Genomic DNA, 55,568 nt, shown 5'->3' with positions numbered 1-55,568 from the left:
TCTTACAAAAAAGCAGACGCTACTTTTTACCCCGAAAGAGGACTTGGAGGTGTTATAGGTTTCGTATTGAAGTGGTTGTACAACCTAAGTATTGATTCTAAATTCTATTTTATTCCCAAAATAATTAAATCACTAGGACGGTTTTTAAATAAGGTAGGCATTGATTTGATGAAGATTGACGATTGATTATCCTCTTAAAAACAACAGGCTAAAAACTCTCTGCATCCCTCGGTGAACCCTGCCATTGAGAGGAAACAAGGTAAAAAAGGATTGAAGGAAAGAATGGTAAATACGGGCTTTGAAGCCATTGGGATAGTTTTTCAGATGCTTTTGGACGATGCGGCTATTGAGTGGAAGTTGTTTCAAGAAAAAATCGCTGGACAACGAGGCTTCTTCTTCAGTGACAGCTACGGTGATGTCCGAAAGATTTGCCAATTGAGTCTGCTGACCAATCCTCAGCCACAATTCCCAATCTTCGGAGTAGGGCAAATTCTCATTATATCCTCCAAGTTTCTTCACAATGTCTGATCGCATCACCATCGTAACATGACAAAATGGACAACGAAACAACATTTGCTGTCGAATAGCCGTGTCGGTGAGTGGGTTCAGCATGGTTTTTTCGCCTATTTGATAGCCCGTTCCAACTATACCGACTTCGGGATGGATTTCCAAGAATGCTACTTGTTTGGTGAGTTTGTCTTTGGTGAGCCATGTATCGTGGTCGTCTATTCGGGCGATGTATTTTCCTGTTGCTTGTTGCAGCCCTTTGTTCAGTGATTTTTGTAGCCCCAAGTTTTGATGATTCTGAACCAATACAAAAGAATATGCCTTTTGCAGTTCTTCCAAAAGGTGTTGAGTATCATCTTTTGAGCCATCATTGACCACTATAAGTTCGAGTGGACGGTAATCCTGCTCCAAAATATTTTTGATTGTTTGGCAGACCATGACTCCTCGATTGTAAGTAGCCATGACTACACTGACAGTGGGGTTACTGGTGTAATTCATTGAAGGTTATTTTCCTAAGTGTGATAGTTCTTGTACAAAAGAATTGGCATATTTTTTCCAAGAGAATTTCTCGGCCTGAGCCAGTAGCTTATCTTGATTTGCTTGAGGATTGGTATAAACGACTATCATTTGCTGCAATAAATCTTCTGCGCTTTCTGGATTAAAATAATAGGCGACATCTCCACCAACTTCTGGAAGACTGGAGCGGTTGGAACATATTACATTTGTTTGGCAAGACAATGCTTCCAAAACTGGCAAACCAAAACCTTCATAAAGTGAAGGATAAATGAGTGCGAGCGAATGGGAATACAGTTCTATCAAGCTTTTCTTTTCCACAAAGCCTGTTAGTATAATGTCTTGGCGAAAGGCATGTTTTTCAAGTTTTTGGTGAAAATCGGTCGTTTTCCAGCCTTCTTTGCCTGTGATAATAAGCAGAACTCTCTCTTCAATTCTTTTACGAAACTGATGGTAGGCTTCGAGCAATAAAGTTAAATTCTTGCGGGGTTCAATGGTGCCTGTGAATAAAAAATAGGTTTGAGAAACTTCGTTTTTGTCAAGATATGTACGGGAGGCTACTGGTCGAAATTCAGAGTCTCCTCCCAATAAAATGGTGCTAATTTTTGATTTTGTAAACGGGAAAAATTGGGTAATATCTTGGGTAGTGTGTTGAGAGTTGGATAGGATGAGATTCGTTTTTTTTAAAATTATCTTCAAAAAAATTCTTTGGAGTAACTGACTGTGAAAACGATGAAATTGTGGAAATAGAAGTGGTGTAAGGTCATGGATAACAGTAATGCGCTTGATTCGCTTCGGTAGATTGAAAGGACCAAAATGTGCAGGTTCCAATACCACATCCACACGCAACCAACTCAAAATCAATGGTATAATAAAAAATAAACGCATGGATGCGAAGCCAATTGGCAATCGAATATTCGGAATGGCAATTTGTCGAAAGGAGATGCTTGGATCTTTTTTTTCTCTGATTAGAATGTATTCGTTTTCCTTGTCGTGTTCGACCAAAGCATTTATGAATTGTTTGACATAGGTATGAATACCTGCTGATTGATTGTCTAATGGGTCGGCTATGATGGCAATTTTCATGGTAGGATTTTAAATTTTAAGTAAATTCGCCAATCTTTTTTTAAATAGACAGAGTCTGTTTTTTTTGATATAAAATAGACTTAATTCATGAGAACTATGTCCACCTATAAAAGAATAACTGTACACTTGGACATTAAATACACTGTCAAAAATAAAAATTTCAGATATGTTTAATCGATTTACTCAATTTTTTCACCCTCCAAAATACCCTTTTTTTCTTAAAAATCGAACCGATGTCATTTTTATCCATGTTACCAAAACGGGAGGCACAAGCATTCGTCAATCGCTGCCCTTTAATCAAGTGAAAGGCACCTCTTATCTAAAACACAATTGCTCCAAAGACATCATTCAATTCATTGATAAAAAAAATGGAACAAAGCCTTTAAATTTTCCTTTGTAAAAAACCCTTGGAATCGTTTGTTTTCTTATTACCGTTTTGAGCGAAGGAAAGCAATTGAGAGTGGAAAAGAAGTAAAACGGTTTAGTCAAGATGAATTTAGGAAATAGAGTTTTGATTTATTGACACATCACTATGAGAAGTTACCTCCTAAGAATAAACTATGTTTTGGTACTCAAAAAGACTTTTTAACCAATGAAAACGATGAATTGGACTTGGATTTTCTTGGTCGCTTTGAAGCACTTGAAGATGACTACCAAAAAATTTGTGGTATCATAGGAGTGAATAATAAATTGAAACATAAAAATCAGAGTTTACCAGTGTATAACTATGTTGACTATTACGAAAAAGATTTGATAGATTTGGTGGCTGATTTTTATAAAAAAGACATTGAAGCATTTAATTACTCTTTTAGATGAAACACTAAATATATGTTTAATAAAATTATTGATTTTTTTTACGATTCAAAATATCCTTTTTACCTCAAAAATCGGGAAGATGTAATTTTCATTCACATCACAAAAACAGCAGGAACAAGTATTCGTCATTCATTAGATTTCAATAAAGTGAGAGGTAGCTCTTACAGCAAACATTATCACTCCAAAGAAGTACAGCAATTAGTAGGTGCAGAAAAATGGGATAATGCGTTTAAATTTTCCTTTGTTAGAAATCCGTGGGATCGTTTATTTTCCTATTATCGCTTTAAGAGAAGAAAAAAGATAGAGCAAGGAATACAAGTTCCTGAATTTAGTCATGATGAATTTAGAAAATGGAGCTTTGAGTTGATAAACCATCGCTATCAAAACTTTGAAGATAGAGCTAAGGCAAATTTTGCACCTCAAAAAGATTGGCTAATCAATGAAAATAATGAAGTGGATTTGGATTTCATTGGCCGATTTGAAACCCTTGAAGAAGATTTTCAGAAAATTTGCCAAATAATAGGGGTAAATGAAAAACTGAAACATCACAATCAAAGTATTCCTGTCTATAATTATTTTGACTATTACGAAAAAGACCTAATGGATTTGGTGGCGGATTTTTACAAAAAGGATATCGAAGAATTTGGCTATTCATTTAAATAAAATGAGGCTCGAAATCAACAAAATCAAATCATTACATCGCTTCGCTTTTTCTATCCAAACGCATAGACAAGGCTTTGGCATACAATTCTTCATCCTTCAAATTGAGTTGTCTGATAATTTCTCTGTCTTCCTGACTCACATTCTTACGAGAATTCCCAGTGATATTGTGGTGAAATTCCTGAAAATTTTTCCATCCCAATAATTCGGATAAATCTTTTAAATCTTCACTATAATGTTCCGTTATTCCAACAAATAAAAACTGGTCTAAAGACATGCCTTCTAAAAATTTACTTATTCGATTGCGATTTTTATCTGCGTGTGCAAATTCGAGGAGTGTGCGCTGCATTTTACTCAAGATATTGAGACCTTTTGCTTCTTCCATTAGTTCTTCCTCCAATCGTTTTTCCAAGTAGTAGTAGTTAGAGATTACTCTATCTACAGGATCGCGTAACCAAGTAATGTAAGGTATATCAGGGGTAATAGTAAGTGTAGATTTTAACGATAAAGGTGAAAAATGTCCATGTACGACCAAATGTTTTTTGCGCAACTCTACAGAGTCGGCTCGTTGGGCATTAATTTTTATGTTATTATTTTTATGATGAATATCTAATTGGATTATTGCTTCTTCTCCGTAAATATCCTTTAGTGTATTGCGAAAAGAAGTTCCCGCTGTTTTGGGTATATGCAAGGAAATCAATTGTATGTTGTTTCCCATTAATTCCTACTTTTTTTGATTGAAAAACCTCAATATTGACATTTGATTTAATATTTAGTTTACAGAAAATAATTTGTTGTTTTGGGTTTTATGGAGAACAATGCTATTAATGCATTGATTTTTAAATTTTTAAAACATCTTCGGAAATTTTTTGGAGAAAGTAAACCTACTATATCACCATAGTGATTTGTTAAAATAGTATTTTTGTGAAAAATAGAGTTTTGGTAACTTTTACCAAAGTTAATAATAAATTATGTATGATTTGGCTCGCATCTTTTCCCCGTTCAGGCAATACTTTTTTTCGCAATGTATTATTTGAGGTATATGGTATTGAGTCCAGCGTATTTCATCAAGGAACAGTTAATTCTGGTACTAAAGATTATATTCAATATCAAGTCGTCAAAACCCATTTATTACCTAATCAAGTCGAGCCAATGAATGATTCTGTAAAGTCGGTCTATTTGGTGAGGGACGGGCGTGACGCATTGGTTTCGTTAGCGCATCACCGCAAGGATATTGTTGAACCTAATTCCAACTTTCAAACTAATTTACTGGAAGCAATCATTGCCGCCGAGGGCAGTTTTTTTGGTGGTTGGTCAGAAAATATACGACAATGGAAAGAAAAGGCCGATATTATTATCCATTTTAAAGATTTAGTTAGTAATCCAATTAGAGAAGTGGAAAAACTGCGAACTATTATTGACTTGCCTTACCCTCAAAGAGATAAACTGCCTTCTTTTGAGGATTTAAAATTTGGACAACCAAAATATGGTAGTGGAAAAAAAATTACGAATACAAAGAAGCAACGAGTACTCACTCAAAAGCTCTTCCGTAAAGGAAAAGTGGGTAGTTGGAAAGAAGACATGACTCCTATGATGGAGCAGTTTTTTTGGGATTTACATGGCGAGATGATGAGTGAAATGGGATATGGACAAAAAAAAACAAAAAATTATAGATGGCTTCCAAAATATTTTTTTGATAGACTACCAATCGAATATAAAAAAAAATTTATACTTAGTAATGGTGAAGTCAAAGGCTATTTAACTGAATTACTCTATAAACTATCAAAACGAATAAACCCAACAAAAAAAGAACTATAAACGTATGATTTGGCTCGCATCTTTCCCCCGTTCAGGCAACACTTTTTTTCGCAATGTATTATTTGAAGTATATGGTATTGAGTCCAGTGAATTTCATCAACAAACTGCTTATTCTGTTGCGGAGGATTATGATCAGTATCAGGTCGTCAAAACCCATTTATTGCCCCATCAAGTCGAGTCAATAGGCGATTCTATAAAATCGGTTTATTTGGTAAGAGATGGACGGGATTCCTTGGTTTCGCTAGCGCATCACCGCAAGGATATTATGGAACCCAATTCCGACTTTCAAATTAATTTGTTGGAAGCAGTCATCGCTTCCAAAGGCAGTTTTTTTGGTGGTTGGTCAGAAAATGTGCGACAATGGAAAGAGAAAGCAGATGTTATTATCCATTTTGAAGACCTGATAAGTGATCCCATTGGAGAAGTCGAAAAACTACGCAGTATAATAGACTTGCCTCAACCTAAGAGGGACAAACTTCCCTCTTTTGAAGATTTAAAATTTGGGCAACCAAAATATAGTTTGAATAGAAAATCTACTAATCCAAAAAAGCAAAAAGAGCGTATTCAAAAATTTTTCCGCAAAGGTAAAGTCGGTAGTTGGAAGGAAGAGATGTCTCCCGAAATGGAACAATTGTTTTGGAGTCTTCATGGAGAAGTGATGACCGAAATGGGCTATGAAGATAAAAAACCGAAGTCCTATGAAGGCTTCTTAAAGCCTTCTGTCCCTTATAGGGTGTTAATTGAAGCCAATAAACTTTTTATACCTGAGAGGGATGGTATCAAGCGTTATCTTTTCGAATTACTGGATAATTTAGCTGTACTTCAGGACAAATTGCAACCAAAGTGGGAAATTGATTTATACTGTGAAGGAAAAATTATACAACTAGAAGGAGAACAGAAAGGGCTAAAAGAAGTAGTTGAGTTAATCGAAGTTCATAACGAACTTCAAAATCAACAACAACCTTATGAAACCCGTCTTTTAGCAATGAAAACCAAAGTGCAAAAGGCATTACCTACTGCCATATATCAATCCTTGAGTTGGTTCTATAAGAATTTACCTATTCGTTACTTGCTACGAAAATACAGAGAAAATATAATTCAAAGAAAAAACTTTAAGAATCAACCTAAATTTGATAACTACGATTTGGTTCATATTCCATTGCCTCAGAATTTCTTTCATCTCAAGGATGTGAAGCAAAATTTTTTGGTTACCGTTCATGACCTTACCCACAAGTATTTCCCAGAGTTTCACACCAAAGAAAATATTCTGAATGCTGAAGCAGGTATGCAAGAAACCATCAAGAAAGAAGCGCACATTTTAGCCGTTACCAAAGCTTCAAAAAAAGATGTTCTAAAAACATATCCAACTATAAAGAGCGAACAAGTTTCGGTTGTGCATGAAGCATGTAATCGAAATCACTTCAAACCATTGGCAAATATAGACCAATTAGCTGCAATATTAAAAAAATACCAACTTCCAAACACGCCTTATTTTTTGACATTATCTACGCTTGAACCGAGAAAAAACTTATTAAATACCATAAAAGCATTCCAAAAGCTAGTAGCCGAAAGCGAGAAGTATAATTTATCTTTGTTTATATGTGGTAAGAATGGTTGGAAAAATAATGAACTATTAGAAAAAGACCATCTTTTAGACAAGAATATTTTTTTTACGGGTTTTATAGACGAAGAAGATTTACCTATATTGTATTCTCATGCACTGGCATTGTGCTATGTTTCTTTTTATGAAGGCTTCGGCTTGCCTCCTCTCGAAGCGATGAGCTGTGGTACTACGGTGATTTATGGAAACAATAGTTCGATGCCAGAAGTAATTGGTGAGGCAGGACTTGCTGCTGATCCATCTGATATGGATGATATTAAAAATCAAATGAAAAAATTATTGCTGAATGATGAATACCGCAAAGACTTAGAAAAGAAAGCAATACAACGGTCTTATCAGTTTTCGTGGCTGAAAATGGCATGGGAAACTTTGTGTGTTTACGAGAAGGTTATTCAAAAGAACAAAGCAAATAATTCATAGAAATACTATATCTCAAAGATAGATTTTTGAACTTAGCATAATTTTTTACTCAAATGAAATTGTTCGTAACTGATGATTATTAGTCATAAACATAAATTTATTTTTGTTAAAACAAAAAAAACAGCAGGAACTTCTATCGAAATTGCTTTGAGTAAAATATGTGGAAATGAAGATATTATTACCTCAATATCTCAAAAAGACGAGATAATAAGGAAAGAATACTCCCAAAGGACTGCACAGAATGATAAAATTCCTATAAATAAGTATAGTAAATTTGATTTTATCAAAAGCCTTTCTCAGCGGAATATGTTGCGATTTTACAATCATATGCCTTGTAGTGAAATAAAACGTTTTGTGTCTAAACAGGTTTGGGATGATTACTACAAGTTTACAATAGATAGAAATCCCTTTGATAAAGTTGTTTCACTTTATTATTGGAGTGGTGGAGACAAAAAATTTAATGGAATTTATGAGTTTCTTATAAGTAGAGAAAAAGAAACATTTGTCAACTTTAATAGTTTTGATATCTACACAATAAATGATATTGTAGCAGTTGATACTATTTATAAATATGAGAACATAAATAGCATCTGCAGTGATATTGCAGAAAATTTACAATTAAAAGAAACATTGGCTTTACCTACATATAAAGCCAAATCTCATACCAGAAAAGTTAACAATTACAGAGATGTTTTAGACGAAAAATCTATTGAGTTAATCAAGAACATCTTTGCAAGAGAAATTAAATTACTGGGTTATGAATATTAATACATTATATTTTTTTAACAACACAATCTATTAATATTAGGTTAATTATCAGCCGTTTAACTTGATTTTTGATAAAAAATAGATTTCTAAATGCTCGAACGCTTCACCAAAATTACTGCTTTATTTTTTTCCTTGCTTTGGGTAATGGTCATTTTTGTGGAATACTATCACAACAATCCTTACTACGCCCAGTCCTTCAAATATTTCCAATATGCCGATTTATTGATTGTATTCCTTCTCATTGGCTTAGCACTCAGTTGGGGTTTGAAAAAAGCAAAAGAGAGGAAACTGCCCCTACATTTCATCAATGGATTGAGCGTTTTTGGAGGACTGTTGGTGTTAGACAGCCTAACCCTTGCTACTTTTTACAGTAAAATAGAAGGCATCAGTTTGAGTGCAAAAGGCTTATTTTTGCATTTGGGCCATTTTGTAGGAGTAGCTTTGTGTGTGTATTTAGTTGGTTTGGTTTGTAGAAAGGTGGGAAATATACTCACATTTTTATTTCCGCCGAAAATAGCCGAACAAGATTTGCCCATCATTGAAGTAGCCCTCGGCATTGTATTCACGACTTTTTTGTTGTTCTTTTTGGGCATATTTCACCTATTGAATGTATTTGTTATTGCTCCCATTTTTGCCCTTATTTTATTATTCGATTGGCGAAAAACCCGACAAATCATCTACCAAACCCTCTTTCGTCCCATTCCGATTTCAAACAGATTCAATGCTTTGGGTGTTTTCAGCTTTCTGTTTTTAGCCCTGTTTTTGGTATTTGATTTTGCACAGATATTGCGTCCTTTTCCTTTGGGAGTCGATTCCATCAATCTCTATGTCAATTTACCTTCTTTGATTGCTCAATATGGAGGTTTGGTGGACGGAAATCAACCCTACAATTGGTCCTTGTTTATGTCATTGGGTTTGGTATTATTCGGCAGAGTAGATGTAGTGTTGGCATTGTCTTTTTTGGGTAGTTTTTTGAGTTTAGTGGCCTTGTACCGTTTGAGTCGCAGATGGTTGGATGTCAATCATGCTACCTTATGTTTGTTGTTATATTTTTCGGTGCCGATGGTCAATTTTCTGTCACAGATGGACATGAAAATAGACATGGGATTGCTCTATATCACCCTTTGTATTTTGATACTATTGGTCAATTGGTTATCACCTACTGAGAAACTCATTTCCGCTTCAAAAAAAACAGTTTCCACTACTTCAAAAAGAAAAAAAGGTACACCAACAACCCCTTCAAACCTTCAACAAATACCTACTTCCCTCTTTCTACACAAAGCGAAAAGTTTTTTTTCCAAACGCATACCACCTATTCTTATAGAAAATCGGCTCATTGTATGGATGGGCATTTTTGCAGGATTTGCCTTTGGAATAAAATTAACTGCTTTGTTTGTTCTCTTTGCCTTAATGACGGTGATATGGTATGCCAAAGGAGGTTTGGGAGCTTTTTTGACAGCCGTTTTTCTAACAATGGGAACGACTTTTTTACTGCAATTGGATGCACAAGCACAGCTTCGACAATTCCACCAACATGTAGCCTTATTGCAGTGGACTTTTTTATTGTTGGGTTTAGGGCTAATCGTTTACATGGCTTTGAAGCGAAAACGACTCTTAATCAAACTTGTTCAGATGTCTATTATTCTATCCATGTTTTTTTTACTTCCCGTATTGCCTTGGTTTGGAAAAAATTGGTCGGAAACTAAGAATTTTTCTACCGAAGCATTGTTGAACGGTAAAAAAACAGATCCAACTATCAACCTCAATGTGATGGAAAAAAAATGGAAAAAAGTTTATAAATAAATCATTCATTGACTCTATGTTGAAATTTACTATCAATTTTAAATTCAAAAAATGGATATTGCTTGTTGTCTTGTGCAGTCTGCAATGCTTATCCGTAGCACAAGAGCCAAATGAAGTAATTATTCCAGGCATGTATAAAATGCCTTTAAAACAAGGTCAGAAGACGGAGAATGTTGCTTCAACAGCAGCAGTAAGAGAAGACCTTCATAAATTCATGGGTTATGAACTTCTCCTCGCTCGTTATCTTTCGATACCCTACGATGTATCTATCAATTCCAATGTAAGTATATTTTTTACAGATGTCGGTTTTCTGCTATTGCTCCTTCTGCCGATGCTGTTCCTGTTCCCTCAAACAAATAACCGCCAACGAAAAACACGCTATCAAACGGGCTTGAACCTCGCCATGATAGGTTTATATTCACTGCTACTGATTGTTTCTATATCGAGTGCTTACCTCAACAAACATCAACTTTATAACCCAAAACAAGGTTTGATACACCTAACAACACTTCCCGAAACGGATTTTTTGGCAAGCAGCAGTAAGACAATCAATCAATCTGCCATGTATCTATATACACCGATTCACAAAGTATTTACTTCCATCTCTGGACAACAGGACGGAATTACCTATCCCCTATTGATGCTTCTTTTTGCAGCACTTTTGGTAATGGTCATGATACGCCTTCAAAAACATCCAAAAAGAACCAAAACATTTGCCTTGTTTTTGATGGTGTATTTGTTTTTGTGGTGGATATTGGGTTCAGGCGCAGCTTGGTATGGACTTCTTTTGTTTTGTGTGCCCTATATTTTCTTGGTAAAAGCATTGCAGTCAAGTACTGGACAGCAGCCATTTTCTTTGAATCTAAACAACCTTTCTCCTTCGGTTTTCAAAAGTAGTATGTTGTTGTTTTGTTTTGCAGTTTGGTTATTGATGGCATTCACTTTCAGAGCCTCTAATTACAATCCTGTCAATAAAGAAAGGGCAAAATACATTTACATTCCGCCTATTATGGAATACCAAACAGGTAAAATAAATCAAAAAAAACTGATGGGTTATCATTTCCCTTTGCACTATGAAATACAAGAAATCATCAACCGAGAGGATCAATCTTTGGTCTATCGAGTAGGCACAAACATGAATTATTTTATCAAAAAGAATGACAAGCGTGTATTAAATGATACTTTTTTGGAAAACTTCCAGAAGCTGGTGAATCGCTTCAAAACAAAACAAAAAATCATAGAAGTCCTCAAGGCATCAGGTTATCAGTATATTGTGATTGACCTAAACATGGCAGTCAATGATTTAACACCCGAAAAAACATTGACCACAAAATTTACCCAATTGCTCAATACCTTATACGACAACCCCGCAGTTGAACTATTGGCTACCAACAGAACAATTAAAAGAAACAGCGATGGAAAAGTGGTCAATGCTGTTTTTGCAGACCAAGGATTGATTGTAAATACGGGAGAAATAGCTTTGTTTAGGATTAAATGAAATTCTCAAAAATAACCAAACTACAATTAAAAAACCCAAAACTTTCGCCAATAGTTCAAGTTTTGGGTTCTTTGCTTCAAAAGTATTAAATTCGACAATCCCAAAATACAATGTGCTTATTTCCAATACATTGTTCAGAATCTCATCAATTATTAATCACCTTAATTTGAAGCACTTTTTATTTTTATTCTCATTCATCATTCAATCAATGATGATGTCCACCAGGGCCATGAATATGACCATGAGCGAGTTCTTCAGCCGTTGCAGCCCTAACCCCCAATACTTCGCCTGTAAAATACAAATCAATTCCTGCCAATGGATGATTGAAGTCCATAATCACCTTACCTTCCACCTCATTCACTTCTACAATCTTTCCATGAATCAATTGATTTTCATCGTTTCGCATCGGAATCATTTTACCAATTACTAGCATATCCCTAGCCAATTCGCCATCAAAAACAAACGTTTCGATGGGTAAATCCACCACTGCACTTGGGTCTATTTCGCCATATGCACGATCATTTTTAATCTCAAAAGCAAAAGTATTACCTTCTTCCAATCCCAATAAATTGGCTTCAAAATCTGGAATCATTCCACCCGCTCCAAACAAGAAAGCAAGTGGATCTTCAGGAGTTGTTTGTTCAATTAACTCACCCGCAGCATTGCCATTTCTCAATACATAGGAAACGGTAACAGCCTTATCCTTCATAATGACCATATTATTACTATTTTTTAATCATCTAAAAATAAATAAAGCCGCAAAGATAGCATTATTTCTTTTTCAAAAAATCGGGCAGCATCCGCAAAGCTGCCAGTTCACGATGCGCCTTTTTGCCCTCTCTCGCAGGAACTCCAAAATACCATTTGCCGCCTTCCAAAGATTTCGATACACCTGATTTTGCAGAAATAACCGCCTTTTTGCCAATCGTCAAATCCTTCGAAATACCTACTTGTCCCCAAATCGTCACCTCATCTTCAATCGTTGTTTTTCCTGCAATGCCCACCTGAGCTGCAATCAAACACCTCTTACCGATGATCACTCCATGTGCAATGTGCGTGAGATTGTCTATTTTGGTGTGTTCGCCAATCACCGTATCACCTGACACTCCTTTGTCAATCGTACAATTTGCGCCAACTTCTACAAAATCTTCAATAACGACCCTTCCACAAGAGGTCATTCGGTCAAAATGAGTACCTCGGTTTTTGTAGTAAAATGCATCGGCCCCAATGGTTGTATTAGCATGAATCACCACATTGTCACCAATAATTGCATGGTCATAAATCACTACATTTGGGTGAATTACGCAGTTTTTCCCAATCGTCACATCGTTTCCAATCGTCACATTGGGCTGCAAAATAGTTCCATCGCCAATCGTTGCAGTAGAACTTATATTTGAAGTCATGGGTATAAATGGGCAGAAATGTTGTACCAATTTCACATAATCCGCAAAAGGATCTTTCGACAACAACAAGGTACGGTTTAGCGGATTGGGCACATCTGCTCGGTCAATAATCACCACAGTTGCAGCCGATTGAAGGGCTTTCTGATAATATTTTGGATGATCCACAAAAGTTACATCTCCTTCCGAAACCTTATGTATTTCATTGATGCCGTCTATACTATCTGCTTCACCTTCAATAATACTCACATCTATGATTTGTTTCAAGGTATTTAAAGATACAATATGACCTAACTTCATTGCGTTTAATATTTTGCAGTCTGAAAAAAAAATGTTAAATTAGGCAAGCTTATATGACTATCTTAGTCTGAAATACATTCATTTCACTCTTGAAGCCCTTACTCACTACTCTCGGCAAAAGTAAGCCAATTCCTTCAAAAATTAATCCACACGCTATGGTCAAATCTACTGAATCTTTTTCTCATATTGTCCTTGCTTTGAATGATGGGATTAAACGAAACCAAATATTGCACGAAGCTGGTTTCACGATTGTCAATTCTCACAAAGAACTACGTCAATTGGATTGGAGTGACAAAAAACGGTTGTTGATTCAATCAGAATTGAATTGGTTTTTGAGTGAACAACGGCCAAATACACTTTACGATGGTTATTTTGTGCTGTTAGAACTTTGTGAAAACCCCATTATCTTCAATGGTACAATTGGTATGATTAGTTGCACTTCTGAAAATGCTATTTATAATGCTTCTAATAATCAGATATATCCGTTAATTGACCGCCTTCCTTTTGAATTTGTTCATATCTGCGATGATAGGAGCGAATGGGACAAAAAACTTCTCATGCAGCACTTTCATGAACCTTATCAGGATTTAAAAACTGAATGTCACAAAGGATTTATTCAACTCAATACGGGTGCGGCTGCAAAATTATTTGAAGTAACCCATCAGAAAGGAACTTCAACGGTGATTGCTCGCAGAAACAAATTGGGTGAATACATTATTCGCAAATCAGGTATTGCAGGTTGGTTTGGTCAGATTGGAAAATCTAGTACAGAACACGGTGTTGTTGAAGAATTGCTGAAGTATTTTTTCCCTGTTCATCATTTGAGCAGTCACATTTTAGTACAAAAATCCTAATTAAAAGCAAATTTTAGCTATTTTTGCAGCCCTGAAAATCTCAATATTTGATTTTCAGGGCTTTTGTTTTTTTTAAGCATATCAATCATTTTGTTTTAGAAATATGGCAAATACAACTATTTGGACAGGTTCTGACCTTTATTTATGTGATACTGAATTAGCACAGGCATTTCACATAGCTCGTGTTTTGGGAATGCCCTTACTTATTGAAGGAGAGCCTGGTACAGGTAAGACAGAGCTACCTTTGCAGTTCGCCAAAAGTTTGGGCTTGGATTTGTTTGTCTATCCTGTTGGTTCCAAAAGCACTGTTGATCAATTTGTTGCTAAATTTGACCATGTAAAATACCTTCGAGATTCACAGATTGAAGTATTGAATGCCCAGAGGGAAGAAAAGGGTCTCGACAAAAAACTAAGCACTGGCGGCAGAAGTACCGAAAAAATGGATGACTATGTATTACTTGGCCCTGCTGCAATGGCATATACGCATCACAACTCAGTGTTATTGATTGATGAAATAGACAAAGCTCCTCGTGAATTTCCCAACGACTTACTTTATGCTTTGAGTCATCGAAAATTTGTATTGCCAGAATCGGGTCGAGTCATTGAAGTGAATGAAGAGGATATGCCTGCCATCGTAATCACAAGCAACAGAGAACAAGAATTACCTACCGCTTTCAAAGGTCGCTGTATTTACCATTACATTTCGTTTCCTACACCTGATTTGATGCGTGAAATCGTATTGAAACACTTTCCGACAATAAACAATACCTTGATAGAAAGGGCATTGCAGCTATTCTACCAGTTTCGACATTTGGGTTTAGAGCGTTCACCTTCTACTAGAGAATTGCTCAATTGGCTCAAATATTTGAATACCTTCGACCACAATGAGGCAATCGCCAAATTGGAGGCAAAAGATGGAATTGGCGTATTGGTAAAAACCAAGGCAGATATGGAGAAGGTAAAACAGCGGTATAACTAATTGGTAACTTGAGCCTTTACCCAAGATTATGCGTTAAATAAATTTTCTGTGATTCATCCGATGAATAAGCTAAGTCAAAAGCGTTCTCAATCAGATTTAGCATAAAATAGCTTACTGACTTCTTGTATTACTTTATCACAACCATTGGGAGCAACCATATCGTGAAAACGCCTAGCCATTTGTTGGCGATGTGGAAAATCCTCTACAATTGAGTTTAACTGTTGAGCGATTTCCTCTTCCTTTATCATATCAGCCTGTCCTATATAATACACCAAATCTTTTTTGTGCATTAATAAGGCAGATTCCATCTCTCTGTAGGAAGTAGGAATAACAAAATTAGGAGTTCCCAAACATGCCAATTCCCAAGCAGTTAGACCTCCAGATGTAATCGCTAAATCAGCCATCAATTGAAATTGTGGCATTCTATCTGTATTTATATGAAGGCTTGTATTGTTCTGATCATACTCTCTAATCAGTACTCTAAGTTCCTCAACAGGAAGGTATAAAATCCCCACTACTATCACAATTCTCTCAAAATAAATACCCGATTCATATACTCCTTTCAGTGCTTTATATGTCTGATTGCTTCTGTCGGCTCCTCCAAAATTAATTAACAATATTTTGAGATTGTGGTAGTCCTTATTTTGAGCAGTTAGGTTCATTGTTTTGTAAACTTCTTTCAAAATCACATATCCTGTTCCTAATAGACATTTGGTATAAGGCGCAGTTTTGTACTGATATTCTAATGCTAATATATTTTGGTTATGTACAATATCTGAAAAAAAAGGTTCTCGATGTTTGAAGGCAATCATCATCAATTTGATGCCATTCGCTCTTATTTTTTCCTGAAATTCTGCGGTATAATATGCTTCCTCATCGCTATCAATTACAAGAAGATTGTGTGGGTAAAGGCTTTGATTGTGTATCAAATGCACCATTCGTTCAGCATATTTAGCAACAAGCATAGACATATATATTACTTCAAAGCCTTTATCCTTCAATTGTAGCTCGTAAAAAGTAGGTGTCTTGTATAATAAAAAAGTACATTTCATACCAATCTTTTTCATCTTCTCTGCCATTATTTGGCAGCGAACAAGATGTCCTGTACCTATCTGGCGATTGGCATCTACACGAAAATAAACATTAATCAAATGATTGTTCATAGATGTGGGTTATAAGGTTTATTAGGGCTAAGTAATTGGACAGCATTAATCTAAGAGACAATTAATTTGAATATGTTCAGAAACAAAGAATACGCTTCTGACAAATATCTCTCTATTATGTCTTTTTACTTATTTTAGGGTTTCGTAAATTGTCTTATTCATCATTGGCACTATTCATTGTAATAAAATGTAAGGCTTTTTCTAAATCCTGTTGTTTACAATACACTTTCACTTCCTCTAATTCACTCTCTAAATTTTTATGTGCCAATTTTTGATGCACCTTATTATTTACTCCTTTCAGCCAAGGTTTTTCTTCAAATAGTCCTAAAATATCATGAATGTCAAAAAACGGGTTATTTGAGTATAAATAATCATATACGATACAGAGCAGTGTATAGTCTTCCTGTGTGTCCAATGTTACTCGAATATCAGGAGCATATGTATCTTTTGTCGCTTTGACGACATTTAATCGAAATTTATCAGGGCGTGTTTTGTAAAAATAAGTAGTCACATGTTCCTTTTCATACCTATGCTGTGCATTTTGATATGCTTCCTCCAGCATTTTGAAGCTAAAAATACTCAAGTCTATACCATACGGAAAGGTGCGTTCAGTAGCATTGGAAGTGAAATCTGCTTTTGTTTCAAAATGATTGTCAATGACCCTATCAATCACCTCAGCATCCATACAAGGACAATCACTCGTAATTCGCACTACATAATCTGTACCTATACTCTTGGCAGCCAAATAATAACGCTCCAATACGTTTTCTTCACTACCTCTAAAATACGGAATGCCTTTTTGCTCACAAAGCTCAACAATGGCATCATCTGAAGCATTGATTGTTGTGGCGATTAGGACTTCATCCAATCTTTTGGAACATCTGGCTCGACGCACGACTTGCTCTAAAACAGTCGTTTGACCATTGAAGGGTAGCGGCAAAAGTACTTTGTTGGGCAAACGACTCGAAGTGCTTCTTGCTTGTATGATGGCAGTAATTTTCATATTCAATGATGGGTATTTTTTAGCTTTCAAAACATTGAAGGGTAGCAAAAATTTGCGTTACCACAAATGCCAAATCTTGGTCTGACAAAGAAGGATACATCGGAATACTAATCTCTCGCTCATAAAAATCTTCGCAAACAGGACACAGACCCATCGGATAACCCAAATCTTGATAATAAGGATGTGTATAAGCAGGAATATAATGCGTTTGAACTCCTATTCCATTCTCACGCAATGCTCCAAATATAGCTGTTTTTTGAGCATTGTAAGGATTTTTGAGGCGAATGGGAAAAAGATGGTAGGAGTTTTTGGCGTAATCTCGCTCTGGAGGCAGGTCGAAATAGGGGTTATCAGCAAATGCTTCAAAATAAAAATCGGCAATTTTGCGTCTTTTCTCAACCGATTCATCTAAACGCTGCAATTGTGACAAACCCAAAGCTGCTTGCATATCTGTCAAACGATAATTGTAGCCCAAAACGTGCATTTCAAAATACCAATCGCCCAAATCATTGCGGCGCATATTTTTTTTAGTAATGCCATGTGTTCGAAAAACCAATAGTTTTTCATACAAATCCTCTCGATTCGTTAAGATAGCACCGCCCTCCCCTGCTGCAATGTGCTTGACGGGGTGAAAACTAAACGAAACCATATCCGAAAAAGCACAATCTCCAATCTGTGTATTTTTATACATAGCACCAGGCGCATGACAAGCATCCTCCATCACATACAAATTATGCCTGTCTGCAATCTTACGAATTGCTTCTAAATCAACAGGATGTCCTGCATAATGTACAGGAACAATCAATTTGGTTTTGGGGCTAATGAGGGCTTCAATATTCGCCACATCTATATTGCCAGTATCGGCTTCAATGTCTGCAAAAACGGGTATCGCACCAACATACAAGGCAGCGTTGGAGGTAGCCACAAAAGTATTGGGCGTGGTAATGACCTCATCTCCTTCGCCCAAACCCAATGCAAAACAGCCACCATGCAAAGCCGATGTTGCAGAATTGAACACCACTGCATATTTTGCACCCAACTTAGCTGCCAAAGCCTCTTCAAATTCTTGGATGCGTGGCCCTTGTGTGAGATAATCAGATTGAAGTGAAGCGGCAACAGCATCTAAATCGGCCTGTGTGATTTCTTGCCGACCATAAGGGATATATTTTTTTGTCATAGTTGTACTAACTTTGGTATATTAAAACCTTTTTCATTCAAATTGGGTAAACCTAAGTACTTTAAACGTTCAAAGGTAAGGCAAAATAAGCAGTCTAAGCACAAGAAAACCAATCCTTTTAAATTGAATATTTCTGCTTTATCCAACTATCAAAAAAGCCTGCCTTATTCTGATAAGGCAGGCTAATAGTATTATTATTGTAACCAACAAAGAGTTTGTAATCTGTAAAACAAGACTATCTATTCTTCATCTTTTTTCTTTTTGCCGAAAAGTCCACCCAATGCGCTACCAATTTTTCCTCCGATGTCTTCCAGTTTTTCACCAACATCACCAAATTGATCGCTCATTTTTTCGCTTAGGTCTTCCAGCTGATCTCCTACTTTATCACCCAAATCCCCCAACTGAATTCCCATTTCGCCCAGTTTTTCTTTTGCAGCAGCCAATAATTCAGTGCGGCCTTCTTCTTGAGAAACTTTCTCAATCAAACCTTTGAGGCTAAAGTGAGCATCTTCCTCTTTTTCAGAAGCATACTTTTCAGATACTTGCTCTAATGCCTCAGGAACAGCACCTTCTGCGGCTTTATCAGCCGTCTCCTTGTCCACACCCTTTTCCTGCATTTTTTTGCTGGTACGAGCGATGATGTTTTTCACAATCGGCAAGTCCTTCAAATCTTCTTTTTTCACGCCTGAAAGCACTTCTTTCACGCCTTTGAAGTCACCTTCCAATACATTCGTTTTCAAGGCTTCAAAAATAGATTCCCCTGTTGCCTCAGCTGTTTCATCTGCTTTTTCATTCGGCACATCTGTATCTTTTTTGTAGTATTCAGATGCTTTTTTCTTTACTACTTCAATGATGTCTTTTAACATAGCTATATGTGGTTTTTTTTCAGTAAAAATTAAAAAAGTTGATACAAAATGAACTATTCATTTTTTGTATCAACTTCAAAAAGATAAGATTTGTTTTCAACTTTATTGAAAGTACGGATTAATTTAGTGGGGCAATTTGTCCCTAAAAACACCGTATGTGAATGTTCCTAAAATAGCACTTATCAGCAACACAATAAATACAGTATAGCCATTGCCGATTAATGTATAAATAGGTCCTGGACAGGCTCCTGCCAATGCCCATCCCAATCCAAAAATGATTCCACCTAATAGGTAGCGTGTAACCCCTTTATTTTTATCATTGAAGACAATTTCTTTTCCTTCAATTGATTTGAGATGTGATTTTTTAATCAAAGCAGTGAAGACAATGCCTAAACTCAATGCAGACCCCATAATGCCATACATGTGAAAAGCTTGGAAACGAAACATTTCTTGTATTCGATACCATGAAATCGCTTCTGATTTGGTCATAATAATACCAAACAATATACCTACCAATACAAATTTGATTAATTTCATTTATCCTCAATTTTGATTAGAGTCCCATGATAAAAGGTAACAAAAAGTGTGTCATAATCAATCCTCCAACAAAAAATCCAATCACTGCAATGAGAGATGGCAATTGTAGATTAGACAGTCCGCTAATGGCATGTCCCGATGTACATCCTCCTGCATAGCGAGTTCCAAAGCCTACTAAAAACCCACCTAAAACAACCGTTATCATTCCTCGAAGGGTAAAAAATTGTTCCCAACTGAACAAGGCGTCGGGTGCAAGTTTTCCGTCAAATGCAATACCCAATTGTTCAATATCTCGAATGGTATTGACAGAAATACCGATGGGTTCAGGGCTTTGAAGAAAGGTGTGGGCAATGAATCCACCAATAATAGCACCACCCGCAAAGGCAATATTCCACATTTGACTTTTCCAGTCAAAGTTGAAGAAATCCGATTTTTTACCTGCTCCCAACATGGCGCAAGTTGTTCGCATGGTGGAAGATACGCCAAATTCTCCTCCCAACCAAAGTAGCAACAACATTATCAGTGTTATCATTGGACCAGAAACATACCAAGCCCAAGGTTGTGAAATCCATTCTATCATGATGTAATGGGTTTAAGTTAGTCAAATCAAAGGTACGGATAAAATTGAAGTAAAGGAATTAGTGATAGACGGTAAACATCTTTACCCATAAATTTACGCAAATTTACATGCAAGTTCAACCATATCTTGTGATTTTGGTCACAGTCAAAAAATCAAACATATTAAATCGAACTACTTGACTAACAATGACAAATTTACTCCTCAATTTCAAACAACTTCTACTATCTTCATTACTAAAGCAATCCCGTTCCTTTGCACCTATCGCAGCGTTCTCTGCCACGTGTGCCAATCCAATACCCCTTCCCTTCACAGCGAGGACAAGCATTGGGATCATGATGAGGCAGTATCAATTTGAATAATACGTACAATACAGCAAATACAACAATAGCAAGGATAACATAGCGTAAAATAAACATAATCATTTTTTGAAAATCAAAATTTTAAATACGTTATTTGTTAAAAAAAAGTTCCAAGAATAGGACGCATAAACATCTTTTAACCGTACAAGACCGTTAATAGATAAACGAAGCACAACCTAAAATAATATTGTAGGATAATTGCCAAAAAATGTAATTGCAGGATTGACAAAATGAACGTATTTTTGAAGAAATGCGTTCTTATTAAATAATAACAGAACAAAACGCCCTACTATGTTACTTACAAAACACTACTGCTGGTTTATATTCCTTTGCTTTTTGAGCTTTGCTATCACCATTCAAGCACAAGAAGCGACAGGTAATGCCGTCAACTCCAACACTACTCAAGAAGAAAAAACTTCTGAACATTCTCTCATTGCCAACTACCCAACCTATACTGAAAAAACCACTACTTATCAGTATGGAGAAAACAGCGATGCGTACCTATACGAATCTAGCATACTTTCTAATCAACAACTTACAGAGACGAATAAATCAACGGTTGCAGAACCTACTTACTATTATGAAAATTCAAACTACAACTTAGCCCCAACATCAACAGAAAAAAAACCTACTATTGAGCAAGAAAATGCAACTGCTTCCAACAGTGATTCTGGTTCTTTTGTGGATGTAATTCTGGATATTCAGCATACAAATACTGCTTCAACTACTCCTCAAACCCGTGTAGTACCAGTGGCTACGGTTGAAGACATTCACACCATCAATGGAAGACAAAATCGATTTGAAGAATATGATAGAAATGGTACTTTGACCAATCAAACCGAAAATATTCCCAATACCCGTGTTGTGCCTGTCGCTACGGTTGAAGACATTCACACCATCAATGGAAGACAAGACCGATTTGAAGAATATGATAGAAATGGCACTTTGACCAACCAAACCGAAAATATTCCCAATACCCGTGTTGTCCCTGTCGCTACGGTTGAAGACATTCACACCATCAATGGAAGACAAGACCGATTTGAAGAATATGATAGAAATGGCACTTTGACCAATCAAACCGAAAATATTCCCAATACCCGTGTTGTGCCTGTTGCTACGGTTGAAGACATCAACGAAATTAAACAAAGTGATGCCTACCAACCTTACCAAAATCATGCCCCTGTGGTACAGCCAAGTTCAGTCAAAAAGGAATCCCCCAAACAGCGAAAAGAACGGTATAGTGATGCTCCAACATACGAAAATGCCGATTACACGCCTATAAACGAAGATGGCAATACTCCCTACACTGTGGAAGCCAAGCCCAAGCATCAAAAGCGCAGCTTCAAAGAGTTTATCCAAGAAACATTCACACCTCCTACATCAGAAGATACGAATTATGAAGGCGGAGACTCCAATTCAAATACTGATCAAAGTCGCCCAAGTCGTTCTTCCAAATCTTCAAAAGAATACAAAAGCAGACCTGTAAAAGGTGAAAAAGAAACTGGCTCTACAAAAACAGAAAACAAACAAGAGGATAGCAAAGCAACAAGATCAACCCGAGATTAGTAAAAGCACCTATAAGTCCTTCAATTTTTCTATCAACCAATCTTTTTCTGACAATTCGGTGGTTTCATGTACTTCCTCTTGTAGCTTCTCGATTTTTTCTTTTTCATTTGGTAAAAGTCTCAAAATACGTCCCAATATGTTGATAAAATTTTGGTGAGATTTTTTGTGGCTATCTGCAATGTCCTTTTGGCGGTGAATAAATACCCGAAACGCATTTATTAATGAATCCAATAAATTCCATTCTTCAATTTCATAATACACCTTCAACAGCATCCGTTTGACTCCCAATTTAGTATAAATATCACGGTATTCTACTTGCTGCAATAAATCCAAAACTACTTCATAATCTTTTTGGTGAAAAAACATATCCGCTCTGCAATAATTGTACAAATCCACCTGAGCTTCGGGCAGCAATTTTTGGTAGTTTTCTTCAATAAAATTTGCCGTCCAATCAAATTTTTCTAAGCGCAACGCAATTGTAGAGATATTTTTGAAAATAGCAGGCAGCAAATATCCATCGGTATAAAGCAAGCCCATTTTCAATTGTTTATCATACAGTTGAAATAATTCTTCATAATGTTCCTTTGAAGTGGCGATTACCTCCTTTGAAGCATTTTCAAGAATCGTATATAAAACCCTCGTTTCCTCCAATCGCTGCAAATTGCCGTATTTTTCCAGCAGTTTTTTCAAATCTATGTATATGCTCTTTTCATTGGGATTTCTCAACAATAACAACCCTTTGTACCAAAGCGCAACTATGGGTATATTTTGGTAAGGACTTTTCTCCAAAAACTGCAGCAATTCTCCCATCATCGTAAAATCATACTCAATGTTTACACTTCGCTGACGGTTGAGCATCAAACAAAACAACATCAATTTGCTGATAAGAAAATGAATGTCTAAATAATGGTTGTTGTTTTGAAAATTCACATCTGCAATACGCTCATCATGTGTACTCTGAAAAAATGAATCCTGAACTTCAATTTGATATTGATTATAGAAATAGGTATTGTCTTGGTATTTTACCTTCGATTGAAGTTTAAGAACTTCTTTTAATTGACTCGGAAAAAATTTGAACAACAAGCGATTGTTGTGGTAATCTAATATATTTATTTTCTGGACAACTGCTTGTTTATCATACATTTCATGGGCAATAAACGTCTCCATCAGTTTGTAAAGTTTAGACAACAACTTAGTGATTGTCTGTTCTTTATACACTTCTTTTGGATACACATAGAAAAAAGCATATTCAGGCGTGAGATGTGGGCTGGTAAATTTGGGAGCATATTGCTTCAGAAAATCAAATAAATTGACGATATGTTGATTTTCATTGAAGTATGGCGAAAGAATAAATTTCTCTAAAGATTTTAATTCTTTGTTAGAAAAACTCCTTAAAACTTGTATTATCTTACGTTGATGCATGAAAAATTTTATAGCTAATGGATAAATCCTAAAGGAACGCTAATAAAAGAAATTATTCTCTAAAATTACAATTATAAGGCTATACGAATCTTGCAAGTCGAAAATATTCCCTTCAAAATAATGCTTTGAGGCATGAAAGAATATCCTAAATTTGCATAAATATTTTAATTTTAACCTTTCTAGCCTTAGGTTAGTCTATTAACACTTTTTTTATGTCTGGAGCAAACATTAATTCTAAATTTACCTTCAATCAAAGCGTCGAATACTACTTCGACAAAGCATCTGCTTTGACTGATCATTCCAATGGCTTGTTAAAACAAATAAAAGCCTGTAATAGTGTGATTCGGATGCAATTTCCTGTGAAAGTCAAAGGAGAATACCACGTATTGGAAGCCTATCGTGCCCAACACAGTCATCACAAAACACCTTGTAAGGGAGGTATCCGATACAGCGAAGGGGTCGACCAAGATGAAGTAATCGCTTTGGCATCCTTGATGACTTACAAATGTGCGATTGTAGATGTACCTTTTGGAGGAGCAAAAGGAGGGATTAAAATCAATCCTAAAAACTACACAACTACACAACTTCAACGCATCACCCGCCGATATACAACTGAGTTGATTAAGAAAAACTTTATCGGCCCTGCAATTGACGTTCCTGCTCCTGACTACGGAACAGGCGCACGAGAAATGTCTTGGATTTTAGACACTTTTGTGACCTTCAATCCTGGAATGATTGACGCTTATGGCTGTGTGACAGGAAAACCTGTGACGCAATCTGGCATTAGAGGTCGTGTAGAAGCTACTGGTCGAGGCGTTTTTTTTGGAGTGCGTGAAGCTGTTAGCAATGAAGAAGATATGAAAGCTTTGGGCTTAGAAACTGGTATCGAAGGCAAACGTGTAGTTGTACAAGGTCTTGGAAATGTAGGTTTTCACTCTGCAAAAATTTTCCAAGAAGAAGGCGCACACATAATTGGTGTTGCCGAATATGAGGGAGCTATTTATGATCCAACTGGAAAAGGTTTTGACATTGATGCTCTTTTTGAACACCGCACACATACAGGCAGCATTTTGAATTTCCCTGGCTCTAAAAACTTCTCAAGTGGTGCTGAGGCCCTAGAAATGGATTGTGATATCTTGATTCCTGCTGCAATCGAAAGAGTAATTACTGGCGAAAATGCGCCCCGAATCAAAGCCAAAATCATTGCAGAAGCCGCAAATGGCCCTACAACTCCTGAGGCAGAAGAGATCTTGCTCGAAAGAGGCATCATGGTTATCCCTGATGTATATCTCAACGCAGGTGGTGTGACAGTTTCTTATTTTGAGTGGCTAAAAAACTTGTCTCATGTTCGTTTTGGTAGAATGTCTAAACGCCATGAGGAAATGGTGCAACGTCGTTTTGTGAAAGCGATTGAAGACAATACTGGTAAATTATTGAAGCCTGAAGAACGCAAACTCATCATTCAAGGTGGCAGCGAAGTCGACATTGTACGTTCTGGTTTGGAGGATACCATGATTACGGCATTTCAAGAAATTCACTCAACTTGGAAAACATATCCTGGTGTGAGAGACTTACGAACCGCTGCTTTTGTAGTGGCTATCAACAAAGTTGCTACTTCTTATGTTGAATTGGGTATTTTCCCATAATGCATCACAAATTTTGTAGATTACGCTGATATATTGTTTTTGTATAAAGAAATAATATAAACAAACGCCGTAGGTTTGAAGTTCGATTCAATCAAAATCATTGAACTTCAAATCTATGGCATTTGTTTTTTTCTCCGAGCCATAGAATCAGGCTATTTTCATTTATATTTTCATTATGTATCTACCCGATATTGACCAAGCTCTTCAACAGTTGCAGCAAACCCTATCAAATATTTACGATATAGGAGAAGCCAAAGCTATCAGCAATATCGTTTTGGAGCATCTTCTTCAAATGAATCGCCTTTCGCTTCAAATCAATAAACACCATTCATTGAGTGCCAATCAATTTCTACAATTGCAGGAAATCACCAAACGTTTGCTACAAAATGAACCTGTTCAATATGTTCTTGGAGAAACTGAATTTTACGGACTTATATTGAAGGTAAATTCATCTGTTTTGATTCCTCGACAAGAAACCGAAGAATTGGTAGAATGGATAACGTTATCTATTCCGCACTATATATATATGCTTCCTTGGACTTCAAATAATTTTAATATTTTAGACATTGGAGTGGGAAGTGGGTGCATATCTTTGGCTTTGAAAAAAGAATACCCAAATGCAAACATCACAGGCATTGATGTAAGTGAAGATGCATTGAGTGTGGCGCAACAAAATTCAGACTTACTTCAACTGCCCATTGATTTACAAAAAATAGATGTGCTAGATAGGACACTTTGGGATTTGCTGCCCAACTATCATATTATTGTGAGCAATCCTCCCTATATTTGCGAATCGGAAAAAGAAATATTAGATGAAAATGTGGTGCGATATGAACCTGAACTTGCCCTGTTTGTTGCAGATACAGATCCACTCATTTTCTACAAAACCATCGCCGATTTAGCCTTATTGAAGCTGCATAAAAACAGCATTCTCTTTTTTGAAGTAAGCGAACACTTTGCAGAAGACTGCAAAGAAATGTTGCTGAAAAAAGGGTTTCAGGCAAGACTTCGAAAGGACATCAATGGCAAATCACGAATGATACAAGCTTCGATTGATAAAAATCTTCATAAAACTTCAAACCTATCCGAATATGAATAAAATTTCCGCATGTTTTCTATTTTTCATTTGTTTGTGCTTTTTCACCCATTTTTCTTTTGCACAACAAACTGTTAATCAAGAACAGTATTCAAGAGCGAAAATTTATACCAATGAATTAGGCTTGGTAGAGTTAGGTGCTTTGGGTGTGGAAATAGACCACGGTGAGTACAAAAAAGGGGTTTGGTTTGTGAGTGATTTTTCGGCATCCGAACTCAAAAAAATTGCAGCAGCAGGTTTTGTTTTCGACATTATTCACGAAGATGTAGTCAGTTATTATACAAGCAAAGAACGAGCTGCAACACTTCAAAAATTGCCCACCAAAATCGCTGGTTGTGCTGCTACGGCGGGCATTGAAGTAGGAGATTATCCTGTGCCTACTGACTTTGAATTGGGAAGTATGGGTGGTTATTTCACCTACCAAGAAATGCTGAATCATCTGGACAATATGGCTACTAAATATCCAGATTTAATCAGCAGAAGAGATACCATTGAAGGTTTCAATACACACGATGACAATGTGTTGCAATGGGTAAAAATATCTGACTCACCAAATGTGGATGAAGACGAACCCGAAGTGCTTTACACCGCATTGCACCATGCTCGTGAGCCTGTTTCGCTTTCACAAATGATTTACTATATGTATTACCTTCTCGAAAACTATGAAACGGACGAAAACATTCGGTTTTTGGTGGACAATACAGAGATGTATTTTATTCCTTGTATCAATCCTGATGGCTACCAATACAATGAGTTGATTCGCCCGAATGGTGGTGGTATGTGGCGTAGAAATACAAACGATAATGATGGAAATGGCACCTTCAATCCACAAGTTGACGGAGTAGATCTGAATAGAAACTACGATTGGGAATGGGGAAGAGATGATTTTGGTTCATCATCTGATCCTACGAGCGATACGTATAGAGGGAATGCTCCTGCTTCGGAACCAGAAACGCAAGCTGTTCAATATTTTTGTGAGCAGCATGACTTCAAAATTGCCCTCAACTACCATGCTTTTAGCGACTTGTTGATTTATCCTTGGGGTTATATTGAAGATTTTTATACGCCCGATTCTGCTCTGTATGTAAATTATGCACAGATAATGACACAAGAAAACAATTACATTGCAGGAACAGGTAATCAAACAGTTGGATATTTGGTAAATGGAAGTTCTGATGATTGGATGTATGGACAACAAATCAGCAAAAACAAGATATTTGCTTTTACTCCCGAAGTAGGGGGGTCGGAAGATGGTTTTTGGCCCTCATCCAACCGTATTGTTCCGCTCTGTCAGGAAAATATGTGGCAAAATATTGCTGCTGCTTCATTCGTCCATAATTTTGCCATCATTGAAGAAAAATCTCCTTTGTACGTCAATGAAATAGAATCAAATGTTTCATTTGAACTAACCCGAATAGGCTTACAAAATGGTGTTCCTTTTAGCGTTTCTATTGAAGCTACAAATGATGCTATCACTACTGTTGGCGCACCCAAAAGCTTTGAATTGACAGAGACTTTGGCTACAGTTGAAGATATGATATACTATCAACTGCGAAGTGACCTAAAAATAGGTGACTTAATCACATTTGATTTGATTATTGACAACCAACAAGGTATGGTGCAACGCATATCTGTTTCCAAATATTTTGGCGCACCAGTGCTTGCATTTGAAGACAAAGCAGATAATTTGGAGTCCTGGACGGGCAATGTATGGGGCTTGAGTAACACAGAGTTTTATTCGAGCAGCACTTCTATAACCGATTCTCCCAGTGGTACTTATGCTGCTGATGCGACTAACCAATTGTTACTCAACGAAACCATTGACCTGACAGACTGCAAGATAGCAACACTTACTTTCTGGGCAAAGTGGCGCATTGAAGCGCACTATGATTATGTACAAATTTTTGCTGTTGATTCCGAAACAGGCGTGGAAACACCTCTTTGTGGCAATTACACAAAATTGGGTAATGCTTATTTGGAGAGCGACCAACCACTTTATGATGGGATTCAGAGCAGTTGGGTAAAAGAAGAAATTTCTTTAAACGATTTCATTGGTCAAAAAATCACCTTGCGTTTTTTGTTTTGGTCTGACTCATTTGTAGAATACGATGGCTTCTACTTCGATGATTTACAAGTCACTAAGTTGGGGGGGGATGTTGGAACTACCATTGCAGATTTTCAGCCAAACCCCAATATTTTGCTAAGTCAAAACAGTCCTAATCCCGCTGAAGAACTAACTTCTTTTAGTTTTGAAGTCCCCAATAATTATGGATCAATGGATTTGGTGGTTTACAATGCGTTAGGACAAACACTTCAACGCCAACCTGTTTCAACCACTACAAAAGGTTCTATTTTGTTGGATATAAACAATTTAGAAAATGGAATTTATTTTTGCCGCTTAGAAAGCAATAGAGGCAGATCCAATGTTGTGCGCTTGACAGTGGTGAAATAATAAATGATTGAAAAGTAGTATTCTGATTATAAATATTAACAAATTCGTCTTTAGATAATATTTTCGTTTATTACAAAGCTTGATTATCTGAATAATGTAATAATTCACATTTTAAGCTGCAATTGTGACTATTTTCACAAAAAAAGTCGTAAATTGGATTGTATATTTGTAGGTTGAATAATACCTCTATGAGAAAATATTTATTACATATTATTTTGTTCACTTTAAATGTTTGTGTATTTCAGACTATTTTAGCGAATCAAATCCCAAAAGAAGAAGTAAAATTTAATTTCTTTTCGGAGCCAATTAGCATCAAATACGATACAAGGATGGTGATTCCTATTGGTAATGATATATCTGAAGAAGTATTTGAGCGATTTTATTTTGACCTAAGCAATACCACTTTTTTGATGGTTGTAGGAGGATTACTTTCCTATAAGAAAGAATTGGAGTTGAATGATTGGTTGTATTATCAACTTATAAACAGCTTTGTAGAAACCGCTTTCAAAAAAGAATCAACTAACTTTAGAACTTTATTCAGCTGGTTTTTGCTGCATAAGTCAGGTTATCAAGTCCAACTCAATTATATCAACAACCACATCCTACTGTCTGTTTTTTCACATGATAAAATATACGACATGCCTGTGAGGGCACATGAAAATGGCTGGTATGTAGAATTAACTGCTTCTCATCAAAATCAAATCAAACGCAAACTCATTTCTTATCGCTCTGACTTCAATATCAATTCCAAAGGAAAACCTTTTTCTTTTCGATTGACCACATTACCCAAATTAAGCAATCCGACAGTTGTTACCCAAACCTTTTCTTTCATTCACTATGGCAAGCTATATCCGTTCTCTGTTGATATCAATGAAAGTATTGTCAAAATGATGTATCACTATCCTGAACTCTCTATCCTTGAACATGCAGAAGTCCCAGTTTCTAATTATGTAAAGGAAACTTTATACAAAGAATTGGATAGATTGACAGCAGATATGGACGATTTCCAAGCCATTCGTTTTTTCTTAAGTTTCACCCGAATGTCAAAAAGCTATGAAACAGATAAGGAAGCGTATGATGTCCAGAATCTTGCTTTTACCCCCGAAGAAACTCTCTATTATCTCTATTCCGATTGTGAGGATCGTTCTGCATTGTTCTATAATATGGTAAAGGAAATATTGAAAATGGATGTAGTACTGATTGATTTCCCACGTCATGCAAGTGCCGCCGTACACTTTGAAAAACCTCCTGTGTTTGATTCAGAAAGTATCCATGCAAAACCAATTTACCACAATGGCAAAGATTATTATATCTGTGATCCAACAGGGCCTGGCAATCACCTTCGATTAGGTGAATATCCGTATGGTTTTGAGGATATTACACCACGGGTTTTAGTAGAATAAAGAATTATGTGTGGCATTACAGGTTTCTATTCTCCCTCCTCTAAACTTCAACAAGAAGATCTTCAACAAATGACCGATTGCTTGACGCATCGAGGTCCTGATGCTGCTAACTATTTTTTTGAAGCTAAAATAGAAGGCAACATAGCCTTAGGACACAGACGGCTCAGCATTATAGATTTATCCGAGGCAGCCAACCAACCTTTCTACTCCAAAGATGGACGTTATGTGATGGTCTTCAATGGAGAAATTTACAATTATCAAAATATTGCCCAACAATTGCAGTTGTCTTGCAGTACAACTTCGGATAGTGAAGTCATCATTGAAGCTTTTGCTAAAATAGGAGCAGCAGCCATTGAATTGCTAAACGGTATGTTTGCCATCGTAATATTTGATAAGATGGCAAATCGGCTTCATTTCTTTAGAGATCGATTGGGTATCAAACCTTTGTATTATTGGTGGAATCGGCATGATTTGATTTTCGCTTCCGAAATAAAAGCCCTCAAAGCTGTTGTCAAAAGATGGCAGGTGGACAAAACAGCGGTTTCTTCTTTTTTATATTTGGGCTACGTTCCTTGTCCAAATACTTTCTTCCAAAACGTTTACCAAATTCCCGCCGGCAATTCTGCCGTTTTTGAAAATGGAGAACTCCATATCTCTCCTTATTGGCAATTGAATCAGCAAATAGAATCACAAGTCATTCAAAATGAAATAGCTGCAAAAGAGGAACTTAAAAGCTTACTCCAATCATCCGTTGAATACCGCTTGATTGCAGATGTGCCTATCGGCACTTTTTTGAGTGGTGGAATTGATTCGAGTTTGGTCACTGCAATTGCTCAGTCAATTACGGATAAGCCTGTAAAGACATTTTCTATTGGCTTCAAAGAGAGTAAATTCAATGAAAGCGACCATGCTCGAAAAGTGGCCAAACATCTGAAAACCGAACACCACGAATTTATCTTATCCGAACAAGAAGCACTCGATCAAATAGAATCACTTTTAGACATTTACGACCAACCCTTTGCAGACAGTTCTGCCGTGCCTACGCTTTTGGTGTCGCAGATGGCACGCAAGCATGTCACTGTTGCATTGTCGGGAGATGGTGGAGATGAATTATTTATGGGATATGGTATGTACAACTGGGCGAAACGTCTTGCGAATCCTTTGTTGCGATCTTTCCGCAAACCGATTGCCCAACTATTACAGCAATCGCCCCAAAATAGGCACAAAAGAGCCGCTTTGGTTTTTGCAGCCTCCAACAAAAAACGACTTAAAAGTCATATTTTTTCGCAAGAACAATACTTGTTTAGTGAAGAAGAAATTGCCAATTTGCTTACTCCCTCTTTCAAATCGGCTGCCTTTTCCTTCAATGAGCAATTTGACGATTTAGCACGTTCACTTTCTGCTGAAGAACAACAGGCATTGTTCGACCTTCATTTTTACCTTCCAGACGATTTACTGACAAAAGTGGATCGAGCAAGTATGCTTCACAGCCTCGAAGTGCGTGTTCCGCTTTTAGACCATCGAATTGTTAACTTTGCACTAAATTTGGATAGCACTCTAAAAACCAACAATGGTGTATCCAAATATTTATTGAAGAAAGTGTTGTATGATTATGTTCCCGCAGCTTATTTTGACCGCCCCAAATGGGGTTTCTCAATTCCTTTGGCACATTGGCTCAAAAACGATCTTCATTATTTGATAGATGCCTATTTGTCAGATAGTTTGGTTGGGAGTTTAGGCGTGGTAGAAGTAGGGGTTGTTCGTAAATTGAAGTGGGATTTTTTGAAGGGAAAAGATTATTTGTTCAATCGAATATGGGTGCTAATACTGCTGCATAAATTTTTATCGAAGTAGTCTTTGCTATTTCAACCTAACTATATCCGCCTTATTCCCCACAAAAACCACGACATAAGCTTTTAAATCTTTCATTTCCTTAATCTTATCATCCTTCAAGTATTCTTCCAATTGGGATGCTGCTTCCTTTTTGATTGTCTTCAATCGTTTTACACCTGCTTTTTTTAGATACTTCAATTCAAAAATAAATTGATGAGGAACTTCTTTATCAAAAGGTTGTCGCCGAGTGAGCAACAAATCAACCCGCCCTTTTTCGTTATCCTCATTTTTCTTTTCTACTTCAAACTCGCTGTAAATATGATAAATCCCTGCTGCATAAAACCAAGAAGCAAAAATAGATTTTGGGTGGGTTTCATTAAATGCAGCGTGGTCATGGTTTGCAGATAATTGCGCCAATACAGATTCTGTCAAGTGAATAATAGGCTCAATATTGTTGTGCATTGCCAATTCCAATACTTTTGATTGGATGTCTATTTGGTAGGTATCTAAGTTTGCACGCTCCAAGGTAATTTGCATAAAATATTGGTAGTATAATTCTCGTATGACGTAATTTGGAATGGTAAAAATCAACTGATTAACCAAGCTTCCTTTGATGGTCAAAAATCCGAGATAATATAACAAACTTACAAAATCACTTTCCTGCCAACCAATTTCAAAATTATACCTAATAGTCAGTTGCGCTTTTATCTCTTTATCAACCAATATTTTATATAGAGCATGAATGTTTTCTTTTTCTTTGTGTGCAATCCGAAACATCGATCGAATTTTATGATAATCTGTTGCCACACTTGTTGCCAGTAATTTCTCTGGATAAGCTCCTTCCTCTAAATATTGCTGAGCGAAATACAACACCATTTCGGAATTGTACAGCGAATTTTTTGCACGTTTGTGAAAGACATAACCATCGTACCACATTTTCATTTCACCCATTGTATTGGGTAAATCAGCTTCTTCAATACCTATACCTTGCAGAATACCAATAACTTCCTCTTGTCTAAACCCCATCATTTCATGAAATCGAAGTACTCCACTAATATCTGTTGCACCGCTAAACCCACTCGTCAAACTATCCAATGTAATAGGTGTAACCCCTGTAATAAAAGTTCTGCTTACAATTCCATCATCAGAGCCAATTTTTAAAGTTTCATAAAATTTTCGTACCCATCCATTTCTGCTTACCGTCGTTTTGAATTCTTCAAAACGATATGCAATAATTTCATTGGTAAACTGATCGTATTCATCTATTAATACATACACTTTTCGCCCCTCTCCTTCGTTTTTCACCCAATGCCACAATTGCTTCATAATGATTTCGGGTGAAGAAATCTGTTCCAGTTTTTCTAAATTTTCGGAATCAAAAAAGACATCATACGTTTCTAAAAAAGTAGCCACACTCAACCTAACACTTTCCAAAAAGCTATTGTAAGTCGTTTCATCTGTAGCTGTATTTACACCTGAGAAATTAAATTTCAAGACCAAATAACTGTTTTTCAGAGAGGTAGGTTCGTGTCCGATATTGTATGCTCCAAAAAGTTTTTCAAATTTATCTTGGTGTTCCCAACCATAGTAATGGTGCAAAACGGAAATAAACAAACTTTTACCAAAACGGCGAGGACGCAAAAAGAACAAATGTTTTTCACTCAATGCTTCCAGTTCTCTTATATACTGAGTACGGTCAATGTAAAGATACCCTTCTGTTACCAAGTCATTAAAACTGCCTACACCGCCATAAGGGATTTTCTTCATTGGATTTTAGATTTTGGAGTTTGAACAAGTAAGATAACCAAATTTAGCGATTCCTACACTTCAATAAAAGAAAAAAAGGCACTTCAATTAGATTGAAGTGCCTTTTTTATTTTTGCTATTATTTTGATTATCAACTATTAATTGTCCTTTGGAGGATCTTCCCAGCTTTCACCATGCGTAGAACCTTTGCCATCTTGAGCACCATCATTATCACCACTTGGTTTAGGCGTTGGTGTAGGTTTTTGTGTAGGCGTAGTTTTCGTTTTCGTTCTCACAGGTGCTTTTGGAGAAGAAGGATTCGTTTGAGGTGTCGTTTCTGGTGAAGGCGTAGGACTCGTTTGAGGCTGTGTTTGTGGACTTGGATTGATAGGAGGAGTTGTTGTTTTCACCCTTCCATCACCCGAATTGCCTGATTGCGAACCACCTTTTGATCCTCCAGAAGTGCCATAACCTCCATTGCCAGAAGTGCTTCCTGTGCTACTTCCTTTTCCGCCACCAGAACCAAAGTGCCAACGCAATGAAAAGGCTGCACCTACTTCAAATGGTTTGGGGTGATCATTGAAGTTATACGCTGGTTTGATGTCAATCGAAGCATTCAAGGGAACGCCAGGGAATTTGTATTGAATCCCGCCAATGGCATCCAAACCTACAAAAACACTTTTGGGGTCTTCATTTCCCAAATCTATATTGAGCAAATCCAAAAATGTTTCGGCTGCGCTTTTGCGAACTTTACCAACATGGACTCCACCACCTACAAACCATGTCAATGATCGAGAAGAATACGAAAGCGGTTGATGGTATTCATACAATCCTGTCAATCGCACATCGTATTTGTTGAGCGTCCCCAATCCTTCGAGGTAGCTATTTTGGTTCAATTGGTGTTGAATCGTCAATCCCAAATCAGAACCCATAGTTCCTCCACCAATTCGAACTCCCATCAATGTATTGGTTGTTGAATTATTTGTATTGGAATAAGTCTGAGCATTAGCGGTACTTGCCACTAAAAAGAAACTAAAACAAAAGAGCAGTAAATTTTTCATACGATAAGAGGTTTGTAGGTTGGATAACTTTTACTGTATTTCGTTTAATGGATAATTGCAAAATTTTGGTATTAGAAGGAATTTTCATTCCCTTACTCAAATCGCTTATATAGTTCCTCCAACAATTCTATTCCTTGTTGGTCTATCAAATCCGTTTCCCAATGGTAAAAAGCCACATTGAGGTTTTGTGAATTTAACGCCTGTCGGCAAATATCAGCTGCTTCCTTCAATGCTTCTACTTCAATCCCTTCCAATCGAATCACATCGCCTCTTCGCAAATACCTGCTTCCTGCAACCGTGTCTTTTTCAAGCATATACACTCCTTTTTTCAATTCCTTGAAATCTCCCATTTCCTTCAATTTTGCCTTATTCAAATCATTGAAAATCCCTGCAAACTTGTCCCTTTGAAACCACACGCCCCATTCAAAAATCGGCAATGCCACATCCAAAGGCAGTTCATACTCCGTTTTTGAAGAAATATATTGCCGACCAATCTTGTTATCTAAAATAGAATTAGAAGTACTTGGTTCTTTGATTTTTCCCATGTTGTAGTACATCAACATCCCTTTGTCGACAGGCGGCACACCCGTTTTTTGGGCATATTTGATTTGGTGCAAGCGAATCGTTGCAGAAAACCGAACGCTTTTGTTGAAGTGTTTTTTGAATTGCGCCAAAAAATGAAAATAGGCTTGTTTGGTCGAACTTGTCCAATCACAATCCAATTGTATTTCTTCAATTACCGTTTTACCCGATTTTTGCAGCAATGATTTTACTTTTGTAGCAGCTTTTTCGGCAAGCGTATCTATATCAGCATTTTTCTTCAATTGCAGAAAGACTTTGTTTTCAATGTAAATACAGGGAATAAGTGATAAGGAATCGGACACTTGGGATTCAAAATTGACAATTGCAGTGGGGATAGCTCCGATTGGAGGTTGCCAAATAATATCAAAAAAACGAACGTACATCGTTTGTATCTTCAAATCTTCAATGGCTGAAAAATCGGTTTTTTCGAGGTGAAACTTTTGTTTCCAGTAATAAAAACTGCGGTGAATGGTATGCGGTATGGATGTATCTTGCTTTGAATTGCAGGCACTCAAGGCAACTAACAATGAAAAAACGACTATTCTAAATATTATTTTCTGCATGGGTTAATAAACTTGGTTCGATGGTTAGGTTAGCAGTGGGTAAGGTAAAATAAAAAGTAGAGCTGACACCCAACTCACTTTCAATCCAAATCTTCCCTCCATAACCTGTCACAATTCTCTCGCAAATAGCCAAACCAACTCCAGAGGCACTTTGATTGATGTTTGTATGAATACGTTTGAACATCATAAATATTTTTTCTTGGTGTTCTTTGGCTATTCCTCGACCATTGTCTTTAACGAAAAATTCACCTATTCCTTCTTTTTGAAAGTACCCTACTTCAATTTCAACCTTTTCTTTATCACAATATTGAATTGCATTGTCTATTAACTGTTGAAACAATATTTCACAAAGCCTTTTATTGATCAACAACTTGGGTAAGCCCAGCACCAATACATCTACCCTATTGGCTACCCAATGTGTATTAGATACAATCTGTTCAACGAGTAATTGGGAGTCGACATAAGAACATACTTCAAATTTGTCCTCCAGTCCTGTATAGTTAACAATATCTTTGGTGACAACATCCATTCGACTAACACTCATCTTAATCAACTTTACATAAGCCAATAAGTCTTCATGTTGTTGCTTGATAATATTTTCATTGAGAACCTCAACTATTCCCAATATATTGCAAAGTGGCTCCCGCAAATCATGTGCGGAAACATAAGAAAATCGTTTTAATTCTTCATTGGATCTTTCCAATGCCTTGGATTTTAGGTCTATTTCTTTTGTTCGTTTTATCACCTTATTTTCCAAGGTATTGTTCAACTGTAAAAGCTGATTTGTTAATTCATTGTTTTGATTTGTTGCATAATACACAATTGTATAAACCAATATAAATGCAACTATTCCATTTAACAAGCCAAAAAGTGGTGATAAGCTATCATATTCAAAATGATGTAGGTAGTATATCTTCAAGCAAACAAAAGCAATAAAATTGAAGCTAAAAAATAGCCATTTATAAGTCCATTTTTTGAATAAAAAAATACTTGCCAGCCCTGTTAAAATCAAGAAATATTCGAACTGTGAACCCAAACTTGCACCAATAGAACTACCAACAAAACCCAAAGTATATCCAGTAGCAGCTACTACATCTGCCAACTTGTGTTTGTACAAATAATGAAATAATACAATAAATAGTGCGGTAATTGTAATAAAGATATTCGATGCAATGGCTATGATATGATCGTGATTGCAATAATGTAAATAGGCATAAAGTGGCGATATAAAAATTGTAAAAATAGCAACACTATTTAAAACTCTCATTTTTATTTTTACATACCTGTTTTGTTTTTTATTTATACCAAGAGAGGTAATTTTGTTCAATAATTGAAATAGAGGGTTCAAGGCCATTTCTTCATTTTGTTGTGTTCAAATAATACTAGCAATTTTCCTACCAATATAAATTTCCTACTCAACCAAAACAATCACTCTTCTTCCCGTTTCTTACTTCCTTTGTACATTTGAAACTGATACAAGCGACATTCTAAAGGCCCATTAAACAAGGGTATTCGCCTCGATGCTCTCAAACCCAATCGCTTCAATGCAGGAATATTGCCGCTCAGAACCCATGCTTCCCAACCTGTGTAAGAATGCTTGAATTGATTGCCTATTTCTTTGTAAAAAGCTTCAATATCCTCAGGTTGCAATCTTTCACCATAAGGAGGATTCATAATAATGCATCCACCTTCTTCAAATGGTGCTGATTGCTCAAAAAAATCTCCCACCAACAATTCAATCTCATCCTCTAAACCTGCTCTTTCGATGTTATTGACCGCAATATCAAGGGTTTTCTCCGAAATATCCGCCCCAAAAATAGGCTGGTCGCAAGGAATGATTCTATCCTCAGCTTCCTTCAAAACCCCCTCCCACAAGTCTTGATCAAAATCTTTCCACGTCAAAAAACCAAAGTAATCCCTTTGAAGTTGAGGCGCAATTCGACGTGCAATCATCAGTGCTTCAATCGGTATCGTTCCTGAACCACACATTGGATCAAAAAACGGCGTTTCCCCTCTCCAACCCGACAGCAACACCAAACCTGCTGCCAAAACTTCGTTGAGAGGTGCTTCGTTCTGCTCCAATCGGTAGCCTCTTCTGTGTAGAGAATCCCCAGAAGCATCCAACAACAAAGTCACTTCCTGCTCCTTGATATACACATGCATCCGCAAAGTCGGCTCATCAGTATCTACTGAAGGTCGGCTTCCTGTTTTTTCTCGAAACTGGTCCACAATCGCATCTTTCACCTTCAATGCCACATACTTAGAATGTTTGAAATACTGAGAACTTACCACACTATCTATCGCAATTGTATCGTCCACATCCATGTAGTCTGACCAATTGACCAACTGTGTTCGGCTATACAACTGATTGTTTTTGTAGGCTCTGAAAGTATGAATGGGTTTGAGAATCCGCAATGCCGTTCGCAATTCGAGGTTGGCTCGATACATTCCTTTCAGGTCGGTTTCAAAGAGTACGGCTCTCGTCTGAACGGCGATGACCTTTCCTCCTATATCCCTAATTTCTTGGGCAAGGGTTTCTTCTAAACCGTGAAAGGTTTTGGCGATTAATTCAAATGTTTTTGGTGTTGGGTTCAATGTTTGGAATCAGTTGGTGAAAAAAGGATGCAAATTTACACAAAATGTACCGTTCGTAGTGATTGCAGCTTATCTATCTAACTTTACTAGACAATTAGGGAGCATTTGTTTTATTTGATCTATTTCAGAATCACTAAACTTATTTTCACCAATATTGAGAACTTTCAATTTTGTTAGATTTTTAATACTACTCGGTAAAGACACTAATTTATTGCGCCAAAGATCAAGAGTTTCTAAATTGGATAACTGACCAATTTCTTCAGGAATTGACTCAAGTTGCCCTCCTCCCAAAACCAACAAATTTTTGAGATTTGATAGTTCTCCGATTTCACTGGGTAAATTTTTTAATGCAGTTTTAGATAAAGTTAGACTAATGAGTTTAGTAAAATTTTTTACTTTGGGCGACAAGATCGTCAAACAGTTAGGTTGATGACAATCAAACCGAATGTACTTTAAATGTGAATATGTATAAAAATCATTTGGTAAGGTTTTTATTGTAATACCAAATAAATCAAGGGAATCAGATGTCATTACCGATGACATTTGCTCTTCATATTCCTTCCTAACCCATTCTTCATACGTTAAATTCACCTTATTTTCTTTTTTAACAGTTTCATCCACTTTATTGCAAGCTACTTGCTTGCACTGTGAAAAGAATAAGACAAGAGAAAAAATCATCACTTTATTCATTATAAGCATATTAAACATTGATTAGTCCACAATACCCCATTCCAATCACCAACCATATTACTGCTCCGATAATCAATTGCTTAGATTTTTGAGGCTTCTCACCCCAACTCGCTAATCCAACAATTAACATAACAATCGGAGTCCCCCAAAATAAAATGGCGAGTAAAAAACAATGGGTCGGGTAGTTTTTACTAAACGCAGAGACAGAGAGACGCAGAGATTTGATTATCAGATAGTTGCAAAAAATTAATTTACTTTCTAATAATCTGATTATCAATTCATTAGAAAAACACTACGAACCATTGAAAAAAGAAGTATCAACATAATTTGTTAATATTTTGTACAAAGAAAGAAAACCGACTCAGAAACCTCCCATCAATCCCCCACAACAACCCAAACCGACCACCAACCATATTCCCGAAACAATCAGCAGTATTTTAGCATTTTGAGGTCTGCTTTTGAGGCGAGTCAAACCAACAATCAACATCACGATTGGAATCAACCAGAATATGGCGAAAAGAACGATAAGAAAATCAAGTGAATTGCCAATTTCGAGTAACATCATTTGTAAATCTGTTTAAGTTCTTCTAAATATTCCCTTTTGTTGTCTCGATAAAAAAGGTTCATCGTTTCAAAAGGGATGATTTTGTTGTCTTTGTTCACGATATGCACACAGGATTTTTTGATAGAGCGCACATCAAAATTATAGGCATCAATAAACTGCATGATGATGATTCTAAACAAGTTATCATAGCTCATTGCAGGCGCATCAATTTGCGGCAAACAACACAAAATCGAGTGTAGGTTTTCGCTTGCATTTTCCACCGAATTGCCCGTACTGAACAAGTTGAGCATTTTGCCGTGTAGTTGTTCATCCTGTTCATACACAATCGTATTCTTACTGTTGTCGAGCAGGTCTTTGGGATTGATGTATCTTGTCAACGGAAAAACCTCACCACCTATTTTGAGGGCATACGCCATAGCCAAGGCATCGGGATTGCAGGGAACGGGAATGATGTCGTCCGAATTGAAGATGGTGGTTTGTTCCAAAATTTTTCGGCGGACTTCTGTGAGGGTAATTCTATCCGTTTGCCGATTGAAGTTTTCGAGCCTTCCCGCAATTTGTGTCGGCTGCAATGTCACTCCACGCACACATTTTTGCTTCAAGGCAAATTCAATGATGGTGCCTATTTCATCATCGTTCAAGCCTTTTTGAAGTGTCACCACCAGCGTAGTCGACAAGTTCAAGGCGTTTAAATGCTCCAAAGCCTGTTCTCGAATACTCGTTAGATTTGCGCCTCGAATGGTTTCCAATACTTCTTTTCGGAAGGAATCAAATTGAAGGTAAATCTCAAAATCGGGAGTATAAGAAGCCAATCTTTTCGCAAAATCGAAATCTTTGGCGATTTTTATCCCATTGGTATTGAGCATCAAATGTTTGATGGGCAATGTTTTGGCATAGTCCAATATTTCAAAAAACTGAGGATGTATCGTTGGTTCACCCCCGCTGATTTGCACCACATCGGGTTCTTTTTCATTCACCACAATGGTATCCAACATCTGCTTGATTTCGTCTAAAGTTCGGTGTCGTCCATAATGAGGGGAAGAACCTGCATAACAAGTCGGGCAGGTCAAATTGCATCGGTCGGTCACTTCCACGATGGTCAGACAAGAATGTTGCTCATGGTCGGGACACAAACCACAATCGTAGGGGCAGCCATAATGTGTTTTGGTATTGAAGGTGTGCGGAATATCGGAAGGTTTGTTGTAGTTTCGGATGTTTTTGTAGTATGCTACATCGTCTGCAATCAACACTTTAGATGCACCATGCTCTTTGCAGCGTTTGAGCATATAGACGTTCTCATCTTCAAAAACGATTTTGGCATCTACCCTCTTCAAACATTCGGGGCAGAGGCTCAAGGTGAAATCATAATAGGTATATTTTCGAGTAGGCATTTTTTAGGAATTTAAGGAGGGTTTTGTGGTAATAAACAAAGCACACAATGCACAGCCATTGTATGCTGCTCAATCCAAAGATAAAGAATACATTGGGCTTGAGAAACTCTATGAGAAAACGAAATCCAAAGTAAAATAGCATAAAAATTTGGAATAAATGCCCTTTCTCCAATTTTGCATGATTTTTTAGCCACTTCAATAAGAAAAACAATGCGACTAAAAAGAACAACTCATATAGTGAAGTAGGATGTCGCATGATTCCATCACCTAAGTCCATTCCCATAAAAAACGAGGTCGGTTTTCCGTAGGTAAACTCCTTGATACCCGACAAAAAACAACCGATTCGACCGATGAAAATTCCGAGAACAATTGGCAAGGTGAACAAATCTCCTGAGCGTTCTTTTTCTCCAATCACCCACTTTGCAGCCTCGACTCCAAGCAAACCTCCAAACAAGCCGCCCATGATGGTTTTGGTGTTGAGCAATTGAATCAAATTTTCCATCGAAAGCGCAATCAGTGGATTTTCGAGAAAACCCATGATGCGTGAACCCAACAATGCCCCAACGACTGCGCCCAAAATGATGGACAGCCGATTGTTGGAGGAAATGACATCTTCACTTCGCTTCCGCAAAAAGACATAGTATTGGAAGGCAACGAAAAATGCCCCATATTCTAAAATGAAATGGACATTGATTGGGTAGCCGTTGATGGTGGGTTCAAAGGGGATTGTGAGCATAATTTATTGCCTGATTTACCTTACCATTCTCTCCAATTATCGACAAAGTCGGTATCTGCATCCAAACCAACAATGTCCCCCATTTTGTACAAAGCGTCACAAAGTCCTTCTCGTTCTTCAGTTTCAATCGTACTCTCAATATTTTCATCCTCGTCAATGTCATTCAATTTATTGACCGATTCTTCAAATTTCGATAGAATGATTTCCTCTGTACTTCCTTCAGGCAACTCAATCAATTCTTCCCTTAACCGATTGAGTTCGGCGATTAGATGAGGTTCAAGGTCTTCGTAGCAAAATGGTAAGAAATCCTTGAAATTTAGTTGAGATAATTCGTTCTTTTTCATAGTATCAAATGTAAATAAAAAATCCTACAATTAAAATACAACAAGGCCACAAAATTTTTGTAGTCTGACCTTTTATATAAGTCCACAGACAAAAGGCGTATCTTGTGCTAAAAAACAGGAATAGATGCAAGATATCCTTCAAGAAATGAACAAAACGTTGGCGATTGCAGAACAAGAACAGATTCAGCAATTTGCCTCACCACAACTGCCAGTTATTTTTGTCGTTGGTGTACCCCGTTCTGGCACTACGGTTTTGACGCAGTTACTCTTATCAGCCTTTCAGATAGGCTATGTGAACAACATCATCGCCAAGTTTTGGGAAGCACCCTATATGGGTTGTATTTTGGCGAAATCATTGAAGGACAAGCAACAAAAACTAAATATTGGCATAGATTCCAACTATGGTTTTACCAATGAGTATGAAGGGCCACATGAGTTCGGTTATTTTTGGAGGCGGTGGTTTCGGTATAAAGACAGTCATCAAATTGAAGGAGAACAGATTGCAGCCGAAGATATAAAGATTTTGCAGCAAGAAGTAGCGGCAATGGAAAGTGTTTTTGAAGTGCCGATGTTGTTCAAAAACCCTGCTGCTTTGAGTTTGAATATTGATTTTTTAGCCAAAGCTTTTCCGACCTCTATTTTCATTCATATTGAGCGAGAACCGCTTTTCAATGCTCAATCTTTGTTGATGGGAAGGGAAAAATATGGAAACAGTAGAGAAGATTGGTTTTCGGTGAAACCCAAAGAGTATGCTTGGTTGAAGGACAAAAATGTGGAAGAACAAATTGCAGGGCAAATGTATTATACCCACAAACGCATTGAAGATTGTTTGAAGGAACTTTCTGCAAAGCGGAAATTGACCATCCCTTATGAGCATTTTTGTGAACAGCCTTTGCAGTATCTTCAAGAAGTGGAATCTTTGCTGCAATTGTCTGGCTATTCGCTTCAAAAAAGGGAAGGTGATTTGCCCGCTTCTTTGAAGAATACCAATGTATTGAGACTGGAGAAGGATGTTTTGAAGCGATTGAAAGACAACTTAATAGCATTAAAAACATAAACCCTACTCAGAAAAATATTTTTCATTTTGATTTTTATTTCAATTTTCATTCTGATATGAGAATAGCAATTATGCAGCCCACTTACCTACCGTGGATGGGTTATTTTGATTTGATTGACCGAACCGACCAGTTTGTTTTTTTGGATGATGTACAGTTTGACCACAGAAGTTGGCAGCAGCGAAACCGCATCAAAACCTCGTCGGGCGAATTGATGTTGACCGTTCCCGTACTTCAAAAAAAGAAATTTGAACAAGAAATTCGAGATGTTCAAACCAATTCTACTGCAAAATGGCTCAAAAAACACCTCATTTCCATCGAAAGAAACTATCAAAAAGCTCCTTTTTTCGGTGTCTTGTTTCCGCTCCTAAAAGCTACATACGAAAAACATAGCCTTTCGCTCCTACCATTAAACACAGAGTTAATTCGTTGTTTTTCAGATTTTTTAGGTATAAAAACTAATTTCCTTTTGTCTTCCACCCTAAACACGGAAGGACAGAAAGCGGAAAAACTTTTTCAGATTTGTGAAAAGCTGGGAGCAACTGAATACCTTTCTCCTGTAGGTTCGTTCAACTACATTGAAGAAAACAATTTATTCCCTGCAAACAATATTCAGCTTTATTACCAACATTTTGAACATCCAACTTATTCTCAATTGTACGGTGATTTTTTGCCGTATATGTCCATTGTTGATTTGCTCTTCAATGAAGGGGCAGAAAAGGGTTTAGAAATTTTGAGGAGCGGACAGAAATTGTTTTATACACATGAGGAAGTGAGAATTAACACACCAAAACATTAACACCCCAAAACACCAACACAAAAAATGCAAATAAAAGACAAAAAAATAGGCATAGACCACCCTACCTACATCATTGCAGAACTTTCGGGCAATCACAACCAAGATTTTGACTTGGCAGTAAAAACAGTTTATGCCATGAAAGAAGCAGGTGCGGATGCGGTCAAGCTGCAAACCTATACGGCTGATACCATCACTTTGGACAGTGAAAAACCCGACTTCAAAACACGAGCAGATAGCCTTTGGGCAGGTCAAAAATTGCATGACTTATACAAGGTTGCTTACACACCCTGGGAATGGCAGCCTAAATTGAAGCAATTGGCAAACGACTTGGGAATGCACTGTTTCAGCTCTCCTTTTGACCCAACATCGGTAGATTTTTTGGAAAAAATGAATGTGCCCGCCTATAAAATTGCCTCCTTCGAAATCACCGATATTCCGCTTATCAAATACGTTGCTTCAAAAGGGAAACCCGTCATTATGTCCACAGGAATAGCCGACCTTTCAGACATTGAACTCGCAATTGCAGCTTGTCATAGTGTTGGAAATCATCAAATTGCGCTCTTAAAATGCACATCTGCCTATCCGACTCCTTTGGAGGATGCTCACCTTCAAAACATTCCTTTCTTAGCCTCAAAATACAACACTATTGTCGGACTTTCTGACCACACTCTGGGGACGATTGTACCAATAACGGCAGTGGCTTTGGGCGCAAGAATCGTAGAAAAACACTTTATTTTAGACCGCAATTTGGGAGGTGTCGACTCGGCTTTTTCGCTGGATGCCACCGAATTTAAAGAAATGGTGGACAGCATCCGCAATGTGGAAAAGGCATTGGGGCAAAAGGACTATTTTCTGCCCGAAAAAAGCAAACGTGCAAAAGTTTCCGCCCGTTCGCTTTACATCAGTCAAGATATGAAAAAAGGGGATGTCTTTACGCTTGACAATGTGCGTTCGGTTAGACCTGCGTATGGTTTGCATCCGCAATATTTAGAGCAAGTTTTGGGTAAAAAGGTGACAGAGGATGTGGATGCTGCAACGGCTTTGAGTTGGGAATTGGTACAAGGTTAATACATAAGTAAAGTTTAAAATCGAACATGAAGTCTTTTTAAGTTTTAATTATCAGAACATTTAAAATATTTTTGATAATTAAAATTTTCGTATTATCATTGTATTATTTCCCAAAAGTATAATGCAATAAAAAATGACTTCAAAACTATTTACGGTTGTTTGCTTATTATTCTGTACAGAGCTTTCATTATCTGCTCAAAGTTTTCAGAAAGTGTATGGTTTAGCTGGAGAAGACGTATCTAATTCTATTCTATCTTTATCAACTGGTTATCTTGTAAGCGGTTATTCAAATGGAACAAGCGGAGGTGCAGCGGATTTGGATTTACTGATGATGAAAATTGATATGAATGGCACTATTGAATGGTCAAAAACTTATGCAACTCCTTTTAATGATTTTGCACGTTCTACAATTCAAACAATAGATGGTGGTTTTGCGAGTGTCGGTGAAACAAGGGGCAATTTTTTTGTAGTAAAAACAGATGTAAATGGCAATCTAACTTGGGCTAAGTCTATTGGAGGAGGAAATGCAGAAAGAGGATTTAGTATACTTCAAAATTCCAGCGGTGATTATTTTCTCTTAGGCGATACCCAAAGTTTCGGAGCAGGTTTAAGAGATTTAATTCTTATCAAAATCACTTCAAACGGTGATTTGATTTGGGCAAAAACTTATGGCAATCAATTAGATGAAGCTGGGTTTGATTTTTTATTTACCGATGATAATGCCCTTTTAATTGGAGGTATAGAAACAAGTTTATCAAATGGTTTTGGCATCTTGATTCTAAAAGTAAATCAAGATGGAAACACATTATGGAGTAGAAGTATAGACGGGTCGAATAACGACCATGTAGATGGAATTGTTGCTGCTAATAATGGTTACATTCTCTATGGACACACTTTGTCCTGTAATGCCAACTATAACAATGTAGCATTGAAAATCAATATGGATGGCACAACCAATTGGAGCTATACGTATGGAGATGGTTTAGAAGATAAAGGTATTAGTGTGGTAAGTGCTGCGGGTGGTACATATCTTTTAAGCAGTTACTTTGAAAATACGATTGTCAATGATGGAATAGATACAGAAGTTATTCAAATCAATGAAAGCGGCATTGCTTTGAATAACAAGGTTTATGGAGGTGAGGAGGATGATAGACCCTACTGGGCACCTTCTAATGGAATAATCCCTTTAGGAAACAGTGGCTTTATCTTGCCTTTTTGGACAGAATCCTATGGTCAAGGAGGTAAAGATATACACATTGTGCAAGATGATTTTAATACAGATTTTGATTGTCATAATAAAGAAGTAAATCTTTTTGAAACTCCTTGCCCTATGAATAATACAGAAACCTCTTTGCAGATAAACAATGCAGATGTTGATATTATTTCTGTTTTCACAACAGTAAACGACATCGAATTTATAGAAACCGAAATTTGCTGCAATATCATTCCTACAATAAGCGAAAACACAACAATTTGTGAAGGGGAAAACACAACACTAACAGCAAGCGGAGGGCAGTTTTATGTTTGGAGTCCAACTGAGGGATTGGATAATGCCAATAGTGTTAATCCAATTGCCTCCCCTTCTATAACAACGATTTACCAAGTCACGATTTCAGACTTCAATGAATGCACTGCCACAGCAAGCACAAAAATTTTCGTAAGCCCAAATCCAATAATCAACATCCCTTCCCCTATCAATCTATGTCAAGGCGAAACAATAGAATTGGGTTTCGAGAACCAAACTTTTGATAGCTATTTATGGCAAGATGGCTCAACGAATCCAACTTTCAATGCAAGTCAATCAGGAGCTTATGCAGTTACTGTAACAGACTCCAATGGATGTAACGCCACAGCAAGCACAGAAATTTTCGTAAGCCCAAATCCAATAATCAACATCCCTTCCCCTATCAATCTATGCCAAGGCGAAACTATTGAATTGGGTTTTGAAAACCAAACTTTTGATAACTATTTATGGCAAAATAGCTCAACCAATCCGACTTTCAATGCAAGTCAATCAGGAGCTTATGCAGTTACTGTAACAGACTCCAATGGATGCACTGCCACAGCAAGCACAAAAATTTTCGTAAGCCCAAACCCAATAATCAACATCCCTTCCCCTATCAATCTATGTCAAGGCGAAACCATTGAATTGGGTTTTGAAAACCAAACTTTTGATAGCTATTTATGGCAAGATGGCTCAACCAATCCGACTTTTAATGCAAATCAATCAGGAACTTATGCAGTTACTATCACAGATTCTAATGGGTGTAAAGGAGTTGAAATGATAGAGGTAAATGACTTTGTAGCTGAAACGCCTATACTTGATTTAGGTGCAGACGTGCTTACCCTCTGCCAAGATTCAACTGTGACTTTGCAAATAGAAGAAAACTTCAATAGCTATTTGTGGTCAAATGGAAGCACAGAAAGTTTTTTGAATATCACAGAGGCAGGAACTTACAAGGTGACCGTATCCAATTCATGTAATTCTGTATTGGCTTCAGCAGTTGATTCTATTTTGGTAATAACAGAAGATTGTAGTATAGAAGAACAGAATCCTGACAATCTCACTAAAATAGTAGTTCCAACCGCCTTTTCCCCCAATGAAGACGGTGTCAATGATTTTATGAAGGTTTGGCATACTCCTGACATTCAAATCATAGAATTCACCATTTACAATCGCTTTGGCAAAAGTGTTTTTACAACGAACAATTCCACCGAATATTGGGATGGAAACTATAAGTTCCAAAAACAAGATATCGGAGTTTATGTCTATTATCTTGAAGCTATCGACAGCAAAGAAAATGCAATTTTCAAGAAAGGAAATTTTACCTTAATCAGGTAAAAAAGCCATTATCCTTCAACTAATCACCACCTCCACCTCATGCACCTCCGTCAATTGCGGCATATCCAACACCCGAAGCATGGAAGTCATGCTATTCGCTTTGATTTGGGTTTTGCGTCTAGAGTAGATGTTACCGAGGCTGGTTTCGACATAAACGATTTTGATTTTGGGCTTGTAAACCAGCAACATCCCAATCAATTTTTCACGGATTCGGAGGCTTAGATTCGTGCTGTTCCAAATAAACGGTTGTTTTTTGCGACAATATTCTTTCGCCAATTCGTAGGCGTGTTGCACGACTTTACCCTGTCCGTTTTTGTCAGAAAAACGTATGTTCAGCTCTTGGCGAATTTGGTCCAAACTAATGATAGGCAAACCTTTGCTATGTTTTTTGATATAAGTGTCCTTGCCGCTTCCTGCAATGCCTGCCATCAAAATGACTTCAAATTGGGTTTCATCGTGTAAATCAGCAATGTAGTCGCTATCGGATTGAAAATATTGCAGACGGCTATGGGTATTGAAGAAGGTTTTGGGTTTTGTAAAACATTCATTTTCAATGCACAATTCTTTGAACAACTCCAATCGGTACAACAAATCGGCTTGGTCGCTGCAAATTCTACCCAAAACATCGGCTTTTGATAAGAGGTAAATCCATTCATTCGGCACTCTCAAACTCGCTGCAATGACCGACTTGTTCGGAAAATTTTTGTCCAAACTCCAAAGGGGTAAACCATGCAAGCACACCAAAGCACAAATCTGTTCCCGCACTTCAAAGTCGCTATCCCACAACAATTGCCGAGCGATTTTTTCGCCTACTTTGGCATGTTTGGGTGAAGTGATGATACCATTTTCAACGACCGTACAAACAGGTTTTGCGACATCGTGGAGCAAGGCTGAAAATAGCAATATTTTTTTTGCATCTGCTTGAAGTTGTTGATATTCCTTCAATTGCAGTAATTCTTCAACGACCATCTTCGTATGCACATACACATCGCCCTCCGCATGAAAAGCAGGTTCTTGAGGACAATTTTTCATTGCTTGAATCCACTCAAATTCCTCCAAAACTTCCCACTGAAATTGCTCATTTTGCAGTAGGCTGCTCATGCCATAACTTTGCCCTGCGCCAGTTGCGGGTCCAATGTTCATCAGTCTTAACATGATTTTTTCGGACATACTTCAATACATTTTTACTAAATTCTTCAACTCCAAAAGCGGCTGCATTTCTGCAAACAAATCCTTCACATTCACCTCCCAATGCACTCCCTTTCGCCATCCCTTCTGCAATGGCAGATTGAAGGGAATCAACTGTAAAATGTCCCGTTTGAAGGACAGGAACAGTGGGTAAATCCAACATGCCAGCGTAAAAACAAACGTCTTTCCACGACAACCATTTATCCCCTTCTCGAATGGCAAAGACGTAAAAGTAGTGTTTTAAATTGGTGTATTCAATGCTGTGAACGCCATAAAGATTTTCACCAAAAAACTCCAATTCTCCCAAATCTCGATGGGTTCGACTCCAAATTTCGTTCATGTTTTTTGCCCACGGATTGCGGGTGGGTGCTGCATGAGAACGGGCATAGATTCCTGTGGCTTTCAAGCAGGTATTTTCGCCGTCGAGTTTTTCGGTGATGGTGATTTCGTGCTGCAAAATAGCTTCCCAATCTGCCTGGATTCGGTCGTCAGAGGTTGTACCTTTGGAGAAGGGGAAGTGATAGGTTCGGCTGTATTTTCGGCTTTGCATAACTTTTGAAGTTTTGGTGTTTTACATCCTACATTTCGGTCATATTTTATAGAGTATTGAAAACCAAATTTAATAATAATTAAAAATTTACCAATTGAAATAAAAATAATTTTTTATTTACTTGATTTTTATCTTCTTGTAAAAAAGTTACCGAAACGTAGGTTACATCTTGCATCTTGCATCTTGCATCTTGCATCTTGCATCTTAAAGCAAACAGGAATTGAGTTAAAATCGTTCCCATTTTATTTGTTGAAGTAGCATGGAATCTCTTTTGTTTGTGTAGATTAGATGCGTTATATTGCTTTTTAATCTACACCTTCAAAACCTTGACCCAAACCTATGACTCCAGAAATCTTCATTGTTTTAGTCATTGCTCTGATTTCCATCATATTATTCACCACCGAATATTTAGAAGCAGAAGTGACTGCTTTGTTAACGATGGTGGTTTTGATTGCTTCAGGTATATTGAGCATCGAAGAAGGCTTGTCTGGTTTCAGTCACACTGCTACGATTACCGTTTTTGCACTTTTGGTACTGAGTTTGGGATTGCAGAGTACTGGCTTGGTCTATTTTATTGGCGATAAACTGGAAAAATTTACGGGCGAAAGTGAACTGAGAATTTATGTGATGATTGTAGTGGTGGTGGGATTCTTGTCTGCTTTTATGAACAATACGGCTGTCGTTGCTATCTTCATGCCTGTGGTGATTCGGTTGGCGAATTATGCTAAGGTAAGCCCTTCTCGTTTTCTGATGCCTCTATCATTTGCAGCGATGTTGGGCGGCACAATGACAATTATCGGAACTTCAACCAACATTATCGTCAGTTCTGTCTATGAAGAACATTATGGAGTACCTTTTGGAATTTTTGAGTTTTCACTTTTGGGGCTTCTATTATTTTCGGCTTCTATGGTGTATATGATGTTGGCTCGCACCAGGCTCATTCCCGAAAGAAAAACGACAGAAGAGGAACTGACTAAAACCTATAAATTGTCGAAATACTTAACCCAAATTGAAGTGAAGAAAGGTTCTCCAATGATTGGTAAGAAATTGAAGGATACGCAGATTGTGAAACGCTACAATGTGGATGTGATTGAAATTAGCAGAGAAGGCGGACAGGGAAGGGAAATTTGGGTGCCGAATAGCATTGAAGCTATCCGTGAACACGATTTATTGACCATTAAAGCCAACCTTAACGAAATCATCGAAATACAAAGCAAACAGGGTATCAGAATCAAAAAAAATGTTCACCTTGATGACCACGAACTGAATTCCGAAGAAGCGGTTTTGTTTGAAGCTGTAATCGGAAGAAATTCTTTTTTGGTCGGCAAAAAAATTGGAGAAGTAGATTTTCAACACCTCTTCAAAGCGATTCCTTTGGCGATACGGAGTAGTGGAGAAACAACTGCAAATACAAAAAAGGTGTCGGAAACAGAGATTCACTTTGGAGATGTATTATTGATGGAAGCTCGCCGCAGTAGTCTCAATATTTTTTATACCTCTCCTGATTTCATTGTCTTAGAAAAAGTAAAAAAACCTAATCTGAGGCGAAGAAAAATGCTTTTATCCACTTTCATTATTTTGTTTGTAGTCGTGACAGCTGCTTTCAATATTTTACCGATTGTCACTGCGGCACTGATTGGCTGCATGTGGATGATTCTCACTCACTGTTTGTCAATGCGTTATATTTACCGCAAAATGGATTGGCGGGTATTTTTTCTGTTGGCAGGTATTTTGCCTTTGGGAATTGCAGTCGAAAAAACGGGTGCAAGTGCGCTGATTGCAAATACCATCGTGGATTTTGCAGGTACTTCCTCTCCCACTTTCATTATTTCTATTTTGTTCTTAATCACCACTTTGCTCACCAGTTTTATGTCGAACAATGCAACTGCGGTTTTGCTTGCTCCTATCGCCATCACGATTGCCAATCAATTGGGATTAGACCCTAAGCCATTTTTGGTGACGGTGATGTTTGCAGCAAGCACAAGTTTCCTCACTCCAATTGGCTATCAGACCAATACACTTGTATATGGAGCAGGTAATTATACTTTTATGGATTTTGTGAAAGTAGGTGGATTGTTGACTTTCTTGGTCTGGATAATGTGTACTTTCTTGATTCCTTATTTGTATCTATAAAAAAACGGTTGGCATACCTATATGCCAACCGTTTTGAAACAACCTATACTTTGATTTCTTGATTTCTCAACGATTCAGCTCATTCCTCATGTAATCTGACAAACAATTGTGACGTTCAGTGGAATATGGATGAGTTCTTATCATTTTTTCAATTTCGTTGTATTCTTCGGAGTGGGCCATTTTCTCAAAAAACTCCAATCCTTTTCGAGGGTCGTAGCCAGCTTTCACCATCAGGTTTGCCCCCAACCTATCGGCAGTATATTCGTCAATTTGTCCAAGTGGCTGACTCAAAAACAGTTCGATGTTTGCAGCCATTATGCCATATTCACCAAAGTATTGTCCACCGAGCAAGATTTTTTGCACTTTTCTGAGTGAATGTTTGTCATCTACATGCGATATTTCGTGTGCCAAGACAAATGCCAATTCGTCTTCTGAATCTACCCAATCCAACATTTTGGAGGTGATAAAAACGTGTCCTCCTGCAATGGCATAGGCATTGACCATTTCATCATCGTCCAAAATATGGGTGCGGTAAACGATTCCTTTTCGATTGACATGAGGGGTAAGCCGACTCATGACACGATCTAACATAGGTTTTTTGGGGTGTGACTTTAAGAGTTTTTGGTCTTTTATCATCTCTATGTATAAAGAATCTCCTATTTCTACTTCCCGTTCTACACTCATCGGGAAATAGTCTAAGGCAAAGTTTTCCCAACTTTTGCCCCAACTCAACCAGGATTCTACTTCATCATCGGGATTGCACTGTGCGTTTACATTGAAGGAAAAAAATGAGCAACAGACAAATATGGTAATGGATAGGATGTTAATTCGCATGAATTTGTTTTTTTGAAGGAACAGTTAGTTTAATTTTTTAAATTGATTGCTGTAATTTTACAACAGTCAACTCATAAAACAATTTAATTAGATGGATTATTTTGAGTTGCGTTTAAAATATCAATTCCTGTTCCTAAAAAAATCTGTTTTATCTCTCCTTTTCTTTCTTTTCCAGTTTGAAGAACTTTCCCCAACTGTATTCTTCGCCTTCGTATTTTTCAAAGAATATGGTTTCATGCCTGTGAATATTGCTGCTCAACAGTTTTCCAATTGGATTAAGAAAATCAATGTTATCACACATGACTTTGAATATGGCGATAAATGGCAATGCCATAATCACACCTGCTACGCCCCACAGTGACCATCCTATAAACATGGCAATTAGAGCCGCTAAAGGATTGATTTTGACAGAAGATCCAACTACTTTTGGAGTAATAAAATTGCCTTCAAGCTGCTGAACAATTAAAAACATCAACATGACACTGAGGGGTTGCCATGCACTCGTTGAAGTAATGATGCTGTAAAAAATGGGTAAGATAGCACCTATGAATGTGCCGATATATGGGATGATGGTCATAAAGGCTGCAAAAAAGCCCCAAAAATAAGGATAGTCTATTCCTATAGCCCACAATCCAAGTGTATTTAAAGTCCCTAATATGAGGATTACCAATCCCAATCCATATATATATTTTTGAGCTACTTGCTGCATTTCTACCAATACTTCATGTACATGGTCTTTTTTGTCCCGATAGAATTGGGATAATAAGTAATTTTTGAAGGCCGTTCGGTACAATAGTATCAAAAAACAGTAGGTCAATACAACAATTAAATTGGCAAGAAATGCGGTTGAAGATGCCAATAACATTCCGAAGTAATTGGCTACATCATCTGACAGTGCTACAATATTTTCCTTCAACCACGCCTGAGACTTTGCTTGTGAGATATGAAAGTGTGCTTCTATCCACACATATAAATCAGATAGTTGGTCTGTCGATATTTTGATGCTTTCTGAGTGAGCAACAATATTCATTATTTGAGAAAATAGCAAAAACATCACCATCAATGCAATTACAATCATAATAAGAAAGGAAAAAATGATGGCAATCAACCTATTCAAGCCTATTTTCTCCCAAAATTTTACGAGTGGATCAAGCATAAATGCTAAAAGAATAGCAAAAGCAAGTGGGATAATAACTGACTGTGCAACCCATAATATATAAAAAAAAAGGGTAATTGCCAACAAAAAATGAGCAATTCTCTGTAAACTCAATTTCATTTTATTTTGTTATTTCACTGTGATAGTGTTTTACTTCAATGGGCATTTTACCCTTTTCTGAGTTCATTTGTTAACTAAGCTGTGCCACCGCCGCTATTGCCGCCACCAATTGTTTTGTACAAACCAATCCCAGAAGTAAAAAATATGACTCCTAAAATAAGCGGGACAAGTGCACCAAATGCTCCCATGGATTCGCCCAAAAATTGACCGCCTCCACCTAACAATCCCATCGAGCCTATCAACATCATGATTGCACCAACTGCAATTAACACTCCTCCAATTATTTTTTTAGATTCCATTAAAGTTATTTTATGTTAAAAATATTTTTTTTGCTTATATAACTTTTAATATCTATCTACCTATCAGATAATACAATATTAAACCAACCACAGGCAAAAACAAAATCACCAAAACCCATAATAGTTTATTACCTGCTGACTTACCGCTTTGGAAAATCTCCACAGCCGCTATTAACCAAAGGATCAAATGTATAAGTCCCAATATTCCTCCATAACTGGAAAATGCTAAGGCCAAAATCGTATTCAGATTTAAACCAAAAAAACTCAATGTATTTAACATATATTTTTATGTTTTATAAATTATGTGAATGAAAGAAAGAAAACGCTCTGATTTTTTTTTTGTTTACCAGTGTCTGTAAAAAAAAACCAGCATCCAATAGGAATGCTGGTCATATAGGTAGTAAATCAAAATTAAAATAACTATTAAAATGAAAAAACATCTTGATAAACAGACAATTGAATAGCTTTAATTGTTAAGATAAATATAGCTTGCTACTTAGTGTATTCATTGTTGACAATGTCCATTGCAGTCTATCCAACAATTATTTCTTATTCCATCATCACCTTTTCCACCCAAAACATTTCACCACTTACCACTTCTAAAAAGTATATTCCATTCAAATAACTGACATTTAAGGTGTAATTCTTTTCATTAGCAGTAGTCTCCAAGATATTGTTCCCATTCAAATCATACAAGCGAACAATAGTATCTGTAGAATTGAAAGGGAGTTGAATATGAAGAACATCTTTTGAAGGATTTGGAAACACTTGTATAGAATTCATCGAAGTTTCTTCAATAGCTGTTGGCATACACTCCAAAGACATGATTCTTTTCCATATTTGATTGTGTAAGTCTAGTGCGGCCAAACTATTTGTAGTATAATTTCCCTGTCGAATCATCACCCACCCATTATCTGGAGAAATACCGATGAACTGACCTTGTGAACCAGCAGCCAAAAAAACATCAGAGGGTGCATCAGGAGCGATTGGGCCTTCAATAAAATCCGTACTTCCTGGAGGAATATACCCTTCTTTGCCGTTCAACCACCACAAATAACCATAAGAAGGATTGAGATTCTGTGAAGTATTCACCATTTGGTCATAA

The 55,568-nt window shown here is 37.1% G+C and carries 52 protein-coding genes (1 of these 52 only partly in view); 22 read left to right on the top strand and 30 right to left on the bottom strand.

What is annotated here, in order from left to right; genetic code table 11:
- Window positions 1-186, top strand: a 186-nt coding sequence (locus tag R3E32_29420) for a hypothetical protein (GenBank protein ID MEZ4888883.1), incomplete at its 5' end; no start/stop codon positions are given.
- On the opposite strand, the gene R3E32_29415 is transcribed toward R3E32_29420, so the two are convergent.
- Window positions 187-1,005, bottom strand: coding sequence for a glycosyltransferase family 2 protein (locus tag R3E32_29415; GenBank protein MEZ4888882.1), 819 nt, complete (start codon window positions 1,003-1,005; stop codon window positions 187-189).
- A gap of 6 nt (window positions 1,006-1,011) precedes the next feature.
- Window positions 1,012-2,106, bottom strand: a complete 1,095-nt coding sequence (locus R3E32_29410) for a glycosyltransferase family 1 protein (protein ID MEZ4888881.1) — start codon at window positions 2,104-2,106, stop codon at window positions 1,012-1,014.
- 166 nt (window positions 2,107-2,272) lie between these two features.
- Between R3E32_29410 and R3E32_29405 the strand changes: the two genes are divergently transcribed.
- The 3 genes from R3E32_29405 to R3E32_29395 all read left to right on the top strand — a co-directional run bounded on the left by R3E32_29405 (window position 2,273) and on the right by R3E32_29395 (window position 3,585).
- On the top strand, window positions 2,273-2,506 hold the full coding sequence (locus R3E32_29405; protein ID MEZ4888880.1) for a hypothetical protein: 234 nt from the start codon (window positions 2,273-2,275) through the stop codon (window positions 2,504-2,506).
- A 119-nt stretch (window positions 2,507-2,625) separates the two neighbouring features.
- A complete protein-coding gene (locus R3E32_29400) occupies window positions 2,626-2,922 on the top strand; it encodes a hypothetical protein (GenBank protein ID MEZ4888879.1) in 297 nt (98 codons plus the stop codon).
- A gap of 12 nt (window positions 2,923-2,934) precedes the next feature.
- On the top strand, window positions 2,935-3,585 hold the full coding sequence (locus tag R3E32_29395; protein MEZ4888878.1) for a sulfotransferase family 2 domain-containing protein: 651 nt from the start codon (window positions 2,935-2,937) through the stop codon (window positions 3,583-3,585).
- Between the two features lie 31 nt (window positions 3,586-3,616).
- On the opposite strand, the gene R3E32_29390 is transcribed toward R3E32_29395, so the two are convergent.
- Window positions 3,617-4,300 (bottom strand): sulfotransferase family 2 domain-containing protein, encoded by a 684-nt coding sequence (locus R3E32_29390; GenBank protein ID MEZ4888877.1) that lies wholly within the window; start codon window positions 4,298-4,300, stop codon window positions 3,617-3,619.
- 206 nt (window positions 4,301-4,506) lie between these two features.
- Here R3E32_29390 and R3E32_29385 point away from each other — a divergent pair, with 206 nt between their 5' ends.
- The 5 genes from R3E32_29385 to R3E32_29365 all read left to right on the top strand — a co-directional run bounded on the left by R3E32_29385 (window position 4,507) and on the right by R3E32_29365 (window position 11,510).
- Window positions 4,507-5,400: a sulfotransferase domain-containing protein gene (locus R3E32_29385; GenBank protein ID MEZ4888876.1), complete on the top strand. Its 894-nt coding sequence runs from the start codon at window positions 4,507-4,509 to the stop codon at window positions 5,398-5,400.
- 4 nt (window positions 5,401-5,404) lie between these two features.
- Window positions 5,405-7,441: a glycosyltransferase gene (locus tag R3E32_29380; protein MEZ4888875.1), complete on the top strand. Its 2,037-nt coding sequence runs from the start codon at window positions 5,405-5,407 to the stop codon at window positions 7,439-7,441.
- A 72-nt stretch (window positions 7,442-7,513) separates the two neighbouring features.
- Window positions 7,514-8,209, top strand: a complete 696-nt coding sequence (locus R3E32_29375; GenBank protein MEZ4888874.1) for a sulfotransferase family 2 domain-containing protein — start codon at window positions 7,514-7,516, stop codon at window positions 8,207-8,209.
- Between the two features lie 90 nt (window positions 8,210-8,299).
- Window positions 8,300-10,012 carry a hypothetical protein gene (locus R3E32_29370; protein ID MEZ4888873.1) on the top strand — a complete coding sequence of 571 codons (1,713 nt, stop codon included), beginning with the start codon at window positions 8,300-8,302 and terminating at the stop codon, window positions 10,010-10,012.
- Window positions 10,013-10,028: 16 nt separating this feature from the next.
- On the top strand, window positions 10,029-11,510 hold the full coding sequence (locus R3E32_29365) for a hypothetical protein (protein ID MEZ4888872.1): 1,482 nt from the start codon (window positions 10,029-10,031) through the stop codon (window positions 11,508-11,510).
- Between the two features lie 205 nt (window positions 11,511-11,715).
- On the opposite strand, the gene R3E32_29360 is transcribed toward R3E32_29365, so the two are convergent.
- Window positions 11,716-12,228: an FKBP-type peptidyl-prolyl cis-trans isomerase gene (locus R3E32_29360; GenBank protein MEZ4888871.1), complete on the bottom strand. Its 513-nt coding sequence runs from the start codon at window positions 12,226-12,228 to the stop codon at window positions 11,716-11,718.
- A gap of 52 nt (window positions 12,229-12,280) precedes the next feature.
- A complete protein-coding gene (locus R3E32_29355) occupies window positions 12,281-13,210 on the bottom strand; it encodes a UDP-3-O-(3-hydroxymyristoyl)glucosamine N-acyltransferase (protein ID MEZ4888870.1) in 930 nt (309 codons plus the stop codon).
- An 89-nt stretch (window positions 13,211-13,299) separates the two neighbouring features.
- Between R3E32_29355 and R3E32_29350 the strand changes: the two genes are divergently transcribed.
- Together R3E32_29350 and R3E32_29345 are read left to right on the top strand one after the other, a co-directional pair.
- The gene (locus R3E32_29350) at window positions 13,300-14,064 is read left to right on the top strand and encodes a hypothetical protein (protein MEZ4888869.1); all 765 of its coding nucleotides are present in this window, start codon (window positions 13,300-13,302) and stop codon (window positions 14,062-14,064) included.
- Window positions 14,065-14,167: 103 nt separating this feature from the next.
- Entirely contained in the window at window positions 14,168-15,043 is an 876-nt protein-coding gene (locus R3E32_29345; protein MEZ4888868.1) for a MoxR family ATPase, read from the top strand.
- Between the two features lie 86 nt (window positions 15,044-15,129).
- Here R3E32_29345 and R3E32_29340 read toward each other — a convergent pair whose 3' ends face one another.
- From R3E32_29340 to R3E32_29310, 7 genes are all read right to left on the bottom strand, one after another.
- Complete coding sequence (locus R3E32_29340; protein ID MEZ4888867.1) at window positions 15,130-16,206, bottom strand: hypothetical protein; 1,077 nt, start codon at window positions 16,204-16,206, stop codon at window positions 15,130-15,132.
- A 154-nt stretch (window positions 16,207-16,360) separates the two neighbouring features.
- A complete protein-coding gene (locus R3E32_29335; GenBank protein MEZ4888866.1) occupies window positions 16,361-17,209 on the bottom strand; it encodes a glycosyltransferase family protein in 849 nt (282 codons plus the stop codon).
- Between the two features lie 19 nt (window positions 17,210-17,228).
- Window positions 17,229-18,386, bottom strand: coding sequence for a UDP-4-amino-4,6-dideoxy-N-acetyl-beta-L-altrosamine transaminase (gene pseC, locus R3E32_29330; GenBank protein ID MEZ4888865.1), 1,158 nt, complete (start codon window positions 18,384-18,386; stop codon window positions 17,229-17,231).
- Window positions 18,387-18,625: 239 nt separating this feature from the next.
- Window positions 18,626-19,252, bottom strand: a complete 627-nt coding sequence (locus tag R3E32_29325; GenBank protein MEZ4888864.1) for a hypothetical protein — start codon at window positions 19,250-19,252, stop codon at window positions 18,626-18,628.
- A 123-nt stretch (window positions 19,253-19,375) separates the two neighbouring features.
- Entirely contained in the window at window positions 19,376-19,789 is a 414-nt protein-coding gene (locus tag R3E32_29320) for a DUF6691 family protein (GenBank protein MEZ4888863.1), read from the bottom strand.
- 16 nt (window positions 19,790-19,805) lie between these two features.
- Window positions 19,806-20,369: a YeeE/YedE thiosulfate transporter family protein gene (locus tag R3E32_29315; protein MEZ4888862.1), complete on the bottom strand. Its 564-nt coding sequence runs from the start codon at window positions 20,367-20,369 to the stop codon at window positions 19,806-19,808.
- Between the two features lie 233 nt (window positions 20,370-20,602).
- Window positions 20,603-20,785: a hypothetical protein gene (locus R3E32_29310; protein MEZ4888861.1), complete on the bottom strand. Its 183-nt coding sequence runs from the start codon at window positions 20,783-20,785 to the stop codon at window positions 20,603-20,605.
- 234 nt (window positions 20,786-21,019) lie between these two features.
- On the opposite strand from R3E32_29310, the gene R3E32_29305 reads away from it, so the two are divergent.
- Window positions 21,020-22,294, top strand: coding sequence for a hypothetical protein (locus tag R3E32_29305; protein ID MEZ4888860.1), 1,275 nt, complete (start codon window positions 21,020-21,022; stop codon window positions 22,292-22,294).
- Between the two features lie 9 nt (window positions 22,295-22,303).
- Here the strand turns inward: R3E32_29305 and R3E32_29300 are convergent, their stop codons facing one another.
- Window positions 22,304-23,716 carry a hypothetical protein gene (locus R3E32_29300; protein ID MEZ4888859.1) on the bottom strand — a complete coding sequence of 471 codons (1,413 nt, stop codon included), beginning with the start codon at window positions 23,714-23,716 and terminating at the stop codon, window positions 22,304-22,306.
- Between the two features lie 212 nt (window positions 23,717-23,928).
- Between R3E32_29300 and R3E32_29295 the strand changes: the two genes are divergently transcribed.
- The 5 genes from R3E32_29295 (at window position 23,929) to asnB (ending at window position 32,167) form a co-directional block, all read left to right on the top strand.
- A complete protein-coding gene (locus tag R3E32_29295) occupies window positions 23,929-25,362 on the top strand; it encodes a Glu/Leu/Phe/Val dehydrogenase (protein MEZ4888858.1) in 1,434 nt (477 codons plus the stop codon).
- A gap of 175 nt (window positions 25,363-25,537) precedes the next feature.
- On the top strand, window positions 25,538-26,461 hold the full coding sequence (gene prmC / locus R3E32_29290; GenBank protein MEZ4888857.1) for a peptide chain release factor N(5)-glutamine methyltransferase: 924 nt from the start codon (window positions 25,538-25,540) through the stop codon (window positions 26,459-26,461).
- A complete protein-coding gene (locus R3E32_29285; GenBank protein ID MEZ4888856.1) occupies window positions 26,454-28,910 on the top strand; it encodes a M14 family zinc carboxypeptidase in 2,457 nt (818 codons plus the stop codon). Before prmC ends, R3E32_29285 begins: the two co-directional genes overlap by 8 nt.
- Window positions 28,911-29,098: 188 nt before the next feature.
- The gene (locus tag R3E32_29280; GenBank protein ID MEZ4888855.1) at window positions 29,099-30,313 is read left to right on the top strand and encodes a hypothetical protein; all 1,215 of its coding nucleotides are present in this window, start codon (window positions 29,099-29,101) and stop codon (window positions 30,311-30,313) included.
- A 6-nt stretch (window positions 30,314-30,319) separates the two neighbouring features.
- On the top strand, window positions 30,320-32,167 hold the full coding sequence (gene asnB / locus R3E32_29275) for an asparagine synthase (glutamine-hydrolyzing) (protein ID MEZ4888854.1): 1,848 nt from the start codon (window positions 30,320-30,322) through the stop codon (window positions 32,165-32,167).
- A gap of 6 nt (window positions 32,168-32,173) precedes the next feature.
- Here asnB and R3E32_29270 read toward each other — a convergent pair whose 3' ends face one another.
- From R3E32_29270 to R3E32_29225, 10 genes are all read right to left on the bottom strand, one after another.
- A complete protein-coding gene (locus R3E32_29270) occupies window positions 32,174-33,913 on the bottom strand; it encodes an AAA family ATPase (protein MEZ4888853.1) in 1,740 nt (579 codons plus the stop codon).
- Between the two features lie 137 nt (window positions 33,914-34,050).
- Window positions 34,051-34,953, bottom strand: a complete 903-nt coding sequence (locus tag R3E32_29265; protein ID MEZ4888852.1) for a hypothetical protein — start codon at window positions 34,951-34,953, stop codon at window positions 34,051-34,053.
- A 92-nt stretch (window positions 34,954-35,045) separates the two neighbouring features.
- Entirely contained in the window at window positions 35,046-36,098 is a 1,053-nt protein-coding gene (locus R3E32_29260; protein MEZ4888851.1) for a hypothetical protein, read from the bottom strand.
- Window positions 36,079-37,365 (bottom strand): ATP-binding protein, encoded by a 1,287-nt coding sequence (locus tag R3E32_29255; GenBank protein MEZ4888850.1) that lies wholly within the window; start codon window positions 37,363-37,365, stop codon window positions 36,079-36,081. The genes R3E32_29260 and R3E32_29255 overlap by 20 nt, the downstream gene beginning before the upstream one ends.
- Before the next feature lie 161 nt (window positions 37,366-37,526).
- A complete protein-coding gene (locus tag R3E32_29250; GenBank protein ID MEZ4888849.1) occupies window positions 37,527-38,693 on the bottom strand; it encodes a THUMP domain-containing protein in 1,167 nt (388 codons plus the stop codon).
- A gap of 69 nt (window positions 38,694-38,762) precedes the next feature.
- A complete protein-coding gene (locus tag R3E32_29245) occupies window positions 38,763-39,383 on the bottom strand; it encodes a hypothetical protein (GenBank protein ID MEZ4888848.1) in 621 nt (206 codons plus the stop codon).
- A gap of 361 nt (window positions 39,384-39,744) precedes the next feature.
- Window positions 39,745-39,948 carry a hypothetical protein gene (locus tag R3E32_29240; protein ID MEZ4888847.1) on the bottom strand — a complete coding sequence of 68 codons (204 nt, stop codon included), beginning with the start codon at window positions 39,946-39,948 and terminating at the stop codon, window positions 39,745-39,747.
- Window positions 39,945-41,339, bottom strand: coding sequence for a radical SAM protein (locus tag R3E32_29235; GenBank protein ID MEZ4888846.1), 1,395 nt, complete (start codon window positions 41,337-41,339; stop codon window positions 39,945-39,947). Before R3E32_29235 ends, R3E32_29240 begins: the two co-directional genes overlap by 4 nt.
- Window positions 41,311-42,075, bottom strand: coding sequence for a prolipoprotein diacylglyceryl transferase (locus tag R3E32_29230; GenBank protein ID MEZ4888845.1), 765 nt, complete (start codon window positions 42,073-42,075; stop codon window positions 41,311-41,313). Before R3E32_29230 ends, R3E32_29235 begins: the two co-directional genes overlap by 29 nt.
- 20 nt (window positions 42,076-42,095) lie before the next feature.
- Window positions 42,096-42,419 (bottom strand): hypothetical protein, encoded by a 324-nt coding sequence (locus R3E32_29225; GenBank protein MEZ4888844.1) that lies wholly within the window; start codon window positions 42,417-42,419, stop codon window positions 42,096-42,098.
- Window positions 42,420-42,543: 124 nt separating this feature from the next.
- Between R3E32_29225 and R3E32_29220 the strand changes: the two genes are divergently transcribed.
- The 4 genes from R3E32_29220 to R3E32_29205 all read left to right on the top strand — a co-directional run bounded on the left by R3E32_29220 (window position 42,544) and on the right by R3E32_29205 (window position 48,183).
- Window positions 42,544-43,476: a sulfotransferase gene (locus tag R3E32_29220; GenBank protein MEZ4888843.1), complete on the top strand. Its 933-nt coding sequence runs from the start codon at window positions 42,544-42,546 to the stop codon at window positions 43,474-43,476.
- 56 nt (window positions 43,477-43,532) lie between these two features.
- The gene (locus tag R3E32_29215; protein ID MEZ4888842.1) at window positions 43,533-44,273 is read left to right on the top strand and encodes a WbqC family protein; all 741 of its coding nucleotides are present in this window, start codon (window positions 43,533-43,535) and stop codon (window positions 44,271-44,273) included.
- 24 nt (window positions 44,274-44,297) lie between these two features.
- Complete coding sequence (gene pseI / locus R3E32_29210; GenBank protein ID MEZ4888841.1) at window positions 44,298-45,341, top strand: pseudaminic acid synthase; 1,044 nt, start codon at window positions 44,298-44,300, stop codon at window positions 45,339-45,341.
- A gap of 133 nt (window positions 45,342-45,474) precedes the next feature.
- On the top strand, window positions 45,475-48,183 hold the full coding sequence (locus R3E32_29205) for a gliding motility-associated C-terminal domain-containing protein (protein MEZ4888840.1): 2,709 nt from the start codon (window positions 45,475-45,477) through the stop codon (window positions 48,181-48,183).
- 15 nt (window positions 48,184-48,198) lie between these two features.
- On the opposite strand, the gene R3E32_29200 is transcribed toward R3E32_29205, so the two are convergent.
- Together R3E32_29200 and R3E32_29195 are read right to left on the bottom strand one after the other, a co-directional pair.
- Window positions 48,199-49,326, bottom strand: a complete 1,128-nt coding sequence (locus R3E32_29200) for an AAA family ATPase (GenBank protein ID MEZ4888839.1) — start codon at window positions 49,324-49,326, stop codon at window positions 48,199-48,201.
- A complete protein-coding gene (locus R3E32_29195; GenBank protein MEZ4888838.1) occupies window positions 49,262-49,921 on the bottom strand; it encodes an RNA ligase family protein in 660 nt (219 codons plus the stop codon). The genes R3E32_29200 and R3E32_29195 overlap by 65 nt, the downstream gene beginning before the upstream one ends.
- Before the next feature lie 339 nt (window positions 49,922-50,260).
- Here R3E32_29195 and R3E32_29190 point away from each other — a divergent pair, with 339 nt between their 5' ends.
- Window positions 50,261-52,054: an SLC13 family permease gene (locus R3E32_29190; protein ID MEZ4888837.1), complete on the top strand. Its 1,794-nt coding sequence runs from the start codon at window positions 50,261-50,263 to the stop codon at window positions 52,052-52,054.
- Between the two features lie 66 nt (window positions 52,055-52,120).
- On the opposite strand, the gene R3E32_29185 is transcribed toward R3E32_29190, so the two are convergent.
- The 5 genes from R3E32_29185 to R3E32_29165 all read right to left on the bottom strand — a co-directional run.
- Window positions 52,121-52,888: a M48 family metallopeptidase gene (locus tag R3E32_29185; protein ID MEZ4888836.1), complete on the bottom strand. Its 768-nt coding sequence runs from the start codon at window positions 52,886-52,888 to the stop codon at window positions 52,121-52,123.
- A 148-nt stretch (window positions 52,889-53,036) separates the two neighbouring features.
- Window positions 53,037-54,164 carry an AI-2E family transporter gene (locus R3E32_29180; protein MEZ4888835.1) on the bottom strand — a complete coding sequence of 376 codons (1,128 nt, stop codon included), beginning with the start codon at window positions 54,162-54,164 and terminating at the stop codon, window positions 53,037-53,039.
- 74 nt (window positions 54,165-54,238) lie between these two features.
- Entirely contained in the window at window positions 54,239-54,463 is a 225-nt protein-coding gene (locus tag R3E32_29175) for a hypothetical protein (protein MEZ4888834.1), read from the bottom strand.
- A gap of 52 nt (window positions 54,464-54,515) precedes the next feature.
- The gene (locus R3E32_29170) at window positions 54,516-54,743 is read right to left on the bottom strand and encodes a PLDc N-terminal domain-containing protein (GenBank protein MEZ4888833.1); all 228 of its coding nucleotides are present in this window, start codon (window positions 54,741-54,743) and stop codon (window positions 54,516-54,518) included.
- A 269-nt stretch (window positions 54,744-55,012) separates the two neighbouring features.
- A protein-coding gene (locus R3E32_29165) for a serine hydrolase (GenBank protein ID MEZ4888832.1) crosses the window boundary here: on the bottom strand, window positions 55,013-55,568 show its end. The gene runs 770 nt beyond the window's last position; only the last 556 of its 1,326 coding nucleotides appear in the window; its start codon lies off the right edge, out of view; the stop codon is at window positions 55,013-55,015.

The organism is Chitinophagales bacterium (assembly GCA_041392475.1).
In the GTDB taxonomy this organism is placed as follows: domain Bacteria; phylum Bacteroidota; class Bacteroidia; order Chitinophagales; family UBA2359; genus JAUHXA01.
The sequence above is the reverse complement of the archived record's forward strand: the minus strand, read 5'-3'. Positions and strand labels throughout refer to the sequence as shown.

What these genes read in the sequence shown, in the direction of transcription:
- pseI (MEZ4888841.1), top strand. Translation starts at nt 44,298, where the DNA reads ATGCAAATAAAAGACAAAAAAATAGGCATAGACCACCCTACCTACATC.
- R3E32_29170 (MEZ4888833.1), bottom strand. Translation starts at nt 54,743, where the DNA reads ATGTTAAATACATTGAGTTTTTTTGGTTTAAATCTGAATACGATTTTG.
- R3E32_29410 (MEZ4888881.1), bottom strand. Translation starts at nt 2,106, where the DNA reads ATGAAAATTGCCATCATAGCCGACCCATTAGACAATCAATCAGCAGGT.
- R3E32_29305 (MEZ4888860.1), top strand. Translation starts at nt 21,020, where the DNA reads ATGTTACTTACAAAACACTACTGCTGGTTTATATTCCTTTGCTTTTTG.
- R3E32_29375 (MEZ4888874.1), top strand. Translation starts at nt 7,514, where the DNA reads ATGATTATTAGTCATAAACATAAATTTATTTTTGTTAAAACAAAAAAA.
- R3E32_29340 (MEZ4888867.1), bottom strand. Translation starts at nt 16,206, where the DNA reads ATGAACAATCATTTGATTAATGTTTATTTTCGTGTAGATGCCAATCGC.
- R3E32_29300 (MEZ4888859.1), bottom strand. Translation starts at nt 23,716, where the DNA reads ATGCATCAACGTAAGATAATACAAGTTTTAAGGAGTTTTTCTAACAAA.
- R3E32_29195 (MEZ4888838.1), bottom strand. Translation starts at nt 49,921, where the DNA reads ATGCAAAGCCGAAAATACAGCCGAACCTATCACTTCCCCTTCTCCAAA.
- R3E32_29320 (MEZ4888863.1), bottom strand. Translation starts at nt 19,789, where the DNA reads ATGAAATTAATCAAATTTGTATTGGTAGGTATATTGTTTGGTATTATT.
- asnB (MEZ4888854.1), top strand. Translation starts at nt 30,320, where the DNA reads ATGTGTGGCATTACAGGTTTCTATTCTCCCTCCTCTAAACTTCAACAA.
- R3E32_29405 (MEZ4888880.1), top strand. Translation starts at nt 2,273, where the DNA reads ATGTTTAATCGATTTACTCAATTTTTTCACCCTCCAAAATACCCTTTT.
- R3E32_29190 (MEZ4888837.1), top strand. Translation starts at nt 50,261, where the DNA reads ATGACTCCAGAAATCTTCATTGTTTTAGTCATTGCTCTGATTTCCATC.
- R3E32_29355 (MEZ4888870.1), bottom strand. Translation starts at nt 13,210, where the DNA reads ATGAAGTTAGGTCATATTGTATCTTTAAATACCTTGAAACAAATCATA.
- R3E32_29415 (MEZ4888882.1), bottom strand. Translation starts at nt 1,005, where the DNA reads ATGAATTACACCAGTAACCCCACTGTCAGTGTAGTCATGGCTACTTAC.
- R3E32_29240 (MEZ4888847.1), bottom strand. Translation starts at nt 39,948, where the DNA reads ATGATGTTACTCGAAATTGGCAATTCACTTGATTTTCTTATCGTTCTT.
- R3E32_29390 (MEZ4888877.1), bottom strand. Translation starts at nt 4,300, where the DNA reads ATGGGAAACAACATACAATTGATTTCCTTGCATATACCCAAAACAGCG.
- R3E32_29245 (MEZ4888848.1), bottom strand. Translation starts at nt 39,383, where the DNA reads ATGAATAAAGTGATGATTTTTTCTCTTGTCTTATTCTTTTCACAGTGC.
- prmC (MEZ4888857.1), top strand. Translation starts at nt 25,538, where the DNA reads ATGTATCTACCCGATATTGACCAAGCTCTTCAACAGTTGCAGCAAACC.
- R3E32_29255 (MEZ4888850.1), bottom strand. Translation starts at nt 37,365, where the DNA reads ATGAGAGTTTTAAATAGTGTTGCTATTTTTACAATTTTTATATCGCCA.
- R3E32_29280 (MEZ4888855.1), top strand. Translation starts at nt 29,099, where the DNA reads ATGAGAAAATATTTATTACATATTATTTTGTTCACTTTAAATGTTTGT.
- R3E32_29315 (MEZ4888862.1), bottom strand. Translation starts at nt 20,369, where the DNA reads ATGATAGAATGGATTTCACAACCTTGGGCTTGGTATGTTTCTGGTCCA.
- R3E32_29370 (MEZ4888873.1), top strand. Translation starts at nt 8,300, where the DNA reads ATGCTCGAACGCTTCACCAAAATTACTGCTTTATTTTTTTCCTTGCTT.
- R3E32_29200 (MEZ4888839.1), bottom strand. Translation starts at nt 49,326, where the DNA reads ATGAACATTGGACCCGCAACTGGCGCAGGGCAAAGTTATGGCATGAGC.
- R3E32_29220 (MEZ4888843.1), top strand. Translation starts at nt 42,544, where the DNA reads ATGCAAGATATCCTTCAAGAAATGAACAAAACGTTGGCGATTGCAGAA.
- R3E32_29230 (MEZ4888845.1), bottom strand. Translation starts at nt 42,075, where the DNA reads ATGCTCACAATCCCCTTTGAACCCACCATCAACGGCTACCCAATCAAT.
- R3E32_29265 (MEZ4888852.1), bottom strand. Translation starts at nt 34,953, where the DNA reads ATGAAAAATTTACTGCTCTTTTGTTTTAGTTTCTTTTTAGTGGCAAGT.
- R3E32_29380 (MEZ4888875.1), top strand. Translation starts at nt 5,405, where the DNA reads ATGATTTGGCTCGCATCTTTCCCCCGTTCAGGCAACACTTTTTTTCGC.
- R3E32_29215 (MEZ4888842.1), top strand. Translation starts at nt 43,533, where the DNA reads ATGAGAATAGCAATTATGCAGCCCACTTACCTACCGTGGATGGGTTAT.
- R3E32_29180 (MEZ4888835.1), bottom strand. Translation starts at nt 54,164, where the DNA reads ATGAAATTGAGTTTACAGAGAATTGCTCATTTTTTGTTGGCAATTACC.
- R3E32_29310 (MEZ4888861.1), bottom strand. Translation starts at nt 20,785, where the DNA reads ATGTTTATTTTACGCTATGTTATCCTTGCTATTGTTGTATTTGCTGTA.
- R3E32_29270 (MEZ4888853.1), bottom strand. Translation starts at nt 33,913, where the DNA reads ATGAAGAAAATCCCTTATGGCGGTGTAGGCAGTTTTAATGACTTGGTA.
- R3E32_29185 (MEZ4888836.1), bottom strand. Translation starts at nt 52,888, where the DNA reads ATGCGAATTAACATCCTATCCATTACCATATTTGTCTGTTGCTCATTT.
- R3E32_29325 (MEZ4888864.1), bottom strand. Translation starts at nt 19,252, where the DNA reads ATGTTAAAAGACATCATTGAAGTAGTAAAGAAAAAAGCATCTGAATAC.
- R3E32_29285 (MEZ4888856.1), top strand. Translation starts at nt 26,454, where the DNA reads ATGAATAAAATTTCCGCATGTTTTCTATTTTTCATTTGTTTGTGCTTT.
- R3E32_29260 (MEZ4888851.1), bottom strand. Translation starts at nt 36,098, where the DNA reads ATGCAGAAAATAATATTTAGAATAGTCGTTTTTTCATTGTTAGTTGCC.
- R3E32_29335 (MEZ4888866.1), bottom strand. Translation starts at nt 17,209, where the DNA reads ATGAAAATTACTGCCATCATACAAGCAAGAAGCACTTCGAGTCGTTTG.
- R3E32_29345 (MEZ4888868.1), top strand. Translation starts at nt 14,168, where the DNA reads ATGGCAAATACAACTATTTGGACAGGTTCTGACCTTTATTTATGTGAT.
- R3E32_29395 (MEZ4888878.1), top strand. Translation starts at nt 2,935, where the DNA reads ATGTTTAATAAAATTATTGATTTTTTTTACGATTCAAAATATCCTTTT.
- R3E32_29205 (MEZ4888840.1), top strand. Translation starts at nt 45,475, where the DNA reads ATGACTTCAAAACTATTTACGGTTGTTTGCTTATTATTCTGTACAGAG.
- R3E32_29360 (MEZ4888871.1), bottom strand. Translation starts at nt 12,228, where the DNA reads ATGGTCATTATGAAGGATAAGGCTGTTACCGTTTCCTATGTATTGAGA.
- R3E32_29365 (MEZ4888872.1), top strand. Translation starts at nt 10,029, where the DNA reads ATGTTGAAATTTACTATCAATTTTAAATTCAAAAAATGGATATTGCTT.
- R3E32_29225 (MEZ4888844.1), bottom strand. Translation starts at nt 42,419, where the DNA reads ATGAAAAAGAACGAATTATCTCAACTAAATTTCAAGGATTTCTTACCA.
- pseC (MEZ4888865.1), bottom strand. Translation starts at nt 18,386, where the DNA reads ATGACAAAAAAATATATCCCTTATGGTCGGCAAGAAATCACACAGGCC.
- R3E32_29175 (MEZ4888834.1), bottom strand. Translation starts at nt 54,463, where the DNA reads ATGGAATCTAAAAAAATAATTGGAGGAGTGTTAATTGCAGTTGGTGCA.
- R3E32_29235 (MEZ4888846.1), bottom strand. Translation starts at nt 41,339, where the DNA reads ATGCCTACTCGAAAATATACCTATTATGATTTCACCTTGAGCCTCTGC.
- R3E32_29295 (MEZ4888858.1), top strand. Translation starts at nt 23,929, where the DNA reads ATGTCTGGAGCAAACATTAATTCTAAATTTACCTTCAATCAAAGCGTC.